The 55294-nt window shown below is 72.5% G+C and carries 53 protein-coding genes and 1 tRNA gene (1 of these 54 running past the window's edge); 30 read left to right on the top strand and 24 right to left on the bottom strand.

Going from position 1 to position 55294, the window contains the following annotated elements:
- Positions 1 to 248: 248 nt before the first annotated feature.
- Genes ACFYZQ_RS26710 through ACFYZQ_RS26685 form a run of 6 tightly spaced genes read left to right on the top strand, consistent with a single transcriptional unit; the run spans position 249 to position 5738 of the window.
- Complete coding sequence (locus ACFYZQ_RS26710; protein ID WP_389152566.1) at positions 249 to 1409, top strand: NAD(P)/FAD-dependent oxidoreductase; 1161 nt, start codon at positions 249 to 251, stop codon at positions 1407 to 1409.
- Entirely contained in the window at positions 1406 to 1714 is a 309-nt protein-coding gene (locus ACFYZQ_RS26705) for a (2Fe-2S)-binding protein (protein ID WP_389152563.1), read from the top strand. The genes ACFYZQ_RS26710 and ACFYZQ_RS26705 overlap by 4 nt, the downstream gene beginning before the upstream one ends.
- A complete protein-coding gene (locus tag ACFYZQ_RS26700) occupies positions 1698 to 3116 on the top strand; it encodes an FAD-dependent oxidoreductase (protein ID WP_389152560.1) in 1419 nt (472 codons plus the stop codon). The genes ACFYZQ_RS26705 and ACFYZQ_RS26700 overlap by 17 nt, the downstream gene beginning before the upstream one ends.
- Positions 3113 to 4003 (top strand): dihydrodipicolinate synthase family protein, encoded by an 891-nt coding sequence (locus tag ACFYZQ_RS26695; RefSeq protein WP_389152558.1) that lies wholly within the window; start codon positions 3113 to 3115, stop codon positions 4001 to 4003. The genes ACFYZQ_RS26700 and ACFYZQ_RS26695 overlap by 4 nt, the downstream gene beginning before the upstream one ends.
- A 13-nt stretch (positions 4004 to 4016) precedes the next feature.
- Positions 4017 to 5018, top strand: a complete 1002-nt coding sequence (locus ACFYZQ_RS26690; RefSeq protein ID WP_389152555.1) for a proline racemase family protein — start codon at positions 4017 to 4019, stop codon at positions 5016 to 5018.
- A gap of 12 nt (positions 5019 to 5030) precedes the next feature.
- Positions 5031 to 5738 carry a GntR family transcriptional regulator gene (locus ACFYZQ_RS26685; RefSeq protein WP_389152552.1) on the top strand — a complete coding sequence of 236 codons (708 nt, stop codon included), beginning with the start codon at positions 5031 to 5033 and terminating at the stop codon, positions 5736 to 5738.
- Positions 5739 to 5753: 15 nt separating this feature from the next.
- Here ACFYZQ_RS26685 and ACFYZQ_RS26680 read toward each other — a convergent pair whose 3' ends face one another.
- Both ACFYZQ_RS26680 and ACFYZQ_RS26675 read right to left on the bottom strand, forming a co-directional pair.
- Entirely contained in the window at positions 5754 to 6617 is an 864-nt protein-coding gene (locus ACFYZQ_RS26680) for a 3-hydroxybutyryl-CoA dehydrogenase (protein ID WP_389152549.1), read from the bottom strand.
- 220 nt (positions 6618 to 6837) lie between these two features.
- Positions 6838 to 8055 carry an acyl-CoA dehydrogenase family protein gene (locus tag ACFYZQ_RS26675; protein WP_389152546.1) on the bottom strand — a complete coding sequence of 406 codons (1218 nt, stop codon included), beginning with the start codon at positions 8053 to 8055 and terminating at the stop codon, positions 6838 to 6840.
- 121 nt (positions 8056 to 8176) lie between these two features.
- On the opposite strand from ACFYZQ_RS26675, the gene ACFYZQ_RS26670 reads away from it, so the two are divergent.
- From ACFYZQ_RS26670 to ACFYZQ_RS26645, 6 genes are all read left to right on the top strand, one after another.
- Entirely contained in the window at positions 8177 to 9001 is an 825-nt protein-coding gene (locus ACFYZQ_RS26670; RefSeq protein WP_389152543.1) for an enoyl-CoA hydratase/isomerase family protein, read from the top strand.
- A 71-nt stretch (positions 9002 to 9072) separates the two neighbouring features.
- Positions 9073 to 9705 (top strand): hypothetical protein, encoded by a 633-nt coding sequence (locus tag ACFYZQ_RS26665; protein WP_389152540.1) that lies wholly within the window; start codon positions 9073 to 9075, stop codon positions 9703 to 9705.
- Positions 9702 to 12275, top strand: a complete 2574-nt coding sequence (locus ACFYZQ_RS26660; RefSeq protein WP_389152537.1) for a putative PEP-binding protein — start codon at positions 9702 to 9704, stop codon at positions 12273 to 12275. The genes ACFYZQ_RS26665 and ACFYZQ_RS26660 overlap by 4 nt, the downstream gene beginning before the upstream one ends.
- Entirely contained in the window at positions 12272 to 13393 is a 1122-nt protein-coding gene (locus tag ACFYZQ_RS26655; protein WP_389152535.1) for an acyl-CoA dehydrogenase family protein, read from the top strand. Before ACFYZQ_RS26660 ends, ACFYZQ_RS26655 begins: the two co-directional genes overlap by 4 nt.
- A gap of 19 nt (positions 13394 to 13412) precedes the next feature.
- Positions 13413 to 13880 (top strand): Zn-ribbon domain-containing OB-fold protein, encoded by a 468-nt coding sequence (locus ACFYZQ_RS26650; RefSeq protein ID WP_389152532.1) that lies wholly within the window; start codon positions 13413 to 13415, stop codon positions 13878 to 13880.
- Positions 13877 to 15031, top strand: coding sequence for a thiolase family protein (locus ACFYZQ_RS26645; protein WP_389152530.1), 1155 nt, complete (start codon positions 13877 to 13879; stop codon positions 15029 to 15031). Before ACFYZQ_RS26650 ends, ACFYZQ_RS26645 begins: the two co-directional genes overlap by 4 nt.
- A 47-nt stretch (positions 15032 to 15078) precedes the next feature.
- On the opposite strand, the gene ACFYZQ_RS26640 is transcribed toward ACFYZQ_RS26645, so the two are convergent.
- Positions 15079 to 15729 (bottom strand): TetR/AcrR family transcriptional regulator, encoded by a 651-nt coding sequence (locus ACFYZQ_RS26640; RefSeq protein WP_389152528.1) that lies wholly within the window; start codon positions 15727 to 15729, stop codon positions 15079 to 15081.
- Positions 15730 to 15872: 143 nt separating this feature from the next.
- Here ACFYZQ_RS26640 and ACFYZQ_RS26635 point away from each other — a divergent pair, with 143 nt between their 5' ends.
- The gene (locus ACFYZQ_RS26635) at positions 15873 to 16478 is read left to right on the top strand and encodes a TetR/AcrR family transcriptional regulator (RefSeq protein ID WP_389152525.1); all 606 of its coding nucleotides are present in this window, start codon (positions 15873 to 15875) and stop codon (positions 16476 to 16478) included.
- Positions 16479 to 16498: 20 nt separating this feature from the next.
- Here ACFYZQ_RS26635 and ACFYZQ_RS26630 read toward each other — a convergent pair whose 3' ends face one another.
- The 4 genes from ACFYZQ_RS26630 to ACFYZQ_RS26615 form a co-directional block, all read right to left on the bottom strand.
- Positions 16499 to 17920, bottom strand: coding sequence for a dihydrolipoamide acetyltransferase family protein (locus tag ACFYZQ_RS26630; protein ID WP_389152523.1), 1422 nt, complete (start codon positions 17918 to 17920; stop codon positions 16499 to 16501).
- 4 nt (positions 17921 to 17924) lie between these two features.
- Entirely contained in the window at positions 17925 to 18950 is a 1026-nt protein-coding gene (locus tag ACFYZQ_RS26625; protein WP_389152520.1) for an alpha-ketoacid dehydrogenase subunit beta, read from the bottom strand.
- Positions 18951 to 18955: 5 nt separating this feature from the next.
- The gene (locus ACFYZQ_RS26620; protein WP_389152517.1) at positions 18956 to 19942 is read right to left on the bottom strand and encodes a thiamine pyrophosphate-dependent dehydrogenase E1 component subunit alpha; all 987 of its coding nucleotides are present in this window, start codon (positions 19940 to 19942) and stop codon (positions 18956 to 18958) included.
- An 80-nt stretch (positions 19943 to 20022) separates the two neighbouring features.
- Complete coding sequence (locus tag ACFYZQ_RS26615) at positions 20023 to 20490, bottom strand: VOC family protein (RefSeq protein WP_389152513.1); 468 nt, start codon at positions 20488 to 20490, stop codon at positions 20023 to 20025.
- 153 nt (positions 20491 to 20643) lie between these two features.
- Here ACFYZQ_RS26615 and ACFYZQ_RS26610 point away from each other — a divergent pair, with 153 nt between their 5' ends.
- The 4 genes from ACFYZQ_RS26610 to ACFYZQ_RS26595 all read left to right on the top strand — a co-directional run bounded on the left by ACFYZQ_RS26610 (position 20644) and on the right by ACFYZQ_RS26595 (position 24931).
- On the top strand, positions 20644 to 21924 hold the full coding sequence (locus tag ACFYZQ_RS26610; RefSeq protein ID WP_389152510.1) for an aromatic ring-hydroxylating dioxygenase subunit alpha: 1281 nt from the start codon (positions 20644 to 20646) through the stop codon (positions 21922 to 21924).
- A gap of 29 nt (positions 21925 to 21953) precedes the next feature.
- Positions 21954 to 22745: an SDR family NAD(P)-dependent oxidoreductase gene (locus ACFYZQ_RS26605; protein WP_389152507.1), complete on the top strand. Its 792-nt coding sequence runs from the start codon at positions 21954 to 21956 to the stop codon at positions 22743 to 22745.
- 67 nt (positions 22746 to 22812) lie between these two features.
- Positions 22813 to 24549, top strand: a complete 1737-nt coding sequence (locus tag ACFYZQ_RS26600; protein WP_389152504.1) for a PEP-utilizing enzyme — start codon at positions 22813 to 22815, stop codon at positions 24547 to 24549.
- A gap of 67 nt (positions 24550 to 24616) precedes the next feature.
- Positions 24617 to 24931, top strand: a complete 315-nt coding sequence (locus tag ACFYZQ_RS26595; RefSeq protein ID WP_389152501.1) for a putative quinol monooxygenase — start codon at positions 24617 to 24619, stop codon at positions 24929 to 24931.
- Between the two features lie 262 nt (positions 24932 to 25193).
- Here the strand turns inward: ACFYZQ_RS26595 and ACFYZQ_RS26590 are convergent, their stop codons facing one another.
- From ACFYZQ_RS26590 to ACFYZQ_RS26575, 4 genes are read right to left on the bottom strand one after another with little or no spacing between them, the layout of a single operon-like run.
- The gene (locus ACFYZQ_RS26590; RefSeq protein ID WP_389152498.1) at positions 25194 to 26225 is read right to left on the bottom strand and encodes an NADP-dependent oxidoreductase; all 1032 of its coding nucleotides are present in this window, start codon (positions 26223 to 26225) and stop codon (positions 25194 to 25196) included.
- Between the two features lie 4 nt (positions 26226 to 26229).
- Positions 26230 to 26445 carry a transposase gene (locus ACFYZQ_RS26585; protein WP_389152495.1) on the bottom strand — a complete coding sequence of 72 codons (216 nt, stop codon included), beginning with the start codon at positions 26443 to 26445 and terminating at the stop codon, positions 26230 to 26232.
- Between the two features lie 5 nt (positions 26446 to 26450).
- A complete protein-coding gene (locus ACFYZQ_RS26580) occupies positions 26451 to 26765 on the bottom strand; it encodes a 2Fe-2S iron-sulfur cluster-binding protein (protein WP_389152492.1) in 315 nt (104 codons plus the stop codon).
- The gene (locus ACFYZQ_RS26575; RefSeq protein WP_389152489.1) at positions 26762 to 28171 is read right to left on the bottom strand and encodes an SRPBCC family protein; all 1410 of its coding nucleotides are present in this window, start codon (positions 28169 to 28171) and stop codon (positions 26762 to 26764) included. Before ACFYZQ_RS26575 ends, ACFYZQ_RS26580 begins: the two co-directional genes overlap by 4 nt.
- Positions 28172 to 28604: 433 nt before the next feature.
- Between ACFYZQ_RS26575 and ACFYZQ_RS26570 the strand changes: the two genes are divergently transcribed.
- From ACFYZQ_RS26570 to ACFYZQ_RS26555, 4 genes are all read left to right on the top strand, one after another.
- Positions 28605 to 29744, top strand: coding sequence for a sugar ABC transporter substrate-binding protein (locus tag ACFYZQ_RS26570; RefSeq protein WP_389152486.1), 1140 nt, complete (start codon positions 28605 to 28607; stop codon positions 29742 to 29744).
- 68 nt (positions 29745 to 29812) lie between these two features.
- Complete coding sequence (locus ACFYZQ_RS26565) at positions 29813 to 31381, top strand: sugar ABC transporter ATP-binding protein (RefSeq protein WP_389152483.1); 1569 nt, start codon at positions 29813 to 29815, stop codon at positions 31379 to 31381.
- Positions 31382 to 31408: 27 nt separating this feature from the next.
- Entirely contained in the window at positions 31409 to 32539 is a 1131-nt protein-coding gene (locus tag ACFYZQ_RS26560) for an ABC transporter permease (protein WP_389152480.1), read from the top strand.
- A 2-nt stretch (positions 32540 to 32541) separates the two neighbouring features.
- A complete protein-coding gene (locus ACFYZQ_RS26555; RefSeq protein ID WP_389152477.1) occupies positions 32542 to 33585 on the top strand; it encodes an NAD(P)-dependent alcohol dehydrogenase in 1044 nt (347 codons plus the stop codon).
- Between the two features lie 399 nt (positions 33586 to 33984).
- On the opposite strand, the gene ACFYZQ_RS26550 is transcribed toward ACFYZQ_RS26555, so the two are convergent.
- From ACFYZQ_RS26550 to ACFYZQ_RS26540, 3 genes are read right to left on the bottom strand one after another with little or no spacing between them, the layout of a single operon-like run.
- Positions 33985 to 34782: a ThuA domain-containing protein gene (locus ACFYZQ_RS26550; RefSeq protein WP_389152475.1), complete on the bottom strand. Its 798-nt coding sequence runs from the start codon at positions 34780 to 34782 to the stop codon at positions 33985 to 33987.
- Positions 34783 to 34785: 3 nt separating this feature from the next.
- A complete protein-coding gene (locus tag ACFYZQ_RS26545) occupies positions 34786 to 35550 on the bottom strand; it encodes an SDR family NAD(P)-dependent oxidoreductase (protein WP_389152472.1) in 765 nt (254 codons plus the stop codon).
- 6 nt (positions 35551 to 35556) lie between these two features.
- Complete coding sequence (locus ACFYZQ_RS26540; RefSeq protein WP_389152469.1) at positions 35557 to 36837, bottom strand: acyl-CoA dehydrogenase family protein; 1281 nt, start codon at positions 36835 to 36837, stop codon at positions 35557 to 35559.
- A gap of 192 nt (positions 36838 to 37029) precedes the next feature.
- Here ACFYZQ_RS26540 and ACFYZQ_RS26535 point away from each other — a divergent pair, with 192 nt between their 5' ends.
- Genes ACFYZQ_RS26535 through ACFYZQ_RS26520 form a run of 4 tightly spaced genes read left to right on the top strand, consistent with a single transcriptional unit; the run spans position 37030 to position 41452 of the window.
- A complete protein-coding gene (locus tag ACFYZQ_RS26535) occupies positions 37030 to 38565 on the top strand; it encodes an AMP-binding protein (protein WP_389152466.1) in 1536 nt (511 codons plus the stop codon).
- A 56-nt stretch (positions 38566 to 38621) separates the two neighbouring features.
- On the top strand, positions 38622 to 39230 hold the full coding sequence (locus ACFYZQ_RS26530; protein ID WP_389152463.1) for a histidine phosphatase family protein: 609 nt from the start codon (positions 38622 to 38624) through the stop codon (positions 39228 to 39230).
- Between the two features lie 31 nt (positions 39231 to 39261).
- The gene (locus tag ACFYZQ_RS26525) at positions 39262 to 40452 is read left to right on the top strand and encodes an acetyl-CoA C-acyltransferase (RefSeq protein WP_389152460.1); all 1191 of its coding nucleotides are present in this window, start codon (positions 39262 to 39264) and stop codon (positions 40450 to 40452) included.
- A gap of 40 nt (positions 40453 to 40492) precedes the next feature.
- Positions 40493 to 41452, top strand: coding sequence for a PDR/VanB family oxidoreductase (locus ACFYZQ_RS26520; protein ID WP_389152457.1), 960 nt, complete (start codon positions 40493 to 40495; stop codon positions 41450 to 41452).
- Positions 41453 to 41502: 50 nt separating this feature from the next.
- Here the strand turns inward: ACFYZQ_RS26520 and ACFYZQ_RS26515 are convergent.
- The 3 genes from ACFYZQ_RS26515 to ACFYZQ_RS26505 form a co-directional block, all read right to left on the bottom strand.
- Positions 41503 to 41576, bottom strand: a tRNA-Pro gene (locus ACFYZQ_RS26515).
- A gap of 104 nt (positions 41577 to 41680) precedes the next feature.
- Entirely contained in the window at positions 41681 to 42886 is a 1206-nt protein-coding gene (locus tag ACFYZQ_RS26510) for a serine hydrolase domain-containing protein (RefSeq protein WP_389152454.1), read from the bottom strand.
- 71 nt (positions 42887 to 42957) lie between these two features.
- A complete protein-coding gene (locus tag ACFYZQ_RS26505; protein ID WP_389152451.1) occupies positions 42958 to 43470 on the bottom strand; it encodes a hypothetical protein in 513 nt (170 codons plus the stop codon).
- A 307-nt stretch (positions 43471 to 43777) separates the two neighbouring features.
- Here ACFYZQ_RS26505 and ACFYZQ_RS26500 point away from each other — a divergent pair, with 307 nt between their 5' ends.
- Positions 43778 to 44938, top strand: a complete 1161-nt coding sequence (locus tag ACFYZQ_RS26500) for a Gfo/Idh/MocA family protein (RefSeq protein WP_389152449.1) — start codon at positions 43778 to 43780, stop codon at positions 44936 to 44938.
- On the opposite strand, the gene ACFYZQ_RS26495 is transcribed toward ACFYZQ_RS26500, so the two are convergent.
- Complete coding sequence (locus tag ACFYZQ_RS26495; RefSeq protein ID WP_389152446.1) at positions 44902 to 45552, bottom strand: poly-gamma-glutamate hydrolase family protein; 651 nt, start codon at positions 45550 to 45552, stop codon at positions 44902 to 44904. The genes ACFYZQ_RS26500 and ACFYZQ_RS26495 overlap by 37 nt on opposite strands.
- Entirely contained in the window at positions 45549 to 46595 is a 1047-nt protein-coding gene (locus ACFYZQ_RS26490) for a LacI family DNA-binding transcriptional regulator (RefSeq protein WP_389152444.1), read from the bottom strand. Before ACFYZQ_RS26490 ends, ACFYZQ_RS26495 begins: the two co-directional genes overlap by 4 nt.
- Positions 46596 to 46715: 120 nt before the next feature.
- Between ACFYZQ_RS26490 and ACFYZQ_RS26485 the strand changes: the two genes are divergently transcribed.
- The 3 genes from ACFYZQ_RS26485 (at position 46716) to ACFYZQ_RS26475 (ending at position 49793) form a co-directional block, all read left to right on the top strand.
- The gene (locus ACFYZQ_RS26485; protein WP_389152442.1) at positions 46716 to 47882 is read left to right on the top strand and encodes a phytanoyl-CoA dioxygenase family protein; all 1167 of its coding nucleotides are present in this window, start codon (positions 46716 to 46718) and stop codon (positions 47880 to 47882) included.
- Positions 47883 to 47934: 52 nt separating this feature from the next.
- On the top strand, positions 47935 to 48711 hold the full coding sequence (locus tag ACFYZQ_RS26480) for an SDR family oxidoreductase (protein ID WP_389152439.1): 777 nt from the start codon (positions 47935 to 47937) through the stop codon (positions 48709 to 48711).
- A 77-nt stretch (positions 48712 to 48788) separates the two neighbouring features.
- Complete coding sequence (locus ACFYZQ_RS26475) at positions 48789 to 49793, top strand: Gfo/Idh/MocA family oxidoreductase (protein WP_389152436.1); 1005 nt, start codon at positions 48789 to 48791, stop codon at positions 49791 to 49793.
- A gap of 27 nt (positions 49794 to 49820) precedes the next feature.
- Here ACFYZQ_RS26475 and ACFYZQ_RS26470 read toward each other — a convergent pair whose 3' ends face one another.
- The 5 genes from ACFYZQ_RS26470 to ACFYZQ_RS26450 all read right to left on the bottom strand — a co-directional run bounded on the left by ACFYZQ_RS26470 (position 49821) and on the right by ACFYZQ_RS26450 (position 55110).
- Complete coding sequence (locus tag ACFYZQ_RS26470; protein WP_389152433.1) at positions 49821 to 51059, bottom strand: serine hydrolase domain-containing protein; 1239 nt, start codon at positions 51057 to 51059, stop codon at positions 49821 to 49823.
- A gap of 134 nt (positions 51060 to 51193) precedes the next feature.
- Entirely contained in the window at positions 51194 to 52096 is a 903-nt protein-coding gene (locus ACFYZQ_RS26465; RefSeq protein WP_389152430.1) for a sugar phosphate isomerase/epimerase family protein, read from the bottom strand.
- 2 nt (positions 52097 to 52098) lie between these two features.
- The gene (locus ACFYZQ_RS26460; protein WP_389152427.1) at positions 52099 to 53010 is read right to left on the bottom strand and encodes an ATP-binding cassette domain-containing protein; all 912 of its coding nucleotides are present in this window, start codon (positions 53008 to 53010) and stop codon (positions 52099 to 52101) included.
- 4 nt (positions 53011 to 53014) lie between these two features.
- Positions 53015 to 54091, bottom strand: a complete 1077-nt coding sequence (locus ACFYZQ_RS26455; RefSeq protein ID WP_389152424.1) for an ABC transporter permease — start codon at positions 54089 to 54091, stop codon at positions 53015 to 53017.
- Entirely contained in the window at positions 54091 to 55110 is a 1020-nt protein-coding gene (locus tag ACFYZQ_RS26450; protein ID WP_389152421.1) for a sugar ABC transporter substrate-binding protein, read from the bottom strand. Before ACFYZQ_RS26450 ends, ACFYZQ_RS26455 begins: the two co-directional genes overlap by 1 nt.
- Before the next feature lie 173 nt (positions 55111 to 55283).
- Between ACFYZQ_RS26450 and ACFYZQ_RS26445 the strand changes: the two genes are divergently transcribed.
- Positions 55284 to 55294: the 5' portion of a hypothetical protein gene (locus ACFYZQ_RS26445; RefSeq protein WP_389152418.1), read on the top strand. It continues 157 nt past the right edge of the window; 11 of the gene's 168 nt are visible here — the first part of the coding sequence; its start codon is at positions 55284 to 55286; its stop codon lies beyond the right edge, outside the window.

Raw genomic sequence — 55294 nt, 5'->3', positions numbered from 1 at the left:
TCATGCTTCCCTACCTGTTCACTAGGATTCCCATCTGGAGTGTCGATCCGGCTCGGGGCGACGTCAAGGGGGCGTCCACCCCTGGGACACCGGACGGGTGAACGGGACGGGGCCGCGCCGTGGCCTCGGCGACCACCACGCCCCCCATATCGACGTATCGCAGGGCCGGCGCACGGTGGACTGGAGGCGGGCGGACCCCAGGACGCAGGCATCTGTCCGGGCTCGGCGATATGTGACATAGTACTGATGTGGCGAAGCGACTGACCTGCGATGTCGTGGTGGTCGGCGCCGGGATGACGGGCGCGGCCTGCGCGTGGTACGCGGCGCGGGCGGGCCTGGACGTCGTCCTCGTCGACCGGGGTCCGGTGGCCGGCGGCACGACCGGCGCGGGCGAGGGCAATCTGCTCGTCTCCGACAAGGAACCGGGACCTGAGCTGGAACTCGCCCTGCTGTCCGCCCGGTTGTGGTCGGAGCTGGCCCGTGAGGACGGTCCGGGCTTCGAGTACGAGGCGAAGGGCGGCGTCGTCGTGGCCGCGACGCCCGGTGACCTCGCCGCTCTTGCCGGCTTCGCCGACGCCCAGCGGGCCGCCGGTGTCACCGCGGTGCCCGTCGACGCCGACGGGCTCCCCGACCTCGAACCGCATCTGGCACCCGGACTCGCCGGCGCCGTGCACTACCCCCAGGACGCCCAGGTCATGCCGGCCCTGGCCGCCGCCCGTCTGGTCCGCGCCTCGGGTGCCCGGCTGCGCACCGGATGGACGGTGACCGGCGTGCTGCGCACGGCCCGGGGGGCGGTGCTCGGTGTGCGCACCGACCGGGGGGACGTCCACGCGCCGACCGTGGTGAACGCCGCCGGGACCTGGGGCGGCGACCTGGCCCGCCTCGCCGGCGTCCACCTTCCCGTCCTCCCGAGGCGCGGCTTCGTGCTGGTCACCGAGCCGCTGCCCCGGCTGGTGCGGCACAAGGTGTACGCCGCGGACTACGTGGCCGACGTGGCCAGCGACTCGGCCGCGCTGCAGACCTCGCCGGTCGTCGAGGGCACGGCCGCCGGGCCCGTCCTCATCGGTGCGAGCCGGGAGCGGGTCGGCTTCGACCGCTCGTTCTCGCTGCCCGTGGTGCGGGCACTCGCCGCCGGGGCCACCCGGCTGTTCCCGTTCCTGGAGCGGGTGCGCGCGATGCGGACCTACCTCGGCTTCCGGCCGTATCTGCCCGATCACCTGCCCGCGATCGGCCCCGACCCGCGGGTGCCCGGACTCGTCCACGCCTGCGGGCACGAGGGCGCGGGCATCGGACTGGCCACCGGGACGGGTCACTTGATCGCCCAGGTGCTGACCGGGGCACCGCCGGAACTGCCCCTCGCGCCCTTCCGGCCCGAGCGCTTCGCGACGAACGGGGTGAACACGGCGTGAACCCGATGGAGTTGACCCGGGCACGGCCCGGCCCCGCCTTCACCGTCACCTTCGACGGCCGCGCGATCGAGGCACTGCCCGGCCAGACGGTCGCCGCCGCGCTGTGGGCGGCGGGTGTGACCGCGTGGCGCACCACCCGGCGTGAGGGCCGCCCCCGCGGGGTGTTCTGCGGCATCGGGGTCTGCTTCGACTGCCTGGTCACGGTCAACGGCCGCCCGAACCAACGGGCTTGCCTGGTGCCCGCACGGCCGGGCGATGTCATCGTCTCGCAGGAGGGGACTGGACACGATGGCCGCGACGGCTGAGCGGGGGCACCTCGCCGTGATCGGCGCGGGCCCGGCGGGGCTCGCCGCGGCCCTCGCCGCCGCCGCACGGGGGGTGGGCGTCACCCTCGTGGACGCCGGCACCGAGGCCGGCGGCCAGTTCTACCGGCAGCCCGCCGCCGCCCTCGGGGCACGCCGCGCCGGGGCGCTCCACCACCAGTGGCACACCTGGGAACGGCTGCGGGACGGACTCGAGGAGCATCGCGCCACCGGACGGGTCGGCCATCTGACGGACCACCATGTGTGGTGTGTGGAGCGCGAGTCCGCCGGCTTCGTCGTGCACGCGCTGCGCGGCCCCACGCAGGAGGAGCCCGCGACGGTGCGTGCCGACGCGGTGCTGCTGGCCACCGGCGGCTACGAGGTCGTACTCCCCTTCCCCGGCTGGACCCTGCCCGGAGTGGTCACCGCGGGCGGTGCGCAGGCCATGCTCAAGGGCGGGCTAGTGCTGCCGGGGCGGACGGCCGTCGTCGCCGGGACCGGGCCGCTGCTGCTGCCCGTGGCGACCGGCCTCGCGGCAGCGGGCGCACGCGTGGCCGCCCTGGTGGAGTCCGCCGACCCGAAAGCCCTGCTGCGCAGGCCCTCGGCGCTGGCCGCACAGCCCGGCAAGCTCGCCGAGGGCGCCGGGTACGCGGTACGGCTCGCGCGGCACCGCACACGTCTGCTGACCCGCCGTACCGTCGTCGAGGCGCACGGCAGGGACCGGCTGGAAGCGGTGACCGTCGCCGCCCTGGACGCCGACGGACGGATCCGGCCCGGAGTCGAGCACCGCATCCCCTGCGACACCCTCGCGGTCGGCCACGGCATGCTGCCGCACACCGACCTCGCCGAGACGCTGGGCTGCACCCTGAACGGGACGGACGTGCGCGTCGACGACGAGCAGCGCACCGACGTCCCGGGCGTCTGGGCGGCCGGCGAGACCACCGGCATCGGCGGCGCGGCCCTCGCACTCGCCGAGGGACACATCGCGGGCCGCTCGGTCGCCGCCCGTCTGCACGGCCGGGAACCCGACCCCGCGGCCTGGTCGGCGGCGGCCCGGGTCCGTGCGCGACTGCGGACGTTCTTCGCGGCCGTCGACGCGGTGTGCACGCCGCCCGCCCGCTGGCCGGACCGTGTCCCGGACGACACCGTCGCCTGCCGCTGCGAGGAGGTCACCGCCGGGGAGGTCCGTGCGGCCGTCACCGGACTGGGCGCGGGCGACCTGCGCACCGTGAAGCTGCTCACCCGGGCCGGGATGGGCTGGTGCCAGGGCCGTGTGTGCGGGCCCGCGGTCGCCGGGCTCGCCGGATGCGAACCAACCCCCTCCCGGCGGCCGTTCGCCCGGCCGGTGCCGCTGGGTGTGCTGGCCCGAGCTCCCGAAGACCCCGTCGAGGAGGAACCCTCATGACCGACCACCGCCCCTGGCACGGCGTCCTCGTCGCCACCGCGCTCCCGCTGGACGACGACCTCAGGGTGGACTACGACAGGTACGCCGAGCACTGCGCCTGGCTCGTGGAGAGCGGCTGTGACGGTGTCGTACCGAACGGCTCGCTCGGCGAGTACCAGGTACTCACCCCCGCGGAGCGCGCCAAGGTCGTCGAGACGGCCGTGGCCGCGATCGGTGGGCGGCGCGTCATGCCGGGCGTCGCCGCCTACGGCTCCGCGGAGGCCCGCCGCTGGGCCGAGCAGGCACGGGAGGCGGGGTGCGGTGCGGTGATGCTGCTGCCGCCGAACGCCTACCGTGCCGACGAGCGGTCGGTGCTCGCCCACTACACGGAGGTCGCGAAGGCGGGGCTGCCGGTCGTCGCGTACAACAACCCGATCGACACCAAGGTCGACCTCGTGCCAGAACTCCTCGCCCGGCTGCACGGCGAGGGCCTGATCCACGGCGTGAAGGAATTCTCCGGCGACGTCCGCCGCGCCTACCGCATCGCCGAACTCGCCCCGGAGCTGGATCTGCTGATCGGCGCCGACGACGTGCTGCTGGAGCTCGCGATCGCGGGTGCCAAGGGCTGGGTGGCCGGCTACCCGAACGCCCTGCCCACCGCCTGCGTCGAGCTGTACCACGCGGCCACCGGCGGCGACCTCGCCACGGCCGAGCCGCTCTACCGACAGCTGCACCCGCTGCTGCGCTGGGACTCGCGCACCGAGTTCGTGCAGGCGATCAAACTGTCCATGGACGTCGTCGGCCGGTACGGCGGTCCCGTGCGGCCGCCGCGGTTGCCACTGCTGCCCGAGCAGGAGGCCACCGTCCGGTCGGCCACCGAGAAGGCCGTCGCGGCCGGGCTCGCCTAGGAAGAGGGCCGTCATGCGCAGCAAACTCGTCCTGCACGCCGTCGACTCGCACACCGAGGGCATGCCCACCCGGGTGATCACCGGCGGCATCGGCACCATCCCCGGCGCGACGATGAACGAGCGGCGGCTGTATTTCCGTGACCACCGCGACGACATCAAGCAGTTGCTGATGAACGAGCCGCGCGGGCACTCCGCGATGAGCGGCGCGATCCTGCAGCCGCCGACCCGGTCCGACTGCGACTGGGGCGTGGTCTACATCGAGGTCTCCGGCTACCTGCCGATGTGCGGGCACGGCACGATCGGCGTGGCGACCGTGCTGGTGGAGACCGGCATGGTGGAGGTCGTCGAGCCGGTCACCACCATCCGTCTTGACACCCCGGCCGGGCTGGTGGTCGCCGAGGTCGCGGTGGAGGACGGCGCCGCCAGGAACGTCACGCTGCGCAACGTGCCGTCCTTCAGCGTGGGCCTGGACCGCAAGGCCGTGCTCGCCGACGGGCGGAGGGTGACGTACGACCTCGCCTACGGCGGCAACTTCTACGCCATCCTGCCGCTGGAGGAGTTCGGTCTGCCCTTCGACCGCGCCCGCAAGGACGACATCCTCGCCGCGGGCCTGTCCCTGATGGAGGCCATCAACAGCGAGGCGGAACCGGTCCACCCTCAGGACCCGTCGATCCGGGGCTGCCATCACGTCCACCTGTACGCGCCCGGCGCCACCGCCCGCCACTCCCGGCACGCGATGGCCATCCACCCCGGCTGGTTCGACCGCTCGCCCTGCGGCACCGGAACCAGCGCGCGCATGGCGCAACTGCACGCGCGCGGTGAACTGCCGTTGCACACCGAGTTCGTGAACGAGTCCTTCATCGGCACCCGGTTCACCGGCCGGCTGCTCGGCACGACCGAGGTGGCCGGGATCCCTGCCGTGCTGCCGAGCTTCACGGGCCGCGCCTGGATCACCGGCACGGCCCAGTACCTGCTCGATCCCACGGATCCGTTCCCCGCGGGCTTCGTCCTCTAGACTCCCCCGGTGATGCGTGACATGGCACAGCAGCCGGCCCCGGACGGCGGGGCCCCCGCACTCCCCCGGCTGGGCGGCCGCCGCAGCAGCTATCGGGAACGGGTCGCCGACGCGCTGCGGGCCGCGCTGATCGCGGGTGAACTGCGGCCCGGCGAGGTGTACTCGGCGCCCTCCCTGGCCACCCGGTTCGGCGTCTCCGCCACGCCGGTGCGGGAGGCGATGCTCGACCTGGCCAAGGAGGGCCTGGTCGACGCGGTCCCGAACAAGGGCTTCCGGGTCACCGCCGTCTCCGACCGGCAGCTCGACGAGTACACCCACGTCCGCGCGCTCATAGAGGTCCCCACCGTGGTGGCCCTCACCGGCACGGCGGACCGTGCCTCGCTGGAGGCGCTGCGCCCGGCGGCCCGGGAGATCGTCACCGCGGCCGCGGCGGGCGACCTCATCGCGTACGTCGAGGCCGACACCCGCTTCCACCTCGGTCTGCTCGCCCTCGCCGGCAACACCCACCTCGTCGAGGTGGTCGCCGACCTGCGCGGACGCTCCCGGCTGTACGGACTGACCGCGCTGGTCGAGGCGGGCCGGCTGCTGGCCTCCGCCGAGGAACACCTGGAGCTCCTCGACGCGTTGCTGGCCCGCGACGAGCAGGCCGTGCGCGAGGTCATGACCCGGCACCTGGGGCACGTACGGGGGCTGTGGGCCGCGCGGACCGGCGACGGCTGAGACGTACCGGCGCCTTCAGGCCGTGTAGTCGTAGAACCCTCGGCCGCTCTTGCGTCCGAGGCGGCCGGCGGCGACCATGCGGCGCAGCAGCGCCGGCGGGGCGTAGAGGGGTTCCTTGAACTCGTCGTACATCGATTCCGCGACGGACTGGGCGGTGTCGAGGCCGATGAGGTCGAGCAGGCGGAGCGGTCCCATGGGATGGGCACAGCCGAGTTCCATACCCCGGTCGATGTCCTGGGCGCCGGCGGATCCGGACTCGACCATGCGCACCGCGGCCAGCAGATAGGGAACCAGGAGCGCGTTGACCACGAACCCGGAGCGGTCGGTCGCCTCGACGATCTCCTTTCCCAGGTGTTCGGAGGCGAAGGCACGGGTGCGGGCCACCGTGTCGGGGCTGGTGGTGAGGGCGGGGATGATCTCGACCAGGGTCTGCACCGGTACCGGGTTGAAGAAGTGCATGCCGATGACCTGGGCGGGCCGCTCGGTGCTGACGGCGAGGTCGACCACGGGGATCGACGAGGTGTTGCTGGCGAGAACGGCCCGGGGGTCGGTGACGACCTGGTCCAGGGTCCTGAAGACGCCGGTCTTGAGGTCGCGGTTCTCGGCGACCGCCTCGATGACGAACTGACGGTCCGCCATGGCGCCGAGGTCGTCGGCGAAGGCTAGCCGGGCCAGTGCGGCGTCCCGCGCGGCTTCGGTGATCTTGCTTCGCCGCAGTGCGCGGTCCAGGGAGGCCTCGACACGTCGCCGGCCGGCCCGGGCGGCTTCCGGGGACGACTCGGTGACCAGGACGTCGAGACCGCCGAGGGCGGCGACCTCGGCGATGCCGGAGCCCATGAGGCCGCAGCCGACGACGCCGAGGCGGGAGATGGTTTCCATACGTGTGTCCTTGACGGGGAGTAGGTTCTTGGGACTCGCGGCCGTGGCCGGGCGAAGTCACCGGAGTCACTCGGGTGGCCGGGTGTGTGCCCGGTCGCGGTCGTCCACCTCCCGGTCGCCGGAGCGAACGCCCGCCGCCGCGGTGTGCGACGGCCCCGCTCCTGTCCGGCGCGGAAGTGTCACCGGCGTTCGCCCGTGCCCGGAACCGCGGCCGGCGCGGTCAGGAGTCGACGGCCGCCTCCGGTCGTGGCTGCCGGTGGGGCTTCAGTGCGCGGCGTGCGATGGCGAAGCGGTGGGTCTCCGAAGGGCCGTCATAGATGCGGAAGGGCCGCACGTCCCGGAACAGGCGGGCCAGCGGGGCGTCCGCGGCGGAGATTCCCAGTGCTCCGCAGATCTGCACCGCCCGGTCGACGACCCGGTTCACCGCCTCCGCCACGAAGGTCTTGGACACCGAGGTCAGCTGGGTGGCGGCGGAGCCGGTGTCCAGCTCCCAGGCGGTGCGCAGGATCAGTGCGCGGCTCGCCTCGATGTCGATCTCCGAGTCGGCCAGCATCTGCTGCACCATGCCCAGGTCCCCCAGCACGGAGCCGAACGCCGTCCGGCTCGCCGCCCGTTCGAGGGCGATGTCCTGGGCGCGGCGGGCGGCTCCCAGCCAGCGCATGCAGTGCGTCATCCGGGCGGGGCCGAGCCGGACCTGGGCGCCGGCGAAGCCCTGGTCCACCGTGCCGAGCACCTGGTCGTCGCCGACCAGGCACTCTTCGAAGACGATCTCGCAGTGCCCGCCGAAGAAGCCCTCGTCGAGGGTCTCGATGGTGCGGACGACGCGCATGCCGGGGGTGCCGGCGTCGACCAGGAACATGGTCGCGCCGCCCGGGTCGCCGGGGCTGCCGGAGGTGCGGGCCATGACGATGCCGAAGGCCGCTCCGTCCGCCCCCGTGATGAACCACTTGCGTCCGTCGATACGCCATCCGCCGGGCACCCGGGTCGCCGTGGTCCGCAGGGACCGCGGGTCGGCGCCGGCGCCCGGGGCCGGTTCGGTCATCGCGAAGCAGGACCGGTACTCGCCGGCGGCGAGCGGACGCAGGTAGCGCTCCTTCTGCTCCTCGGTGGCCACCTTCTCCAGCAGGTGCATGTTGCCCTCGTCCGGGGCCGCGCAGTTCAGCGCGAGCGGGCCGAGCAGGGAGTACCCGGCGGCTTCGAACACCACTGCCTGCCCGCGCAGGTCGAGGCCGTGGCCGCCCCACCGCCTCGGCACGTGCGGCGCGAACACCCCCGCCTCCCGGGCGCCCTTGTGCAGGGCATCGCGCAGGGACGCGGGGGCGTCGTGCACGGATCCGCCGCACTCGCGCTCGGCCGGGACCACCACCTCACGGACGAACTCGGCAGTGGTCTGGGCGAGTCGGGCGACGGCAGGGTCGACATCGAACTGGACAGGCACGGTTCCTCCCGCCGACGGGCGTACGGGCTTCGGCGCCCGTCGCGACCTAGAAACTGTACAACGTCTCTAGTATCTTGCCGAGTGATCCGAGCGACACCGGTGACGACGGGAGACAGGCGCCATGAGCACTCAGCCGGTCCGGGTGGTCCGACACCCCGACGCAGTGGTCGAGTTGAGACTCGACGATCCGGAGCGGGGCAACGCCCTGGACCTCCGGACCGCCGAGGCGCTGCGGGACCTCACCGCGGAGGTGGCCGACGACCCGGGCGGCGCGGTGCTGCTGCGGGCGTCGGGCACCGCCTTCTGCGTGGGCGGCGACCTGCGCGCCTTCGCCGGCCGCGGCCAGGACACCGGCGCGTATGTGCACGCCGTGGCGAGCGCCGCGCACGCGGCGGTGACAGCCCTGTACGAGCTGCCCGTGCCGGTCGTCACCGCGGTGCGCGGCGCCGCCGCGGGGGGCGGCATCGGGCTCGCCCTCGCCGGTGACATCGTCCTCGCCGCCCGGTCGGCGCGGTTCCGGCTGGCCTACACCGCGGTCGGACTCACCCCGGACTGCGGGGCCTCGTGGCTGCTGCCGCGCCTGGTGGGCCCCCGGCTGGCGGCGGAGCTGATCCTGACCAACCGCGTGCTGAGCGGCACGGACGCCGAGCGGTACGGCCTGGTCACCCGGGCTGTGGCCGACGACGAACTGGACGCGGACGCGTACCGCACCGCCGCCGAACTGGCCGCCGGAGCGGGTGAGGCGCTGCGGGCCGCGAAGGGCCTGCTGCACGGCGACGCCGCGGACGGCCTGCGCCGCCGTCTCGCCGAGGAGGCACGACTGATCGCCGACCTGGCGGACGGCCGCCAGGCACAGGCCCGCATGGCGTCGTTCCTGGCCGCCCGGGGCCGCGTGGAAGGCGGCGACGGGCGGACCGCATCGCGCGCACCGGAAACTGTTTCTTGACAACCCCTTCACTAAGGGCGCTGCCGGAGCGTAACCTCCGGGCAACACGGAACCGAGGAGAAGGTGTGGCGATGCAATCTGCTGCCGTGGCCGGGACGGACGCTCTCGACGAGACCCTCACCGATGCCGTTGTCGACCTCGTTCTGCGTGGCATGTGGCGCGGCAGGCCGGAGTCCGAGTACCGCGCCCTGGCGGACGCCGGGCTGGCCATGGTGAAGGGGCCGGTGGTCCTGCCGACCGAGCGCGCCAAGCACGTCGCGGCACGGATCCTGCGGGTGCCCGCGGGCTCCGAGCAGGAGGAGCGGATCACCGCGGCCTACCGGGCCTTCCTGCCGGTCAACCGCCGGATCCGGGAGGTGTGCACGGCGTGGCAGTGCCGTCCCGACGGCACCGCCAACGACCACACCGACCACGTCTACGACGCCGAGGTGCGCGAGGCGCTGGAGGACGTGCACGAGGCCATCCAGCCCGTGCTGCGCAGGCTCGAACGCGTGCTCGCGGGCGGCGGACGGTACCTCACCGACCTGGAGGAGGCGCTCGACCGCTTCGACGACGGCGCGGTGCAGTGGCTCGCCTCGCCGCTGTGCGACTCATACCACACGGTGTGGATGCGGCTGCACCAGGAGCTGCTGCTGGTGCTCGGCATCAGCCGGGCCGAGGACGAGGCCCTCGAGGAGGAGCTCGTCGCAGGGGGCCGGGGTTGAACATCACCGACCGCCCGGCCGGGCCGCCCACCCGGGCCTCGGCTCCCGGCCACAGCCTGGTGCCGTACGGCCAGGGACGGATCCGCGGGCTGGACGCCGGTGAACTGGGCACGCACGGCATCGCCATGGACCGGCTGGTGGCCCTAGGACTCCCCGTGGTTCCCGGACTCACCGTGCCGGCCGGGTCGGCCGATTCGCTGTGCGAGCCGGACACCGCCCGCGCCGCGGTGGAACTCGTCGAGCAGCTCTCGGGACGGCGGATCGGCGACCACGGCAGGCCGCTGCTGCTGCGCCTGTCGGCGAGTGCGCCGGCCGAGGTCGCGGGGCTGCCTCCCGACCTGGCCGGAATCGGCCTCACCCCGGCCGGTGCCGACGGCCTGAGCGCGGTCATCGGCCGGGAGGAGGCGCTGTTCGAGGTCTGGGCGGCCACCGTCCGGATGACCGGCGAGTACGCCCTCGGCGTGCCCGGAGGGGACCTCGACGACGCCCTGCTGGACGCGGCCGGTCCCCGGGCCCGAGTCGACGCGTTGCTGTCGGCCGTCGCCCGGCAGGCGGCGCGGCCGTACCCGGAGGACCCGGCCGAGCAGCTCGCGCTGGCCGCCCGGGCGATGCTGGCCCGGTGGGCCTCCCCCCGGGCACAGCGGTCCCGCAGGGCCCAGCGGCTGCCGGCGGACCTGGGCATCGCCCTGCACGTGCAGGCGCTGCGCATCGGACCATGGGACCGCTCCGGCTACGGCACCGCGGTCAGCCGGGACCCCGACACCGGCCGTTTCGCGGCACAGGGTTCCTTCTTCCGGGGCGTGCGCCGCAGCTCGCCGTCCCCGCACCCCGGTGAGCCGCTGGAGCAGCTCGGCGCGGCCCACGCGCTCCTCGAGCACTCGCTACTCACCCTCGAACGCCATCTGCACGCGCCGGTCGGTGTCGACTTCGAGCTGCGCGACGGCGAGATCGCGCTGCTGGCCGCCACGACGCCGAGCCGCCCCGCGCTGCGCGCGTCGGTGTGTCTCGCCGCCGATCTCGCCGCGGAGGGCTCGCTGGGGCGGAAGGAGGCCGTACGCCGAATCGGCCCGTCGCAGGTGCAGGAGCTGCTGCATCCCCGGCTGAAGCCGACCGGAGCGGACGAACCCCTCGTCCGCGGGCTGCCCGCGTCCCCCGGAGCGGCGGCCGGCCCGATCGCCCTGTCCAGCGAGCGCGCCCTGGAGCTGGGCGCGGCCGGCACCCCCGCCGTCCTGGTGGCCCACGAGACGACTCCGGCCGACGTCCCCGGGATGCTGGCCGCCGCCGCGGTGCTCACCGGCAGCGGAGGCATCGCCTCGCACGCCGCCGTGGTGGCGCGCGGCGCCGGCACACCGGCGGTCTGCGGCGCGGAGGGCCTGCGCGTGGACCCGGCGGCCGGCACCGTCCGGATCGGGGACCGTGTGCTGCGCGAGGGCGACCCGGTGTCGCTGGACGGCCGCACCGGTGCCGTCTACGCCGGAAGGCTTCCGGTCACCGTCGCCGGCCCGCCGCCGGAGCTGTCCACCCTGCTGGGCTGGGCGGACGGCATACGACGGCTGGGCGTGCGCGTCAACGCCGACACGGCCGCGGAGGTGACCACCGCCGTCGCCCTGGGCGCCGAGGGTGTCGGCCTGTGCCGCACCGAGCACCAGTTCCTCGGCGACCGGCTGCCGCTGATCCGGCGCGTCCTCCTCGCCGCCGACCGGGCCGCCCGGGACGAGGCGCTGGTGGCCCTGGAGCAGGCTCAGCACGAGGACTTCCGGGCCCTGCTGTCCGCCGTCGGGGACCGCCCGGTCACCGTACGGCTGCTGGACGCGCCGCTGCACGAGTTCCTGCCCGCACCCGGCGGGGCCGGCGACGCCGAGGCCGAGCAGCGGGCCGCCGCGCTGCGGGAGGCGAACCCCATGCTCGGGCTGCGCGGGGTGCGCCTGGCGCTGCTGCACGAGCGGCTGTACCCGGCGCAGGCCGAGGCGCTGTTCGCGGCCTGGGCCGACGTCGCGGCCACCGGGGTCCGTCCCGGGCTGGAGGTGATGATCCCGCTCGTCAGCCTGCCTGAGGAGCTTGCCGCCGCGGCGGCGTACGTACGCGGGGCAGCCGACGCGGTCGCGGCACGGACCGGCGTCCGGGTTCCGTACCGGATCGGCACGATGATCGAGACACCGCGGGCCGCGCTGCTGGCCGCCGAGCTCGCGGAGCACGCCGAGTTCTTCTCCTTCGGCACCAACGACCTCACCCAGCTCACCTACGGCTTCTCCCGGGACGACGTCGAGCGCCAGGTGCTCGCCGCCTACCTGGAGCGCGGTTTCCTGACCGCGAGTCCCTTCGCACGGCTCGACCCGCACGGGGTGGGCGCCCTGATCGCCCTGGCGGCCGAGCGGGCACGGAAGGCGCGTCCCGGCATCAAGCTCGGCGTGTGCGGTGAGCACGGCGGGGACCCCGAGTCGATCGACCTCTGTGACGACCTGGGCCTCGACTACGTCTCCTGCTCCGCACACCGCGTCCCGGTCGCCCGGATGGCGGCCGCGCACAGTGCGCTGCGGGAGCGGCGCGACGAGAGCGAGGATGCACGATGACGAGCACCCTGACCGACGGCCCGGCCCTGTCGGACGCCGAACTGGACGACCTGCGCGAGACCGTGCGCACGGTGTGCGCGGACGCCGGCGGCACCGCGGCGGTCCGCCGACTGCCCGAGGCCGCGCCCGGCATCGACGCCACGTTGTGGGACACCCTCGGCCGGCAGGTCGGTCTGGCCGCGCTGGGGCTGCCCGAGACGGCCGGAGGCATCGGCGGCCTGGCCGAGATCGCCGTGGTCTGCGAGGAGCTGGGCAGGACGCTGGCCCCGGTCCCGGTGCTGTCGTCCACCGTGCTGGCCGGTCAGGTACTGGCGGGCTGCGGCACGGCGGACGAGACGCTCGCACGGCTGGCCGGGGGCAGGGTGCACGCGCTCGCGGTGGCGTCGTCCGACGGCACCTGGCGGCCCGATGCAGTGCCGGTGGCGGTCACGTCGTGGCAGGGCAGCGTCCCGGTGCTGGACGGTACGGCGCCGTTCGTCCTGGACGGCGCCGACGCCGAGGCACTGGTGGTCGCGGCCACCGGCACCGACGGCGTGGACCTGTTCCTCGTCGACCCGCACGATCCGGGGGTCACGGTGCGCCGGGTCCCGACGCTTGACCTCAGCCGCGGGCAGGCGCTGGTGTCCTTCTCCGGTGCGCGGGCCCGGGCCCTGACCGCGGGGGGCGAGGGCGCGGAAGTCGTCACCCGCGCCCTGGACGTGGCGCTGGTTGCCCTGGCCGCCGATCAACTGGGAGGAGCCCAGGCCGCGTTGGACATGACGGTGGCCCATGTGCGCGACCGCACCCAGTTCGGCAGGGCCGTCGGCAGCTTCCAGGCGGTCAAGCACACCTGCGCCGACATGCTGCTCCAGGTGGAGGCCGCACGGTCGGCCGTGGTACGCGCGGTGCGCGCGGCGCACTCCCCCGACGCGTTGGCCGAGGCCGCCGCGGTGGCGCAGGCCTGGTGCGGGGAGGCGTTCGTGTTCGTGGCCGCCGAGTGCGTGCAGTTGCACGGCGGCATGGGCTTCACCTGGGAGCACGACGCACACCTGTACTTCCGGCGGGCCCAGTCCGACGCCGCCCTGCTGGGCGGCGCCGCGCACCACCGGGAACGGCTCGCGGCACTCCTGGGCTGGTGACGGTGGAAGGCGGAACGGGATGACCGAGCGGAACGGGACGACCGAGCGGAACGGGACGGCCGCCAGACTCATCGACGAGACCCTGTTCGACGGCGCGGACGACGGCGCGGGCCCACCGCGTCTCGCGGGCGCGCGCTGCTCCGACTGTGGCACCGTCGTCTTCCCCCGGCAGGACTCGTGCCCCAGGTGTTCGAACAGGACCATGTCCGCGCATGTGCTCCCGGTGAGCGGGCGGCTGTGGTCCTACACGCTCCAGGCGTTCCCGCCCAAGCCGCCGTACCGTCCGCCGGCCGGAGGCTACCGGCCCTACCACGTGGGCTATGTGGACCTCGGCGAGGTGCTGGTGGAGGCGCGGCTGGCGATTCCCCGCGCGGAGATACGGATCGGGCTTCCGGTCCGGCTCACCACGGTGCTCGCCTACCACGACGAGGACGGGACCGAGGTGCTGACCTTCGCGTTCGGACCCGACCGGGAAGGCGAGCGATGAGCAGGAGCGACGAGGTGTACGTCGTCGGCTGCGGGATGCACGCCTTCGGCCGGGACGAGAGCGTCACCGGTATGGACATGGCCGAACGGGCGGTGCGCGAGGCACTGGCCGACGCCGGTGTGGCCTGGGAGGACATCGGTTGCGCGGCGGGCGGCTCCGACGTGTCCGGGAAGCCCGACACCCTGGTGGGCCGACTGGGGCTGACCGGAGTTCCGTTCGTCAATGTGCAGAACGGCTGCGCCACCGGTGCCTCCACCGTGTGGGCCGTTGCCAACGCGCTGCGCGCGGGGGAGGCCGCCCTCGGTCTGGCGGTGGGCTTCGACAAGCACGAGCGCGGCGCGTTCAACGCCTCCCCCGCCCGCTACGGACTGGGCGACTGGTACGCCGAGAGCGGCATGATGCTCACCACGCAGTTCTTCGCACTGAAGACCCGGCGGTACCTGCACGAGCACGGCATCTCGGAGCGGGCGCTGGCGATGGCGGCGGCGCGGGCCTTCCGCAACGGCTCCCGGCATCCCCTGGCCTGGCGCCGCAAGCCGCTGACCGAGCAGGAGATCCTGGACTCCGCCGAAATCAGTCCGCCGCTCACGCAGTACATGTTCTGCTCGCCGGGGCAGGGAGCGGTGGCGCTCGTGCTGGCACTGGGCGACCGCGCCTTCGACCTGTGCGAACGGCCCGTCAGGCTGGCGTCGTTGGCCCTCCGCACCCGCCGGTTCGGTTCCTTCGAGGTGTTCGCGCCCTGGCTGCCGCCGGGACCGCACCACAGCCCCAGCGTCGACGCGGCGAAGGCGGCCTTCCGCAGGGCCGAGGTCGGCCCTGCGGACGTGCGGGTCGCCCAGGTCCAGGACACCGACAGCGGCTCGGAGCTGATCCACCTGGCGGAGACCGGGCTGTGCGCCCACGGCGAGCAGGAGGAGCTGCTGGCCTCCGGCGGCACCGATCCCACGGGGCGGCTCCCGGTGAACACGGACGGCGGCTGCCTGGCCGGCGGCGAGCCCGTGGGCGCCTCGGGACTGCGCCAGTTCCACGAGGTCGTACGGCAGTTGCAGGGCCGCGCTCCGGGAGCACAGGTGCCGGGCGGGCCACGAGTGGGCTTCACCCATGTGTACGGGGCGCCGGGGATCAGCGCGTGCTCGGTGCTGACGGTCTGAGGGGCGGTGAGCCCGGGCCCTGCGCCTCCGTGACCGCGAGTCCTCGTTCAGACGGAGGCGGCGGTGTCCTGCTCCGTGGCGATGATCCGCAGGGCCGTCGACCTGACCGCCTGCTGCACGGCCCGCGGCGGCAGGTCCGCGAGCGGCCCGCCCTCCGCCCGCAGCGCGGTGACCAGCAGGGTGGTGCTGATGAGGGTACGGACCGCGAGTGCCTGCGCGGCGTGCCTGGCCTTGGCCGCGCGGGGGCTGCGCGTGGCCGCCTCGGGCAGGTAGTCGTACGCACGCTGGATGTGCCGCTGTTCGAACTCGTCGCGCAGCAGCTTCACGTTGCCGTTGGCGGAGGCGATCTGCACCTGGAACAGACGGGCCTCGTCCGGGTTCTTCTCCACCCAGTCCCACACGGCGTCGATGACGCGCAGCAGCCCCTGCGCGTCACCCGGTTCGGTGTCCGGACGGGCCTTCTCCACGACGGCGTTCAGCTGGTCGAAGACCCGGCGCATGGCCAGCTCGAGGAGCTCCTCTTTGCCGTCGAAGTGGTAGTAGACGGCTGTGGGCACCACCTGGGCCTCGTCCGCGATGTCCTGGACGCTGGTCTCGGCGAAGCCCTTGACGCCGAAGACACGCACCGCCGCGTCGATGATGTGCTGCCGCCGCGAGGGCCGGTGGGCCGGCTGCTTGCCGTTCTGCGTGGTGGCCATCTCTGCTCCCCTTGCGGCTTCCGGGTCCGGTGCCGATGCGCCCGGTGTACTGACCATGCTATCGAGTAACTCTGCCGCGGTGGCGTGGCAAACCCTGCTACCGCTGGGTGCTTTGCGAACTGGCCTTGGGCATACTTGACATCATGACGACTTCCGGAACCCGCGCCGCTCACCGCCCGTCGCGCCGGCAGTGGGTGATCGAAGCTGCCACGGAGCTCTTCGCCACCCAGCCGCCGGACGAGGTGACGGTGGCCGACATCGCCGCGCGGGCCGAGATGACGTCCGCGGCGGTGTACTACCACTTCTCCTCCAAGGACCAGGTCCTGGTGGAGGGCATGCGGGTGTTCGCCGCGGCGCTGCGCGAGCAGCTGGAGTCGCTCACCGCGGCGCACACGCCCGGCTCGGGCATCGGCACGGAGGTCACGGCACTGCTGGGGTGGCTCGCGGAGCACCGGTCGGCCGCCACGGTCTTCTTCGTCTCCTCGGCCGGGATGAGCCAGGAGGCGGAGGTGCTGCGGCACGAGATCCGTACGCAGTTGCTGGAAGAGCTCGTGCGGCTGGTGCGCAAGGACTGCGAGCCGGTCACCGACGCGGAGGCGGCGGTGACCGGCCTGGGGGTGCTCGCGCTTGTGGAGAACGCCGCGATCTCGCAGATCCGGGGCGACGAGGTCTACCGGGCACTCGGGCACCGGTCGTTCACCAAGGAGATCCACCGGCTCGCCGACCGGATCGCGGGGACGGAACGCTGACCGGCGCGGCGCGGGGACGGTCACACCAGCAGGCGCAGCGGTCTGCGCAGCAGGGTGTCCACCGTGCGCAGATACTCCGCGGCGGGAGCACCGTCCACGGCACGGTGGTCGAAGGTGAGGCTGAGGGTGAGCACCTGTGTCCGACGCGGCTGGTCGTCGACCCACTCGACGCCGTCCCTGAGTCTGCCCACGCCGAGGATGGCGACGTTGCCGGGGTTGATCACGGGGGTGAAGAAGTCGACGCCGTACCCGCCCAGTGAGGTGACGGTGAACGTGGCTCCTTCCAGTTGGGCCGGGGACACGCGTCCCGCGCGGGCGGCGTCCGCCAACTGCTTCGACCGGCGGGCGAGCTCGGACAGCGGCAGCGCCGGCACGTCCTCGACGACGGGCACGAGGAGGCCGCCCGGAACGGCGACGGCGAAGCCGAGGTGGACGTCCTCGTAGAGATGGATGCCGTCCTCGTGCACGGCCGCGTTGAGCAGCGGGTGTTCCCGGAGGGCCAGTGCCGCGGCCTTCAGCAGGAAGTCGTTGATGCTCGGCACCGTCAGGTCGCTGCCGTCCCATTCCGCCTTGAGCCGGGTGCGCAGGTCCACCACGGCGTCCATCCGCACCTCGTAACCGTGTGTCAGCTGCGCCATCTCCTGCAGGCTGGCGTGCATCCGGCGGGCGATGGTGCCGCGCATACCGGTCAGCGGGATGACGTCGCGCGAGCGCACCGGAGGGGGCGCGGGCGCCGGCGTCACGGCATCGAGGTCGGCCCTGCGGATGCGGCCCCCGGCGCCGGTGCCGCGTACGTCGGCGAGGTCGATGCCGCGTTCCTTCGCCAGCCGGCGTACCAGCGGGGAGACGGGGAGGACGGAGGACGCCGGCTCCGCCGGTGTCGCGGCGAGGAACTCCTCCACGTCCTCGGAGACGACCCGGCCGCCGGGGCCGGTGCCGTGCACGGCGCCCAGGTCGACGCCGGCCCCGGCCGCCACCCGCCGGGCGTTGGGCGAGGACAGGATCCGGCCTCCGCTTCCGCGCCGGGCCGGGTCGACGCCCACCGACGCGGCGCCGTTCACCGACGCGGTGCCGTTCACCGACGCGGTGCCGTTCACGGAGACGGCGCCGTCGGCGGAAGGTGCCGTGGGCGGCCCTTGGTGAGCGGTGCCGTCGGTCCCGGGCCCGGGAGGCATCGGCGTACCCCCCGGGCCCGGTGGCTGCTCACCCTCGGCCAGCAGCCAGCCGATGAGGGCTCCCGCCGGGACGGTCACGCCGGCGGGGACCACGGGGTGGAACACTCCCCCGGCCTCCGCCTCGACGTCCACGTCGACCTTGTCGGTGGCCAGCCGCAGCAGCGCGTCGCCCTCGCGGACCGCCCCGCCGGCCGGCACCAGCCATTCGTCGATCGTGCCTTCCTGCATGGTCAGGCCGATCTTCGGCAGCAGAACCTCGACCGCCACGTCGTCACGACCTTTCGAGGAGCCGGCGGCAGCCCTGCGCGATACGGGCCGCGTCGGGGACGTAGGCCTTCTCCAGCACCGGGGAGAAGGGCACCGGTGAGAAGGGGGCGCCGATCCGCAGGACGGGCGCGTCCAGGAAGTCGAAGGCCGCGTCCTGGATCTGGGCGGCGATCTCCGCGCCGAGCCCGCCGAAGGTCACGGCCTCGTGCACCACGAGCACCCGGTTGGTCCGGCGGACGGAGGCGATCATGGTCTCGGTGTCCAGGGGCTGCACGGTGCGCGGGTCGATCACCTCGGCCTCGATGCCCTCGGCGGCGAGCTCGTCGGCCGCCGCCAGGGCCTCGCCGACCATCCGGCCGAGGGCGATCACGGTGACGTCGGAGCCCGGCCGCGCGGTGTGGGCCTGCCCGAGAGGGATGCCGTAGACCTCCTCCGGCACCTCGCTCCTGCTGCCCAGCAGCACCTTGTTGAGCATGACGACGACCGGGTTGTCGTCCCGGATCGCCGAGACGGTCAGCCCCTTCGCGGTGTAGGCGTCGCAGGGCATCACGACCTTCAGGCCGGGCACATGGGCGAGCCAGGCCTCCAGGCTCTGGCTGTGCTGGGCGGCGGCACCGAGGCCCGCGCCGGAGGCGGTGGTGATGGTGAGCGGCACCGAGACCGCGCCGCCGAACATGTACTTCATCTTCGCGGCCTGGTTGACGATCTGGTCCATGCAGACGCCGATGAAGTCCATGAACATCAGATCGACGACGGGGCGCAGGCCCCGGGCGGCGGCCCCGACCCCGAGACCGACCAGCGCGGCCTCGGAGATCGGCGTGTCGATCATGCGGCGGGGACCGAACTCGTCCAGCAGACCCTCGAACATCCGGAAGACGCCGCCGTACCCGGCCACGTCCTCTCCTGCGACGAAGACGTTCTCGTCCTCGCGCATGGCCTGCGCCAGCCCCTCGTTGAAGGCCTTGACGTAGGTCAGCGTGCGGGCCGTGCGCTCCGGGGCGACGGCCGGTGCTTCGGTGATGGCGGTCATGTGGGTCACCCCGAGTAGACGTTGAGCAGCAGGTCGGCGGTGTCGGGCAGCGGGCTGGCCTCGGCGTGGGCGACGGCCTCGGCGATCTCCTCACGCGTCCGCCGCCATACGTCGTCCAGCTCCGTACGGGTGGCGGTGCCGTCGGCGACGGCGCGGGCCTCCAGCAGGTCGATGGGGTCGCGGGCCTTCCACTCGTCGACCTCCTCCTGCGAGCGGTAGGGGTGGCGCAGTCCCTTGACGCCCTGGTGGTCGAAGTAGCGGTAGGTCTTGGCTTCGATCATCATCGGGCCCTCGCCCGCCCGGGCGCGTTCCACGGCGTCGAGGGCGGCCCGGTGGACGGCGACGGCGTCCATGCCGTCGACGATCACGGCGGGCATCCCGTAGGCCGCCGCCCGGTCGGCGACATCCGTGAGCAGCATGTGCTTCGACTGCGGTGTGAACTCGGCGTAGCCGTTGTTCTCGCAGACGAACAGCACCGGCAGGCGCAGGACGGCGGCCATGTTGGCGGCCTCGTGGAAGGAGCCGATGTTGGTGGCGCCGTCACCGAAGAAGGTGACGGCGACGCTGTCCTCGCCCTTGTACCGGGCGGCGAAGGCGGCGCCGACGGCGATCGGGACGCCGGCGCCGACGATGCCGTTGGCGCCGAGCATGCCGAGCCGGACGTCGTTGATGTGCATGCTGCCGCCGCGTCCGAGGCACGCGCCGGTGACCCGGCCGTACAGTTCGGCGTACATCTCGCGCAGGCCGACGCCCTTGGCGACGGCATGCCCGTGCCCGCGGTGGGTGGAGGTGATCTGGTCGTCGTCGCGGAGGGCGGTCATCACGCCGGCGGCCACGGCTTCCTGGCCGACGTAGAGGTGCAGGAAGCCGGGCAGCTTGCCGGCCTCCATGAGCTTTCCCGCCTCGGTCTCGAACAGCCGGATGCGGACCATGCGCTCGTGCAGGTCACGTATGACCTGCGCGGTCGGCTGCTGCGGTGTTGTGTGAGCCATCGTCCGCCCCTTCGCCCGGAGGGAGGTGTCCACCGATCGGACTTTGTTGTGTCGACCTACAGTAACTGCCAGTGGGCACCTTACTGGAGAGGTTGTCTAATTACTACGGCAGTCCACCAACTCGACGACATTGCCCTCCGGATCCGCCCAGAAGCTGATCCGCCGCCCGCGCGCCTCCACCACGACCGGGGACGACAGCGGCCGGGCACCCGCGCGGCCGGCAGCGCGGCCACGACAGGCTCGATGTCGTCCAGATGGAAGGTGAGGTACGACAGTCCGCGGCGCGCGCCGACCGGTACGGCCGCCTGGGCGCGGGCGGCCGCGATCCGAGGTCGCACGAGCTTGATCCGGCCGCCCGACGGCACCTGGAGCCAGACGACCAGAAGCTCCCCGCCGAGCCCCGCCGGCCCTGCGATCTCCCGGGGCACCACCGACCGGTGCACCGGACGGCAGCCGAGCGCCTCACGGTAGAAGCGCTCCATCAACTCCTGGTCCGCCACGATGATCCCGGCCTCGAAGGGCCGGGTCATCGACACATCGGGATCCACCCGCCACCACCTCGAATACGGGCAACCTGTCCGTCACTTTTCCTACTTACTATTGACAGGCAACACTAAGCCCTGTTGTTTTGTCGCTCACAGCCCAGCTGCCGCAGACGGAGCCGTTCCCCAGCTCTCGGCTGGGAGGATTGTGAGGACGCCGTGGTCCGGACCAGTTCACTGGAGCCCCAGCAGACGATTGACCAGCGTCAGCCGCCCCGGGCGCCGGAATACTCCTCGTGGATCAGCCAGGACCGGTCCACCGACGCCGCTTCCGTGGTGATGCGCAAGGAGGCGGGCGGGCTCGTCGAACGCGTGGTGGAGCACTACCGCGCGGGCACGACGCACGAGGCCGCGGACCAGTGGACGGAACCCGTGTCGAACTACCTCGACGAGAGCCGCTGGCAGCGCGAGACGGACGCCGTCCACCGCAGCGTGCCGCTGCCGCTCGCCATGTCGTGCGAGCTCCCCGGTCCCCACACCTACAAGGCGATCGACGTGCTCGGCATTCCGGTGCTGATCACCCGCGACCGCCAGGGGTCCGTGCACGCCATGATCAACGCCTGCCGGCACCGCGGGGCCAAGCTCCTCGAACCGGGCTGCGGCGTGTCGAAGCGGCTTACCTGCCCGTACCACTCGTGGTCCTACGACCTGGCCGGGGAACTGCGGGGCGTGTACGCCGAGAAGACCTTCGGCCCCGTGCCGCGCGAGGGCCGCGGCCTGGTCCGGCTGCCGGCCTCCGAGCGCGCCGGCATCGTCTTCGTCTCGCTGGATCCGGCGGCCGAGCAGGACCTCGACACCTGGCTCGGCGACTTGGGGCCGCTGCTGGAGGGTCTCCGTCTGGCGGAGTGCCACCACTACGCGACACGCGAGCTGACCAGCCCCAACTGGAAGGTCACGCTCGACGGCTACCTGGAGACGTACCACTTCGCCTCACTGCACCCGAAGACGGTGTTCGAGACGAATCTGTCGAACATGATGGCGCACGACACCTGGGGCCCCCACCAGCGCATAGCGCCCGCTCTGCGGCCCATCGCCCAGGCGGTGGACCTGCCGCCGGACCAGCGTGACCCGGGGGACTGTGTCGGCCCCATCTACTGGCTCTTCCCCGGGCTGGCGATCGCCGGCGGCTGGCGTCAGAAGATCGCCGTCTCGCTGGTCCTGCCCCGGACGGCCACCGAATCGGTCACCCAGCAGATCATCCTGCTGCGGGAGCCGGCCGTGACCGAGGAGGAGCGGGCGGCCGCCGACCGGTTCGGCGAGTGGTTCCACGAGGTGGTCCGCGATGAGGACTACGCGACGACGTACGGAGTCCAGCAGGGGCTGAAGGCCCTGGCCGCGACCGGAACCGACTTCGTCTTCGGGCGCAACGAGCCCGGCCTCCAGCACTTCCACCGCACCATCCACGAGCACCTGGACAACGCACCCAGAGCCGCCAGGTGACCAACCCACAACAACCGCAGGAGAACACCATGGTGGCTACGGGCAGCCTCGACGGACGTGTCGCGGTGATCACGGGCAGCACACGCAGCATCGGCCGCGCCATCGCCGAGGCCTTCATCGCCGACGGCGCCACGGTCGTCATCAGCGGCCGCAGCGAGGTCAAGGGCAAGCAGGCCCTGGACGAGATGGACGCCGGGGACCGGGCCGTCTTCCACCCCTGCGACGCCAGCAGCCAGCAGGACATCGAGGGCCTCGCCGACTTCGCCGCCGAGCGGTTCGGGCGGCTCGACGTCTGGGTCAACAACGCCGGCGGCACGCAGGGCTTCGCTCCCCTCCACGAGCTCAGCGACGAGGCCTGGAACCACGCACTCGCCTTCAACCTCAACGCCTACTTCTACGGCACCCGGCGGGCGCTGCCGAAGATGCTGGAGCACGGCTGGGGCCGCGTCATCAACATCTCCTCCGTCGAGGGCAAGCAGGCCAACAAGCCGGCCATCAGCCACTACATCACCAACAAGCACGCCATCCACGGGCTGACCAAGGCGACCGCCTTCGAGTACGGCACCCAGGGCATCACCTGCAACGCCATCTGCCCCGGCGCAGTCGACACCGACCTGATGCGGGCCGCCGGACCGGCCGCGGCCGAGGCCGAGGGCATCAGCTACGAGGAGTGGCTCGGCCGGTTCGCCGAGCACGCAGCGACCAAGAAGATCACCACGGTGGAACAGATCGCCGCGCTGGCGTCGCTGCTCGCGTCCGACGCCGGCGCCGGCATCACCGGCACGATGATCAGCGTCGACGGCGGGACGGCGCAGTGGTAGGCGGGAAACGGGCAGGCGCGGGACGGGCAGTGGCAGGCACGGGCACGGACGGCGGGAGACGTCGGTCATGAAGAGCTGGATCACGGACTGGCAGCGCAGTGAACGGCTGCCGCACTACACCCGTGCCAACGCGGGCGAGACCCTGCCGGAGCCGGCCAGCCCGCTGGGCTGGACCCTGGTCTGGGGACCGGGTCTGCGGGGCTGGCGCAAGGGCTTCGTGGGTTTCGGCATCTACCGCGACGAGGAGGTGGCCGGTCCCAGGCCGCCGTTCGTCGGGATGTTCGGCGGCTACTTCTACCTGAACCTGTCGCACATGCGGCTGTTCGGCATCCGCATGGGCCAGAGCGCGGACCAGATCGACGCGGCCTTCGTCGGCAAGCGCTCAGACACCCCGGTGTACGTGCCGCACCCGGACGACCAGGACGAGGAGCTGACGGCCAAGGCGGGCGCCACGCTGCAGCGGATGCTCGGCCAGACGAACTTCCCCGAGGCGGACGCCGACCGGGAACGGGTGCGCCGCATCCGCCGCGAGCGACCCGACCTGACGGAACTGTCCGACGCCGGACTGGTGGCGTACGCCCGGTCGTTGCTCGAGGAGGTGGAGACCACCTTCCAGCGGCACGTCGAGTCCTCGCTGCCCGCGTCCGTCGGGCCGGCCATCCTCGGCCCGCTGTGCGCGAGTGTGGACCGGCCGGACGCCATGCTGGACCTGATCAGCGGTCTCGGCGACGTCGACTCGGCGTCGTCCTCGGCCGGCCTGTGGGACCTGTCCCGCCAGGTGGTGGCCTCGGCGGAGCTGACCGAGCTGTTCGACCGGGGACCGGACGCGGTGGAGCAGGCCCTGGAGGGGGCGGCCGGGGACGTCAAGACGTTCCGTGACTCCTTCGAGGAGTTCCTGGCCGCCTTCGGAGACCGCGGCCCCAACGAGTGGGACATCCACGCGCTGTCCTGGGAGGCGGCGCCTGTCCAGGCGCTGACCCTGGTGGACCGCATCCGGCACAGTGCCGAGGACGACTCCCCCGCCGGGCGGCACAGCAGGCTGACGGCGCGCCGCGAGGAGACCGCGGCCGCGATCCGGGCCGCCCTGCCCGAGGACGCGCGGCCGATGTTCGACGCCGGGATGCACGCCTCCCAGGTGTGGATCCCGGCCCGTGAGCGCACCAAGGGCAACTGTGTGACCGTCGTCAACGAGATCCGGATGGCGGTACGCGAACTCGGCCGCCGCGGGGTCGAGGCGGGGCGCTTCGCGAGGCCCGAGGACGTGATGATGCTGCTGGACACCGAGCTGGACGACTATGTCGCCGGCCCGGAGTCCTTCGGCGCCGTCATCGGCCGGCGGCTTCAGGAGTACGCGGGGCTGCACGAGCTGGAGCCGCCGTTCTTCGTCGCGGACGACGCGCGGACCGAGATCGACACCTGGCCGCGGCGTGCCGCGCAGCGGGCCGAGACCGCGGTCGAGGGGGATGTGCTCACCGGCGTGGGCGGCAGCCACGGCACGTACAGCGGCACGGTCCGCGTGGTCACCGACCCGGCCTCGTGCGAGGCGCTGGAGCCCGGTGAGGTGCTGGTGGCACCGATCACGGACGCGGCCTGGACGCCGCTCTTCCTGGTCGCCGGGGCGGCCGTGGTGGACGTGGGCGCGCTCAACAGCCACGCCGTCGTGGTCTGCCGTGAACTGGGCATCCCGGCCGTCATCTCCGTCGAGGGTGGTACGGAGCGGCTGCGCGACGGGATGGTGGTCACGGTCGACGGCGACAGGGGCACGGTGACCGTGGACGGCGTTCCGGCCACGGCCGGCAACTGAACACCGCGGGCCCGTCGTTGCTCCCCTGACGGAAGCGACGGGCCCGCGGGCCAGGGAAGGGGCCGAAATGGCAGGGCAGATCATCGTCTCCGGGTGGATGGACTACGAGCCGGGGGACCGCGGCACGATGCTGGGGCATCTCGTCGACCTGGGCCGCCGTACGCGCGAGGAGGAACCCGGCTGCCTGGACTACGCGATGACCGCCGACCCCGCCGACGGGCGGCGGATCCGGGTGTACGAGCGGTGGACGTCCCGGCAGGCGCTCGACGAGCACTTCGACACCGCGCACATGAAGGAGTTCCGTGCGGCCACGTCCGGGCTCGTCCGCCTGGGCGTCAGCCTGCAGACCCACACGGTGAGCGCCACGCACGACATGCGCTGAGCATCGACTCGCGCGGAGATCTCCGAGGCCGGTGATGGGCCCGGGGCGCACCGCCCCGGGCCCATCACCGTGCCCGTCCCCAGGGACTTGGCGCCCGCGGCCCGGCTGAGGGGCCCCCGCCCCGGTCCCCGGCGGGGCCACCGGCGGGGCCACGCCCACGCGCCCTGGCACGGCCCTGCCCCGCGCCACGGCCGGGCTCGGGCACCCGATCGGAGCGGCGGGGGCCGCCAACGCACCCGTCCGCCCCGGTCCAGCGGGCCTCTCAGGCCTTCCCGTCCAGCCTGACCAGCATCTTGCCGACGTTCCCACCGGCGAGCAGGGACAGCAGCGCCTGCGCCGCGTTCTCCAGGCCGTCCACCACGGTCTCCCGGGCCGTGACCTCCCCCGAGCGGAGCCAGTCGGCGGCCCGGCGCTCGAACTCGGGCCGCAGGTCCTCGTGGTCGCGCACGATGAACCCGCGCAGCGTCAGCCGCTTGAGGACCGCCTGCATGAGCTGGTTGATGCCGGCGGACCGCCCCTCGCCGCCGAACTGCGACATCATGCCGCACAGCGCCACCCGGCCGCCCGGCCGCAGGGCGTGCAGGGCGGCCACGAGCTGCTCGCCGCCGACGTTGTCGAAGTAGACGTCGATGCCGTCGGGCGCCAGCCTGGCGAGCGCGTCCCGCGCCGGCTCCGCGCGGTGGTCCGCGGCGGCGTCGTAGCCGAACTCCTTCACCAGCAGGGCGCACTTGTCCGGCCCGCCCGCGGTCCCGAGGACCCGCCGGGCGCCCAGCAGCCGGGCGAACTGCCCGGCGGCGCTGCCCACGGCCCCGGCCGCCGCCGAGACGAGAACCGTGTCACCGGGGCGTACCGCGGCGATCCGCGTCAGCCCCACGTAGGCGGTGAAGCCGGTCTGCCCGAGCAGCCCCAGCCACGTGGGCAGCGGGGCGAGGCCCGGATCGATACGCCCGGCGCCGTCGGTGTCGCCGGCGTCGAGGACGGCCCGCTCCCGCCAGCCGAGCTGGTGGCGTACGAAGGTGCCGGCCGGCACGGCGGCGCAGCGGCTGTCCTCCACGACGCCGAGGGCCCGGCCGTCGAGCGGGGATCCGGGGGTGAAGTTGTGCGTGTAGTGCTTCTCGGTGCTCTCCAGCCGCCCGCGCATCGAGGGGTCGACGCTCATGTAGAGGTTGCGGACGAGGAGTTGGCCCGCGTTGAGCGCCGGCAGCGGACGCTCTTCGATCGTGAAGTCGCCGGGGGCCGGCTCGCCGGCCGGGCGGCGCACCAGGCACACCACACGGGTGGTACGGGCTGCCACGGGCTCACTCCTCCGGCTGCCCGGCCGGACGCCGCTGGGCGAGCCGGCCCACCCAGCCGGCCAGCTGCAGGTCGGCGTGGCGCAGTTCGCCCGACTGCCAACGGGCCCGGAAGTCGAAGATGCCCTGTGCCCCGGTCTTCGGGTCGGTCACCTCCACCAGTCCGTCGTCGGTGAGCCGGTACACGTGCCCGGTCAGTGGATGGGTGACTTGCTTGGACATGGTGCTCACTCCTGCACTCGGCGGCGCACGCCGCGCTTGGTCACGGTCACCGGGCCGGCCACCCGGAGCCGGCAGGCCAGCCGGGTGCGGCCGTCCACCGGCCGGCGCAGGGCCTCGATGCCCTCGCGCTCCAGCGGGTCCACGGGTGAGCAGTTCTCGGCGCCCTCGTCGACCTCCACGAAGCAGGTGCGGCAGGTGCCCTTGCCGCCGCAGACGGTGGGCCAGCGGTAGCCGAGTCGCTTCGCGGCGCTGAACAGGTCCTCGCCGTCGAGCACTTGCAGCTCCGCGCCGAGGGGACGGACGGCCACGCGGTGGGTCACTTGTCCATCCAGTGGTCGAGCGTCCGGTTGAAGTGGCGGATGCGGCTCTCCTGGTAGTTGGCCAGGGTGATGCCGGGCTTGCGCATCGTCTTCAGTCCCTGCTGGACGTAGGGCAGGTTCTCGCAGTCCTGGTCGAAGACGGGTCCGAGCACGCCGAGTTCGGGGATGTCCGCGAAGAGCGTGCCGTCCGGCACCCAGCGGATCTTCGCGGGGGGCGGCATCGCACCGGGCTCCTTGGGGGCCGACATGAAGATGATCTCGGCGATGCAGGAGTCGGGGTCGAGTCCGTCGGGCCGGAACCGGTAGACGATGTTGGACTTGGCGCCGCCCCAGGGGTTGAAGTTGGGAAACAGCAGGTAGTTGATGGCGTCCAGCAGTTCGGTGTCGGCGGTCCGGGAGAAGTCCTGGTGCGAGGTGGCCGCGAGCTGTTCGCGCATCCGGTCGGCGAGCACCTGGCGAGCGGTGCCGCCGGGCGGGATCGCCGGCAGTTCGTCCCCCTCCTGCCTCACCAGGTCGCGGCCCTGGGCGGCGGAGTAGAACGCGCGCGAGTCGTAGAACGTCTCCAGTACGTCCTCCTCCGTCACCGAGTCGGCCACATGGGGACTCGGCGCACCCTGGATGTTGATCATGCGGTTCCAGTGGGGCTGGTCGGCCATGACGTCGTACTGGGAGTTGGCGTCCGCGAGCCAGGGCAGCATCTGCGGATGCGTGGCGATCACGTGGAAGGACTCGATGAACGCGTCCTGTGCGACCTTCCAGTTGCAGGGCAGCACCTTGGCGATGTGCAGCGACTTGTAGCGGTCCTGCAGCGGCCAGATGTAGTAGTCGTCGAAGGTGCCGCGGTAGCTGTCGAAGGACTCCGCGTACGGGTCCATGTTGATGAAGACGAAGCCGCGCCAGGTCGCCACCTGCGCCTCGGGCAGCGCGAACTTCTCCGGGGTGATGTGCGGGAAGTCCCAGGCACACGGCGGCGCCTGCATGGTTCCGTCGAGGTTCCAGGCGAAGCCGTGGAACGGGCAGCGGAACTCGCTGACGTTGCCGCCGCCGGTGCGCAGCTTGCGGCCGCGGTGCAGGCAGGCGTTGAGATACGCGCGGATCTCGTCCGGGGCCGTCCGCACGACGATCAGTGAGTCGGTGCCGATCTCGTAGACCTCGTGGTCACCGACCTCGGGGATCTCGCTCTCCAGACAGGCGAACTGCCAGACCCGCCGCCACACCTGCCGCATCTCGCGTTCCGCCCACTCCCGGGAGACGAAGCGCGCGGAGTCGATGTCCTCGCTGCCGAGGTGGTCGTTCCGGTCGAACCTCAGGGCGGCGGGAACCGGCCGGCTGTCCCGGTCGAGGTAGTCCTGGACGCTGGGCCCGGGGCACCGCGCCGTGCCCAGCTCCGACGTTTCGTCCATCATCTCTCCTCCGGCAGAAACTTTAGATCGAGTGTAGTTAGCTGACGAGGTCGGGAGCAACACTCACGGCGGCCGACGGACCCCCGCCACCCGAGATCACCGTGAACAACGCTGGGAAGCCGGGAATTTTTTGCGACAGCCCCCTCCCCAAGCCGACCGGCCCGTGTCACACTCCGACCCACTTGAGGCTGTAGTGCCTCAAAAGTTTCTCGCCTCGGCCGGAGTCTGACCCTCCCGGCCCAGCGCCGCCCGGACCCCGGGCGGCCCGCGCCGTACCCCACGACGGCGAGCAGCACAGACCTCTTCGTCTCACCCCCCATGCGTGCCGTCCCGCCCCGGGCGGCCCAGGATCCGCCTGACCGGAGCCGACCGCCGCGGACGCGGGAGCGACGCGGGCCGCGGCAGCACAGGCACCACACCACGGGAGTACTCAACGATGAGTTCCAGACCCGGTCGCGCGGCCCGCCGCGCCCTCACCGCGATCACCACTCTCACCGCGCTGCTCACCCTGGCGGCGTGCGGCGGCGGCACCACTCCGGCCGCGGACGCGACGCAGGCGGCGGCGGACTCGCCCGGTCTGACGGCGGCCCGCGCGGCGTTCCAGAAGTATTCCGAGCGCCCGGACTCGATCCCCGTCACCAAGCCCGTGGGCAAGAAGATCCCCAAGGGCAAGCGGATCGACTTCATCCTCTGCGGCGTCCAGTCCTGCAAGGACCTGGCCGACTTCTTCACCGCCGCCGCCGGTCAACTCGGCTGGAAGGTCAAGCAGATCGCCACCCAGGGCACTCCGGAGTCCGTCCAGGCCGCCTACGAGCAGGCGGTGCGCGACCAGCCGGACGCCGTCGTCGCCTCCGGGTTCCCGCGCGCCGTCTACGCCAAGCAGCTGGCGCAGCTGAAGAAGGCCCACATCCCCGTCATCCAGTCGAACGCCGACGACGTGGTGGGCCGCGGCGTCTCCCTGCTGAAGAACGGCCCGAAGGACGTCGGCGTCCAGGGCGCGATGATCGCCTCGTGGGTGGTGTCCAGCAGCGGCGCCAAGGCGGACACCGTGTACTTCGACCTGCCGGCCTACACGATCCTCAAACCCGTCAAGGACACCTTCGCGGCCAAGTACAAGCAGTGGTGCGACGGCTGTGCGCTGGACGACGTCGACGTCCCCATCACCGCGGTGGGCAAGGACATGCCGGACCGGGTGGTGTCCTACCTGCGCTCCCACCCGAAGGTGACCCACGTCGTCTTCTCCCTTGGCCTGCTCAACGTGGGCGTCCCGGCCGCGCTGAAGACCGCCGGGATCACCGGCAAGCACATCGTCGTCAACGTCGGCGACGCACAGAACTACCAGTACATCCAGAGCGGTCTCACCGACGGCGCGATGGCACTGAACTCGCACGAGACGGCATGGCTCCAGGTCGACGCGCTGGCCCGGCACTTCACCGGCCGGTCGATGGCCGTCGACCAGAAGGCCGTGCTGCCCAACATGCTGGTCACCAAGGACAACCTGCCCTCCGCCGACGGCGACTTCCCGATCGTCGAGGACTACCAGACGCAGTTCAAGGCGCTCTGGGGACTGAACTGACCGGCCGGCCCGCCGCCGGCACCGGCCGGCGGCGCCCTTCCCCACGCAACGCCACGTAAGGAGGAGCGGTGCAGGCTGACACGTCACCGGACAGACGGCACGAGACCGACGGCGCGGCGCGGCACGCGGACCGACCGGTGCTGCGCGTGTCCGGGCTGTCGAAGCGGTTCGGGGCGACCCAGGCGCTGCGGGACATCGACCTCGAGGTCGCGCACGGCGAGATCCACGCCCTGATCGGGCCCAACGGCTCCGGTAAGTCGACCCTCATCAAGGTCCTCGCCGGATACCACCACGCGGAACCGGGTGCGGTCGCCGAACTCGACGGCGAGCTGTTCGACCTCGGCCAGGTCGCGGCATCCCGGCACGACCGGCTGCGCTTCGTCCACCAGGAGCTCGGTCTGGTCGGCGAGTTGAGCGCCATCGACAACCTCGCGCTGAGCCGCGGCTTCGCCCGTACGGCCTTCGGCAACATCCGCTGGCCGGAGATGGAGCGGCGCACGACCGCACTGGTGGAGCGGTTCGGCCTCGGCATCGACGTGCGTCGGCCGCTGTCCCTCGCCTCCCCCGTCCAGCGGGCGGTCGTGGCCATCGCCGCGGCGCTGCAGGGCTGGGAGGGCCGCCGCGGTGTCCTGGTGCTCGACGAGCCCACCGCCGTACTGCCGCCGGGTGAGGTGGCACGGCTCTTCGACATCGTGCGCGAGGTCCGCGACGCCGGCGCCAGCGTTCTGTACGTGTCGCACCGCATGGACGAGATCTTCGCGCTCGCCGACCGCGTCACGGTGATCCGCGGCGGACGCCGCATCGCCACCCGCCGTGTAGCCGACCTGACGCCCCGCTCGCTGGCGGAGCTGATGGCGGGCGAGGAGATGGAGACCGACCACCGGCCGGCCCGCCCCGCCGGCCCCACCGGGGCGGTTCTCGAGGTCCGCGACCTGTCGGCCGGACCGTTGCACGGCATCGGCTTCGACCTGGCCCGCGGTGAGCGGCTGGGGATCACCGGCCTGGTCGGCTCCGGCCACGAGATCGTGCCGTACGCGGTGTCCGGGGCCCGCACCGGGCCGGTGCGGGGCAGGCTGCGGATGCCCGGACAGTCCGAGCGGTGGACCGACGCCCGCGACGCCGGCGCACTGGGCATCCCCCTGGTCCCGGCGGACCGGGCGGCCGAGGGAGTGATCGGCGACTTCTCCGTCGGGGAGAACCTCACCCTCCCGCTGCTGCACCGGCTGCGTGCCCGGGGCGGACGGCTGCACCGGCGCCGCGAGTCCGCGCTCGTCGACGAGTGGATCGAGCGGGTCGCCGTGCGCACCTCCGGACGCGGTGCCCGGATCACCACACTCAGCGGGGGCAACCAGCAGAAGGTGGTGATGGCCCGCTGTCTGGCCCGGCGCCCGCCGGTGCTGGCGCTGTGCGAACCCACCGCCGGCGTCGACATCGCCACCCGTCTGCAGCTCTACGACCTGATCGAGCGCCAGGCCGACGAGGGCATGGGCGTCATCGTCTCCTCGTCCGACACCCAGGACCTGCTCGCCCTGTGCACCCGGGTCCTGGTGGTGCGGGACGGCCGTATCGCACGGGACATCAGCGGCCGGGACATCACCGAGGCCGCGCTCGTGCACGCCATGGAAGGGACCGAATGAGATGCGCACTGGAAGGATCCGAGTGAGATGACATCCACCACGACCCCGGCCGCGGAAGTCCGGCCGTCCGCGCCGGACGGGCCCGCGCCGTCCGTCCTGGGGTCCCTGAGGCGACGGGCGGCAGCGCTGTCGTTCCGGAACATCGGCGCCGTGTATGTGTGGCTGGTCATCGTCGCGGTGTTCTCCGTCTGGGCGCCGGAGACCTTCCCGACCATGACCACGGTCAAGCAGGTGCTCAACGGCAACGCCGTGGCCGGGCTGGTGGCGCTCAGCGTCGTACCGCCGCTGGCGGCCCGCGTCTTCGACCTGTCGATCGCCTACACCATGTCGCTCACCAGCGTACTGACCGCACGGTTCCTGGTCTTCGCCGGACTCGGACCCGGGACCGCCATCACCCTGGCGATGACCGCCGCGCTGCTGGTCGGGGTGGTCAACGGGGTCGTGGTGGTGTTCCTGCGCGTCGACTCCTTCATCGCCACCCTGGCCACCGGCGCGCTGATCCAGTCACTGATCACCATGGTCACCGACGACAGCTCCATCACCGGTGTGCAGCTCCTGGCCAAGCCGTTCGCGAACATCGCCCAGCTCGACGCGGGCGGCCTGACACTGCCGGTGCTGTATCTGCTGCTCGCCGCGGTGGCCATCTGGTTCCTGCTGGAACACACCGCCACCGGGCGCCGGTTGTACGCGACCGGCTTCAACGCCGACGCGGCCCGCCTGCAGGGGGTACGTACCGACCGGCTGCGCTTCCTGACCCTGGTGGCCTCGGCGCTCCTGTCCGGTTTCGCGGGAGTCGTCTTCGCGTCCTCGGTGGGGTCCGGATCGCCGACCGCGGGCACGCCGTATCTGCTCTCCGCCTACGCGGCGGCCTTCGTCGGGGCGACCCAACTGCGCGCGGGCCGGTTCAACGCCTGGGGCACGGTGATGGCGGTACTGCTGCTCGGCACCGGTGTCACCGGGCTCGGGCTCGCCACCAGTGCGCAGTGGGCCGCGAGCCTGTTCACCGGCTCGGTCCTGATCACCGCGCTGGTACTGACGGGCGGACGGATCGCCCTGCCGGCGATGCTGCGCCGCCGGAAGGCGCCGCCGCCGGCAGGGGCCGATCCGGGCGTGGTCACGGGAGCCGGGGCCGTGCCCGGCAGCCAGGAGGAGGTGTGACGATGAAAGCGGTTCAGTACCGGAAGGTGGGGCGGGCCCCCGAGGTCGTCGAGGTGCCCGTGCCCGAACCGGGTCCGGGCCAGGTGCTGCTGAAGGTGACGGCGGCGGGACTGTGCCACTCCGACCTGGCGGTCATGGGCTGGCCGGAGGAGCAGTTCCCCTATCCGCTGCCGATGACGCTCGGTCACGAGGGCGTGGGCGCCGTCGCGGCCGTGGGCAGCGGCGTGACGGAGGTGGCGGAGGGCGACGAGGTCGCCGTGTACGGCCCATGGGGCTGCGGGCTGTGCCGCAAGTGCGCCGAGGGCAGGGAGAACTACTGCCTGGACGCCGCCGCTCTCGGCATCATGCCACCCGGACTGGGCTCTCCCGGTGCCCTCGCGGAGTACATGCTGGTGGACTCGCCCCGCCATCTGGTGCCGTTGCGCGGACTGGACCCGGTGCAGGCGGCGCCGCTGACCGACGCCGGGCTGACGCCCTATCACGCGGTCCGGAAGTCACTGCCCAAGCTGGTTCCGGGCGCCACGGCGGTGGTCATCGGTGTCGGCGGGCTGGGCCATCTCGCCGTGCAGCTCCTGCGTGTCCTCACCCCCGTACGGGTGATCGCCCTCGACGTCAGCAAGGAGAAGCTGGAGCTGGCGAGTACCGTCGGCGCCCACGAGACGCTGATCTCCGACGGAGAGGCGGCGGGGCGTATCCGGGAACTCACCGGCGGTGCGGGGGCGGAGGTGGTGCTGGATTTCGTGGGAGCCCAGGCCACGTCGGACGTCGCCGCCGCGGCGGTGGCGGTGGCGGGCGACGTGACGATCGTCGGCATCGGCGGGGGCACGGTGGCGGTCGGCTTCGGCGGTGGGCTGCCGTTCGAGGTGTCCGCCTCATTCCCTTACTGGGGCAGCCGCGTGGAACTGGTGGAGGTGCTGGAGCTGGCGCGGCAGGGGCTCCTCTCCTCGCATGTGGAGACGTTCTCCCTCGATGAGGCTCCGTCGGCCTACGAGCGGCTGCACGCGGGGGGCGTCAACGGGCGTGCGGTGGTGCTGCCGCAGGGGTGAGCGTGGGGTGCGGGCGTCGGGTTCTCGCCCCCGCCGCCCCTGCCCGTCCCGTCCCAGGGGCTCCGCCCCTTCGACCCCTCCGGGGGGCTCCGCCCCCTGGACCCCCGGCCCTGCGGCCACCCGCCACCCGCCCCTTCCCGGCCCGCCCGTCGCCGCACGGCGTGCAGGGGCCTCGGGGCGCAGCCCCGACAGAGATCCACGGCAGGGCCCCGCCAGCGCCCGGACGCGTGACGCGGCGCCAGGGCGCAGGGGCACAGGCCGCAGCCCCGCAGGGGCCCCGGGCAAGCCCCGCGGGGGTCTGGAGGCGCAGCCCCAGTGGGGGCCCGGGGCAGGGCCCCGGGATGGGGCGGGTAGGGGCGGCGGGGGCGAAAGAGCGAGACGGGCGGCAGGCGGCTCGGGTCAGTGGGCCGGCGGGGCCCCGGCCGGGCTGCTCGCGGTCACCGTCCGCTGCACACACCGCCGCAGCACCGTCAGGAACTCCGGCGTCCGCCACGGCCCCGCATCCACGCGCCCCGTGTCGTCCACGCCGAGGTCCTGCATGTCGTACCGGCCCCGGCAGTGGCCGAGGGTGAAGTAGCAGACCTCGCCGCGCCCGTGCCGCTTGAGGTAGAGCACCGGGCGCGGCACCCGGTCCAGGGCCGCCGTGTCGCCCTCGGCGAAACCCCGGCACGGCCCCGTGTACTCGGCGTGCAGCAGCACCTCCGGCTCGCCGTGGAGCTCGCAGACGTACAGCTCGTCGGTGACGGTGAACGGCTCGATCCCCGCGACCAGCGGATGGTCCGGCCGGGTCACCCGCACCTGGTACGGCGCGATCGGCGGGTGGGCGAGGAACTGGCTGCCCAGCACCCCGGCCAGCTCCCCGAGAAGCCGCGGGGTGGTGAAGACCCGGGGCCCGTCCGGGGCCGGGGCCTCGATGACGGAGTTGGTGCCGTGCAGGGCGAGCCAGCGCCCGCCCCGCTCGACGAAGTGCGCCAGCGCCTTCTGCTGCACGGCGTCCGGCCGTACATCGCAGGTGTAGGTGACCAGCAGGTCGGCGGCCTGAAGCGCGGGCAGGCAGTCGTAGTCCTCGTACACCCGGGTCCGTACCCGCGGCTGCTCCGCGAGCAGTTCCAGCAGCCGCAGCCGCGCGTGGTCGAAGTCGTGCCACCTGCCGCCGCAGACGAGGACGGCGTCGAGGCGGCCGGCCGGGCCCGCCACGGCTCAGTACTGGACGCGGGTCAGCAGCCCGCCGTCCACCACGAGGTTGACGCCGACACAGAATGAACCGGTGCGGCCGAGCAGGAACGTCACCGCGGCGGCCACGTCCTGCGGCGTGCCGTAGCGTCCGATCGGCAGCTTGGCGAGCACCTCCTCGTACACCTCCGGGCGGCTGGTGCGGATCGTCTCCCAGGCGCCGCCGGGGAAGTCGATCGGCCCGGGCGAGACGGTGTTGACCCGGATGCCCTTGGGGGCGAGGGCGTGGGCGAGCGCCGAGGCGTGCTGGACCACGGCGGCCTTCATCGCGGAGTACGAGTTGGCGCCGGCGGGGCGTGCGGTGTCGGAGGCGTTGGTCGTGCCGATGGCCACCACGGCGGCCCGGTCGGAGGCCTCCAGATGCGGCAGGGCCGCCTCGACCAGTCCGGCGAAGGGGACCAGGTCGCCGCGCAGGCTCGCCTCCCACGACTCGGGGCCCTTGACGTTGCCCGCCGACACGTTGGAGACCAGCAGGTCCAGGCCGCCGAGTTCGTCCGCGGACCGCTCCACGAACCCCGCGAGGGCGGCGGGGTCGGTGACGTCCACGGGTTCGGCGTACACGGTGGTGCCGTCGGCGCGCAGTTCGGCGGCGGCCTTCGCCAGCGCCTCCTCGCCCCGGGCGCACAGGGCCAGTGCGCAGCCCTCGGCCGCCAGCGCCTCGGCGACCGCCCGGCCGATGCCCCGGCTGGCGCCGGTCACCAGCGCCCTCGCGCCTGTCAGTCCGGTATCCATCGAATCTCACTCCTCGGTCGGTGTCGCCGGCCGTCGGCTGCCGGGCAGTTGGGAGAAGGGAACGCGGTCGGTGCGCGGTTCGCCGGGCAGTCCCAGCACGCGTTCGCCGATCAGGTTGCGCTGGATCTGGTCGGTACCGCCGGCCAGCCGGTAGCCGGGGGCACCGAGCAGATGCTGGGTCCACGCGAACGTGTCCGGCTCCCCGGTGTCGGCAGTGATCCTGGCGCCCATCAGTTCGGCCGCCGCCTGCCCGGTGCGGGTGAGCAGGTCGGAGGCCATGAGCTTGGTCAGCGACGCCTCCGGGCCCGGCCGGACGCCGGCGGCGCTCGCCCGGGCGACCCGGTCCACGGTGGCCGCGCGCAGCTCGGTCCGTATGTACAGATCGGCGAGACGCTGGCGGACCAGCGGGTCCTTGCTGCGGCCGAGGGAGCGGGCGAGGGCGAGGACGTCGGGGAAGGTGCCGCCCTTGCGCCGGTTTCCGCCGCCGGAGGCGGTGCGTTCGAAGGCGAGGGTGGCGGTGGCGACCTCCCAGCCCTGGCCGGGACGGCCGAGCCGCAGTGCGTCGGGGACGCGGACGCCTTCGAGGAACACCTCGTTGAACGAGGCGCCGCCGCTCATCTGGCGGATGGGTCGCACCTCCACGCCGGAAGCGTCCATCGGGACCAGGAAGGCGGTGATCCCCGCCTGTTTGACGACGTGCGGGTCCGTGCGGGCCAACAACAGCCCGTAGTCCGCGAACTGGGCTCCCGAGGTCCAGACCTTCTGACCGTCGATCACCCACTCGTCCTCTTCCCTGCGGGCACGGGTGCGCAGGGCCGCGAGGTCGGACCCCGCCCCGGGCTCGCTGAAAAGCTGACAGGCCAGCAGGTCCGTACGCAGGAACGCGCGTGCGTAGGTGTCGCGCTGCTCCGGCGTGCCGAACAAGGAGACGGCCATCGCCACCAGCCGCACCGTGACGCTGATCAGCTCGGTGGAGGCCGGCACCTCGTAGGCGGACTCCTCCTCGGCGAAGGCGGCCGTGTGGGCGGCGCTCAGGCCCGCGCCGCCCTTGTCCCTGGGGAGGGTCAGGGCCTGGTAGCCCGCGTCGAAGCGGGCGCGCTGATAGGCGCGGCAGCGTTCCAGCAGCAGCCGCTCCTCGTCGTCGGGGAGGTTGTGGAACACGGCGAGACCGGCCGCCCCGGAGGTGGACTCCGCCACCTGGCGTGGTGCGAGCACCGTGGCCAGCCACTGCCTGACCCGGGTGCGCCACGCGTCCAGGTCCGGCTGTTCCGCATCCGGCTCGGCCATGGCTCCTCCTCGGGGCACTTACCAGACGAGAGGTTGAGTAACGCAGGGCCGGGAGAGCTCACATCCCACTGTTCATCGTGGGATCCCCCTTCGACCCGCATGGCAGTGTTCCCTACTTTCTTGATAAACGCTACAGTCTCCGCATCGCCTTCCATGAACGCAGGGGAGCACCGAGGAGCCGTCGGAGGAGCCATGTCCCTTCCACCACTCGACCGCCGCGCCCAGGAGACACCCGACGAGCCGGCCCTGGTGGACGACCAGGGTGCGCTGTCCTGGTCCGGGCTCGCCGACCAGGTCGAGCGGGCGGCCGCACGGATGCTGGAGTTCGCCCCCGGGCCCGACCACCGGGTCGCGGTCCTCGGCGACAACGCGATCCCCACCCTCGTGGCCCATCTGGCGGGGCTGCGCGCGGGAGTGGGCACGGTGGCGGCGTCCCGCCAGCTGACGGTCGGTGAACTCGTCGACCAGCTCGTCGACGCGGGCGCGACCGGGGTCGTCGCCGGGCCCACCGGTGCCGGCGTCGCCGTGGAGGCGGCCCGGGAACTCGGCCTGCCGGTCGTGACGCACGGAACCGAGCCGGCCGGGCACGCGTTCGACTGGGATCTGTGGCTGGGGGCGGCGCCCGTAACCGCCGTACCCACGGACCGCCCCGCCCGGCCTCTCCTCGTCTACACCTCCGGGACCACCGGCCGGGCGCGCGGCACCGAGGTGCGCTGGGTGAGCGGCCCGGTCGCCGACAGCGCCGCCTATCTGGCCGCGCTGGCCGCCCGGCCCGGATTCCCACCCGGTCCCCACCTGGTGTGCGGCCCGCTGCAGCACAACGGTCCGCTGACCTCGCTGCGGCACCTGGCGGCCGGCTACCCCGTGGTGATCCTCGGCAGGTACGACCCGCAGGAGTTCCTGCACCGGGTCGAGAAATGGCGGGCCACCTCCAGCGTGATGGTGCCGACCCACTTCCAACGCCTGCTCGCCCTGCCCGAGGACGTGCGCACCCGCTACGACGTCTCCAGCCTGCTCCAGGTCTCCCACACCGGGTCCGCGTGCCCGCCGGAGGTGAAGCGGGCCATGATCGAGTGGTTCGGGCCGGTGCTCACCGAGTCGTACGGCGCCAGCGAGGCGGGCACTCTCGCCCGCATCAGCAGCACCGAGTGGCTGGAGCACCCGGGTTCGGTCGGACGCGTCCAGCCTCCGTTCCAGGTGCTGGTGACCGGCGAGGACGGCCGCCCGCTGCCGGCTGGTGAGACGGGGCTGCTCGCGTTCCGGGCTCCCGAGGGCCGGGGCGTGCGCTATCACGCCGACCCGGAGAAGACCGCGGCGGCCTATCTCTCCCCCGGCGTGTTCACCCTGGGCGACATCGGCCATGTCGACGCGGACGGCTACGTCTTCATCACCGACCGGGCCGCCGACGTCGTCGTCTCCGGCGGGGTCAACCTGTACCCGGCGGAGAGCGAGGCGGTGCTGCGGCTGCATCCCGCGGTCGCCGAGGTCGCCGTCATCGGTGTGCCCGACCCGGACTTCGGCGAGTCGCTGCGGGCCCTCGTGGTGGCCGCCACGGACGCGCCGCCGAGCGATGAGCTGGACCGGTTCTGCCGCGACCGGCTGGCCGCCTACAAATGCCCGAAGTCGTACGAGTTCGTACCGGAACTGTCGCGCAATGCCATGGGCAAGCTCGACAAACGCGCCATGCGCCGACGGTACTGGCGCTCCGAACGGACCATCGCCGGCTGAACCGGCGGCCCTCGACCCCGACCCCCGCGACCCGCGACCCGCACGAAGGATCACCGATGACCGAACTCCTCCTCGTCCGACACGGTCTGCCCCGGGCGGGCGTCTACGACCCGGGGCTGTCGCCGCAGGGCGTCGCGCAGGCCGAGCGGCTCGCCGCCTGGCTGGTGCACGAGGACCTGGACGCGCTGTACACCAGCCCGTTCCGGCGGGCACGCGAGACGGCGGCCCCGCTGGAGCGGCTCACCGGGCTGACCGCCACCGTGCTGGACGACCTGCGGGAGTGGGACACCGACGTCTCCCACCCGTACACGCCACCGGAACAGATCCGTGCGGACGACCCGCGGTCGGTGGCGCTCGCCGAGGGCCGCTACGAGGATTTCGTGCCGGACCTCGACTGGGACGCCTTCAGGTCCCGGGCGGCACGGGCCGTGCGGACCATCCTCGACGCCCACCCCGGCGGGCGGGTCGCGGCCGTGTGCCACGGCGGCATCACCAACACCTACCTGGCGACCGTGCTGGGTCTGCCCCGCATGTTCTGGTTCCACCCCGGCTACACCTCGGTCAGCCGGGTGCGGCGGATGCCCGGAGGCCGGATCGTCCTGCACTCGGTGAACGAGACGGGGCACCTGGTCGCCGAACGCGACGCCGTCGACACGGTCGTCTGATCCCGCGCAGCACTCCAAGGAGGTCCCGGCCGTGCCCGGATCCGTCATCGTCGCCGGCGCCAGAACCCCCATCGGCAAACTGATGGGCGCACTGAGCACCCTCTCCGCCGCCGAGCTGGGCGCGCACGCCATCGGCGCCGCGCTGGCGGCCGCACACCTGGACCCGGGCGCCGCGGATGCCGTCGTCATGGGCCACGTCGTCCAGGCCGGGACCGGCCCCAACACGGCACGGCAGGCCGCCGTCCGCGCCGGCATTCCGTTCACCGTCCCGGCGAGCACCGTCAACAAGCTCTGCCTGTCCGGCCTGCACGCCATCGCCCTGGCCGATCTCATGATCGCTTCCGGGCGCCACGAGGTCGTCGTCGCGGGCGGCATGGAGTCCATGTCGGGCGCCCCGCACCTGCTGCGCGGAGCACGCGGCGGCTGGAGGTACGGCGCCGCCACCGCCGAGGACGCCCTCGACCGGGACGCGCTCGTCTGCGCCTTCGACGGCGTCTCCATGGGCGCGGCCACCGAGCGCTACCAGCAGCCGTACGGCCTGACCCGCGAGGAGCAGGACGAGTACAGCGCCCTGTCACACCAACGGGCCGCCGCGGCACGGGAGTCGGGGGCACTGGCCGCGGAGATCGCGCCGATCACGGTGACCGGTCGCCGGGGCGGGACGGTCGTCGACAGCGACGAGGGCGTACGGCCGGACAGCACCGCGGCCGGCCTCGGACGGCTGCGGCCCGCCTTCTCGGGCGGGGGCACTATCACCGCGGGCAACTCCTCACAGCTCTCCGACGGCGCAGCGGCCGTCGTCGTGATGAGCGCGGAACGCGCCGAGCGGGAAGGGCTGGCACCGCTCGCGGAGATCGGCGCCTACGGCACGGTCGCGGGCCCCGACCCGTCCCTGCTGGTCCAGCCGGCCGGCGCGGTCCGTGACGCGCTGGACCGGGACGGCCGTCTCAAGGCCGCCGACCTGGACCTGTTCGAGATCAACGAAGCGTTCGCCGGTGTGGCCCTGGCCTCCGTACGGGAGCTCGGCATCCCGCTGGAGAAGGTCAACGTCAACGGCGGGGCCATCGCCCTGGGGCATCCGGTGGGGATGACCGGTGCCCGGCTGGTACTGACCCTCGCCACGGAACTGCGGCGGCGCGGCGGAGGCACGGGAGCCGCGGCCCTGTGCGGGGGCGGCGGCCAGGGCGACGCACTGCTGCTGCACGTACCGCCGCGGCCCTGACGACCCCCATCCACCCGGTACGAGAACCAGGTTGACCACCATGAACGACCACCTGACCGTGGACGGCACCGCCCTCGTCGTGGCGGCCCGCACCGATGCCGCCGACGGCGTCGCCGCCCTCACCCTGCGCCGCCCCGCCGGCGGGCCGCTGCCCGCGTGGGACCCCGGCGCGCACATCGACCTGCTCCTGGACGGGGGTCTGATCCGCCAGTACTCGCTGTGCGGGGACCCGGCCGACGAGGACGTCTGGCAGATCGCCGTGCTCCGTGAGGCACAGGGCCGCGGCGGCTCGGCGTACGTCCACGAGCACCTCACGGAGGGCACCGAGGTGCGGGCGCGGGGGCCTCGGAACAACTTCCCGCTGCGGCCGGCTGCACGTCACCTGTTCGTCGCCGGCGGCATCGGCATCACCCCCCTCCTGCCCATGGTGGAGGCCGCCCAGGCCGCGGGCGCCGACTGGCGTCTGCTGTACGGCGGCCGCGCCCGTACCTCCATGGCGTTCCTGGACCGTCTTGCCCGGTACGGGGAACGCGTCCTCGTGCGGCCGCAGGACGAGTTCGGCCTGCTGGACCTCACGGCCTTCCTCGGCACGCCCGAGGAAGGCACCCTGGTGCACGCCTGCGGTCCCGAGCCGCTGCTGCGAGCGGTGCAGGAGCGGTGCGCCGCCTGGCCGCCCGGCACCCTCGGCGTCGAGCGGTTCGCCCCGGCGCAACCGGCCGGGGCCCGCGCCGCCGAGGCCTTCGAGGTGGTGCTCGCCCGAGCCGGGCGCACGCTCACCGTGCCGCCCGACCGCTCGGTGCTGCAGGTCGTCACGGAGGCGGGCGTCCCGGTGGACTTCTCCTGCCAGGAGGGCACGTGCGGCACCTGCGAGACGGACGTGCTCGACGGCACGCCCGACCACCGGGACTCGCTACTGAGCGAGGACGAGCGGGCGGCCGGCGACACGATGCTCATCTGCGTCTCCCGCTCGCGCGGACCACGCCTGGTCCTCGACCTTTGAGCACGAAAAGGGTCCTCGCGGACTCCCGTCCGCGAGGACCCTTCGCACCGTCGGGACGACAGGATTTGAACCTGCGACCCCTTGACCCCCAGTCAAGTGCGCTACCAAGCTGCGCCACGTCCCGGTGCGGTGCCACGCGGGTGTCCGCGTGATCACGCAGGTCAACCCTACCGCACCCACAAGGGTGCTGCTGTCGGGTGTCCGGCGGCAGTGCGCCGGCCTTCGAGGTCAGCCGGCGTCGAGCGGATGGTCCGGGGCCAGGGCCGCCGCGATGCGGTCGGTGATCGTCTGGGCCGTGTTGCCCTGGGGTGCCTTGGGCTCCACGGTCGTGGACACGGCGATGGCGAGGCGCTCGGCGGGCTGGTACGCCTGCACCGCCGCGAAGCCGGCGAAGGAGGGGTTCGTCAGGACCCACCCGTTCTTCACGATCACGCCCACCCCGAAGTGGAAGGCCTGGGTCTGCCTGAGGCAGACGGTGGCGGGGCAGGTCGCGGTCCGGGTGCCAAGGCCGGGGGTGCCGGGATCGAGCTGGACACGGTAGGAGCGGTGGGAGAGCAGCTCGCCCGATCCGATGCCCTGGGCCGAGCGGGCCAGGTCGCAGATGTCGGTGGTGAGGACGGCGCCCGGTGCCGTCGTCCAGGACGGGTTCCAGAAGGTGGACTCCTCGTATCTGCCGCGTTCGCCGTCGTAGGCGTGCAGTACCGGGGCCGGGATCTGAGGGGTGAAAGCGTTGGCGGTCCCGCTCAGCCGCAGCGGAGCCAGGACGCGTTCGCGCAGCAGCCGGTCCAGGGGGGTGCCGGTGATCTTCTCCAGTGCCTGACCGAGGAGGACGAAGTTGGCGTGCGAGTAGCTCCAGTCGGTGCCCGGCTCGTACCACAGGGGATGGCTGAGCGGGAATCCGATCAGCTCGCGCGGGGTCCACTGGCGGAAGGGGTCGGCGTAGAACTGCTGGATGAACTTGGTGTCGGTGACGTAGTCGCGCAGGCCGGAGGTGGAGTCACCGAGCATCCGCAGCGTGATCTCGTCGCCGTGCGGCAGGTCGGGCAGCCAGCGGGAGACGGGGTCGTCGAGACCCACCCGGTTCTCCTCGACGAGCTGCAGGAGCACGGTCCCCAGGTGGGCGATGGCCATCGAACCGGCCCGGAAGTGCATGGCGGGCGTGGCCGGGACACCGGTCATCGTCTCACCGGCCGCGTCGGTGACCAGCTCGCGTCCGTTCACCGTGACCCGCACCAGTACGGCCTTGAGGTCGAGCTGCCGCCGGGCCTGCCGCGTGATGTCCTGCACCGTTCGCGCGCGGTCGTCCCGCTGGCCGCCGACGACGCACCCCGGCGCAGGGCGTCCGGCGGCGGGGAACGCCGTCGTCTGGAGGGTCACCGTGAGGATGGCGACGGAGCACAGCGACACCGCACGGAAGCCGACCCTATGGCCCATACGGGACATAAGAACCATATTGGCACCGTGCGGCGGCCGGCGCGGTGCGGGCCCGTATGCGTGGTCGCCGGTTACTTGATGACCGCGTTGGCCACCACCACGATCACCCCGATCAGCGCGTCCCCCATGCCGGTGGCCACCGCGAAAGTCCATCTGCGGCCCGCGGACCTCGCGGAGAACAGGCCCAGGGTGAACAACAGGACGATGTTGAAGGAGAACGCCGAGTACTCGACGCTCCGGGTCGGCCACCAGCCCCAGCCCGCCCCCGCGAGGATCAGGACGCTGGGCAGCATGGCCACGACCAGCGGCCACTCGTCGGCGAGCGCACGCAGGGCCTGCCCCCGTCGACGGGGGCCGCGGTCGGCGATGTAGTGGGCGTAGCCGTGCGCCAGGGCGGAGGCCAGCGCGGTCACCAGCAGCCAGGCGGCGTCGTAGCGCCGGTCGGCCCGGGAGTAGCGCCCGTACTCGGTGAGTGCCGCCAGCACGGCGCTGGCGACCACGGCACCGTAGACACCACCGAAGAGCAGCATGGACCGGCGGTCGTGCGCGGGCCGCCGGGGCACGGCCCGGGAGGTGTCCGCCATGGGCTCCTCTCTTCCAGGGTCTTCTCGGGGCTGCGAAGCCGGCGCTCTCCACGATCACCTGGCGCGACGCGCCCCGCCACTTCACCGCGGCCGGTCAGAGACGGTCCAGGAGGCCGGGCGGCGCGGTGGTCGACCTAGTGCGGCGCGGTGTCGACGGTGGTCGGCCAGACGTGACGGAGCCGGGCGGTGCCGGTGCCGTCGTGGCCGGTCACCCGCACGTCGCGGGGCCGTCCGGCGTTGACACCCGTGCTCGCCGACCTCAGGGTGGGGCCGGACAGGATGTGGACCGGTCCAAAGAGGGGCTGTCATGGTGGACTCGCTCGGTGTCGCCGTCATCGGATTCGGCTGGATGGGCCGGGTGCACACCCAGGCGTACGCCCGTGTCCGGCACCACTATCCGCGGCTGCCTCTGCGGCCGGAACTGGTGACCGTCGCCGAGGAGGTGCCGGGCCGGGCCGAGGAGGCCGCCGAGCAGTTCGGTTTCGCCTCGGCCACCCGCGACTGGCGGGAGGTGGCCGCCGACCCGCGGGTCCGGGCGGTCAGCATCACCGCACCGAACTTCCTGCACCGGGAGATCGGCGTGGCGATGGCCGAGGCCGGCAAGCACATCTGGATCGAGAAGCCGGTGGGCCTGACGGCCGGGGACGCCCGGGCGGTGGCCGACGCGGTGGCGAAGGCGGGTGTGCACGGGGCGGTCGGCTTCAACTACCGCAACGCGCCCGCCGTGGAGGCCGCCCGCGACCTGATCGCCTCCGGCGGGATCGGCACCGTCACCCATGTCCGCGTCCGTCTGTTCAGTGACTACGCCGCCCACCCGGATGGCGCGCTGACCTGGCGGTACGAGCGGGAGCGGGGCGGCAGCGGAGTCCTGGGCGATCTGGCCTCGCACGGCGTGGACCTGGCCCGGTACCTGCTCGGTGACATCGCGTCCCTGACCGCCGACACCGCGGTCTTCGTACCGGAGCGGGCCCGCCCCACCGGCGCCACGGCGGGCCACTCCCGGGCCACGGGCGGCGAACTCGGCCCGGTCGAGAACGAGGACTACGTCAGCTGTCTGCTGCGCTTCGTCTCCGGCGCCCGCGGTGTCCTGGAAGCCTGCCGGGTCTCGGTAGGCGAGCAGAACAACTACGGCTTCGAGGTGCACGGCACCTCGGGAGCGGTGTTCTGGGACTTCCGCCGGATGAACGAACTCGGGGTCGGCCGCGGTGACAGGTACCAGGACCAGCCCGTCAGCACCGTGTTCGTCGGGCCGGGCGACGGCGAGTTCGCGGCGTTCCAGCCGGGCGCGGCCAACGCGATGGGCTACGACGACCTGAAGGTGATCGAGGCCGCCCGGTTCCTGCGCTCGATCGCGCAGGACGAGCCGTACGGAGCGACGCTTGACGACGCCGTGCGCAGCGCGGAGGCCCTGGACGCGATGGTGCGGTCGGCTCAGAGCGGCTCCTGGGTGGACGTCCGGGTGCCCTGAGTGTCCGGGCTCGCGGACAGCCGTGCGACGCCGGCGACGAGGGCGTCGATCACCGGCTGCGGGGGCCGGTCGGGCACTCCGTGCCGTTTCACCGGGTCGGCGGTCCGCGCCGCCAACGGGAGTTCCACCTGCACTCCCCCTCGGCGGGTCATGTTGACGGGGTTCCGCGGATGCAGCCCGCGCAGGGCGGGCGGTATCGCCGCGACATCCGTGACGGCCCTGAATCCGGGAGCGCAGGCGTCGAACTCCTGCGCGAGGACGAGCGCCGCCTCCCGGTTGCCGCCGCCGAGGTAGACGGTGCGTGCGGCGTCGGGCCGCATGTGGCCGTGCAGGGAGACCGTGAGGGAGACAGCGGACAGGAACTCGCCGAGGAGCGCGCAGTGGTCCACGGCCATGCGGGCGGACGGGATGTGCACCGGCCGCCGTGTCCCCGGCTGGGTGAGGACCAGGCTGGTGGCGCCGCAGCGGCCGGCCACGATGCCCGCCAGTTCGGCCGTGCCTCCCTCGTTCGCGCCGTGCAGGGCCAGCAGTCCGATGTCCCCGCCCCGTACGAGGGTGGCGACCATGGGCACGCCTTCGATCCGCAGGTGTTCGGTCCGCTCGGTACGGCTCACTCCGCCCCCCTTCGGTTCGCCGTGTGCACGGGCATGTTGTACGGGGTGACGACCTGGATCGCCGACGGCAGGGTCGGGCCGGCGGGCGGCAGGGCGCCGTGGGCGCGCATCACCAGGTGGCAGGCCTCCCGCAGGTCCTGGCGGAGGTCGTGGTGGAGCACCGCGGACAGGCGGTGCTCGCGCAGCAGGCGGGTGTTGTCCTGGTCGAGGTCGTGCGCGACGAACACGGCGCACTCGCGGCCGAGGTCCTCGAACGCCCGCAGGGTGGCGATGTTGCCGCCGCCGATCGAGTACACCGCGCGGATCTCCGGGTCCCGCTCGAGCGCGGCCCGCACCAGGTCGTACTGGGTGGCGTCCAGCCCCTGCCCCTCGGCGATCTCCACCAGCGTGCGCTCCGGGTGGCGGGCCCGCATGACGCTGCGGAAGCCCATCTCCCGCTCCTCCTCGTTTCGGAAGAACCCGCTGCTGAGGCTGGTGAGGACGTTGCCCGGCCGGTCGCCGAGCCACTGGCCGGTGAGGTAGGCGGCGGTGGCCCCGGCCGCCCGGTTGTCGATGCCCACGTAGCCGAGCCGGCCGCTGGCGGGCAGGTCGGTGACCAGGGTGACGACCGGGATCCCGGCCGCGGCCAGCCGGCCGACGGCGGCGGTGACCTCGGGGACGTCCGGCGCTTTGAGGATCACGCCCTGGGAGCCGCGCCGGGCGATCCGGTCCAGGGTGCCGACCAGCTCCCGCACCGGGCCGGTCTCCCGGAAGTGGAAGCGGGAGCGGAGCACGGCCGGGTGCAGCGCGGGCAGTTCGGCCTCCAGGGCGGAGCGCACGGCTGTGCTGAACCGTTCGGGCGCCTGCATCACGATGTCGACCATGAAGGTCCGGCCGACCAGCCGGACCTGGGTGCGCTGCCGGTCCAGGTCCGCGATGGCCCGGCGGACCTCCTGCGCGGTGCTCTCCCTCACCCCTCCCCTGCCGTTCAGCACACGGTCCACCGTGGCCTCGCTGAGACCGGCCTGACGTGCGATCTCGCGAATCGGGAAGGGGTGACCCATGGTGGGGACTCCTCGGCTCCTTGAGGGGTTTTTGATGGTTGCGTGCTGGTTGTTGGAAGGGTTTGTACTGACAAGAATGACAGGGCCGCGTCGCTTCCCGTGACCGAAGGAAGGACACCGATGTCCCCGACCTCCGCGCCAGGCGGTGTCTGGCTGTCCGCGAAGACCCCCGATCTCGACGCGTTCCGCGCGCTCGTGGAACGGGCCACCGACCCGGCCGACTACCCGTACGCCTCGGCGGTGGAGCGCAACGTCCTCGTCTACGACAGTGAGCGGCTGCGCGCGGCCGGGGACCTCCGGGCGGTGCGGACCGAGCTGGTCCGGGCGCTCGCCGACGGGCCGGGCATCGTGGTCTTCAAGGGCGCCTTCCCGGATCCGTCCGTCGTGGACCGGGCCACCGCCGTGTTCGAGGCCCTGATCGCCGAGCAGCGTGCCTCGGGCGCGGGAGCGGGCGACCACTTCGCCACGCCGGGCGCCAACGACCGCGTGTGGAACGCGCTGGAGAAGGCCGCGCTGCACGACCCGGAGGCGTTCGCGGACTACTACGCCAATGACGTCCTGGCCCTGGTGTCGACGGCCTGGCTCGGTCCCGGCTACCAGGTGACCTCCCAGGTCAACGTGGTCAACCCGGGCGGCGCCGCGCAGACCGTGCACCGCGACTACCACCTGGGGTTCCTCTCGGCCCACGCCGCCGCGGCCTACCCGGCGCACGTGCACCGCCTCTCCCCCGTGCTCACCCTGCAGGGCGCGGTCGCGCACTGCGACATGCCGGTGGAGTCCGGCCCGACGCTGTACCTGCCGTACTCGCAAGCGTACGAGGCCGGCTACCTGGCCTGGCGACTGCCGGAGTTCCAGGCGTACTTCGAGACCCACCATGTGCAACTCCCGCTCGCCAAGGGCGACGCCGCCTTCTTCAACCCGGCGCTCTTCCACGCGGCGGGATCGAACGTCACCGCGGACGTCCGGCGCGTCGCCAACCTCCTGCAGGTGTCGTCGGCCTTCGGGCGCGCGATGGAGACCGTGGACCGCGAGGCGGTGGTGAACGCGGTCTACCCGGTGCTGCTCAAGCGGAAGGCGGAGGGCCTCGGCGAGGCGTGGCTGGAGCACGTCGTCGCCGCGAGCGCCGAGGGCTATCCCTTCCCCACCAACCTCGACAGCGACCCGCCGGTGGACGGCCTGGCCCCGCCCTCGCAGGCGGACCTCGTCCGGCGGGCGCTGCGGGAGGAACGCACCCCGGAGACGCTCAGCGAGGAGCTGCGCGCCGCCGCCGGGCGACGCGCGAGCTGAGGACCGGGACCAGGACGGACGAGGCCAAGGACAGGGACAGGGACGAGGACACATGGGACTTCTCGACGACAAGGTCGTCCTGGTCAACGGCGGCAGCCAGGGGGTGGGGGCCGCGATCGCGCGGGCGGCGGTGCGCGAGGGGGCGGTCGTGGCCGTCACCGGGCGGCGCCCCGAGCCGGGCGAGGCCCTGGTGGCCGAGCTGGCGGCGGCCGGCGCGAAGGCCCGGTACGTACGCGCCGACCTCGCGGACGCCGAACAGGCCAAGGCCGCCGTGGCCGAGGTGGCCGACGTCTTCGGCCGGGTGGACTGCCTGGTCAACTCGGCGGGGCTGACCTCCAGGGGCACGCTGCTGGACACCACGCCCGAACTGTTCGACCAGCACATCGCGATCAACCTCAAGGGACCGTTCTTCGCCATGCAGGCGGCGGTCGCCGACATGCTGGCCCGCAAGGCACCCGGCACGATCGTCAACATCATCACCTCCTCGGAGCACGGCGGACAGCCCTTCCTCGCGCCCTACGTCGCCGCGAAGGCCGGGCTGGCCGGTCTGACCCGCAACGCGGCGCACGCACACCGCTGGGACCGGATCAGGATCAACGGCCTGAACATCGGCTGGACCGCGACCGAGGGCGAGGACGCGACCCAACGGGCCTTCCACGGCGCGGGGGACGACTGGCGGGAACAGGCCGCCGCCCGGCTGCCGATGGGCAGGCTCGGGCAGCCGGACGAGATCGCCGACTTCGTGGTCCTCCTGCTGTCGGAGCGCTCCGGCGTGGTCACCGGCTCGGTGATCGACTGGGACCAGAACGTGCTCGGCGGGCTGGACTGAACCAGACGGACCGGGCCCGCCGGAGCCGGGGCCCCGGCGACGGACGGCAACACCACTCACAGGAAGCAGCGGAGCACATGCGTATCGGAATCCTCGGCCTCGGCCGCATCGGCGCCTTCCACGCCGAGACCCTCTCCGGGCTCGACGCCGTCGAGTCCCTCGTCGTGGCCGACCCGTTCGCGGACGCGGCCAAGGCCGCCGCCGAGCGGTTCGGTGCCGAGGTCGCCGACTCCCCCGAAGCGGTCCTGGCGGCCGGGGTGGACGGGCTCGTGGTGGCCGCGGCCACCGACGTCCACCCCGCCCTCATCCTGGCCGGTGTCGAGGCCGGCGTCCCCGTCTTCTGCGAGAAGCCCGTCGCCCGCACCATGCCCGAGGGCGTCGAGGTGCTGCGGGCCCTCCAGGGCAGCGACGTGCCGGTCCAGATCGGCTACAACCGCCGCTTCGACGCCGGGTTCGTGGCCGCGCGGGCCGCCGTCCAGCGGGGTGAGCTGGGCAAGCTGCACACCGTGCGGTCGACGACACTGGACCCGGCCCCGCCGCCCGCCGCGTACGTCGCCGCCTCCGGGGGCATCTTCCGCGACTGTTCCGTGCACGACTTCGACATCATCCGCTGGGTGACCGGCCACGAGGTGACCGAGGTGTACGCGGTCGGCGGCAACCGGGGCGCCGACTACATCCGGGAGGCGGGCGACGCCGACACCACCGGCGCGATCCTCACCCTGGACGACGGCACGATCGCGGTGGTCTCCAACAGCCGCCACAACGCCCGCGGGTACGACGTCCGCATGGAACTCCACGGCTTCACGGACTCCATCGCCGTGGGTCTGGACGACAAGCTGCCGCTGCGTTCCGTCGAGCCCGGCGTGACCTTCCCCTCGGGCACTCCGCACGACTTCTTCATGGACCGCTTCACCGACGCCTACCGCGCCGAACTCACCGCGTTCACGGAGGTCGTCGCGGGCACCCGGCCCTCGCCGTGCACGATCGCGGACGCGCTGGAGGCCGGCTGGATCGCGGAGGCCTGCACGCTGTCGCTGCACGAGCACCGGCCGGTGACGATCGCGGAGGTCCGCGGCGCCTGAGCGGCGCCCACCGCCGGGGACACGGCCTCAGCGCGCCGCCGGCTGCGCGGGCAGGTCGAAGACGTGGGCCGGAGAGACGATCTTGGTGATCGCCTCTCCGAAGAGGGTGCTGGGTTCCGTCCCCTTGTGGTCGATGTCGGTGTCGAGGAGGACGACGAGGGTCGCCTCGGCCGACGGGAGGTGGACGGTGAGGGACTCGTAGCCGGGCAGGGAACCGTTGTGTCCGATCCAGCCCTGGACGTCGAAGATGCCCAGACCGTATCCGGCGCCCGGGAAGGACGACGGGGGTGTGGTCAGCCGCTGCTTCTGGGTGGCGGGGCTGATCAGGGTGCGCCCGTCGGGGAGTTGGCCCGTGGCGACCGTGCGCGCCCAGACGCGCAGGTCGTCCAGGTCGGAGATCATCGCGCCGGCCGCCCAGCCCCAGGAGGGGTTCCAGTCGGCCGCGTCCTCGACCTCACCGGTCGCGGTCTGGTCGGTGTAGCCCTGCGCGTGCGGGGTCGGGAACTCGTTGCCCGTGGGGAAGAGGGTGTGGCGGAGGCCGACGGGCTCGAGGACACCCTGCCGGATGCAGTCGGCCAGCGACCGGCCGCTCAGCCGCTCGACGACCAGGCCGAGCAGGATCAGGTTGGTGTTGCTGTAGTCGAACTTCTCCCCCGGCGGGAACAGCACGGGGTGCCTGAAGGCGTACTCGAGCAGTTGCCGCGGGGTGAACGGCCGCTGCGGATCGGAGGTGAACGCCTTGAAGAAGTCGTCGTCCTCGGAGTAGTTGAACAGCCCGCTGCGCATGCCGGCCAGCTCGCGCAGGGTGATCCGGTCGCCGTTCGGCACACCGTCGACGTACTCGTCGATCGTGTCGTCCAGGCCCACCTTGCCCTGGTCGACCAGCTCCAGCAGCGCCGTGACGGTGAACGTCTTGGTCTCGCTGCCGATCCGCATGTACAGGTCGGGGGACATCGGCCGGCCCGTGGCCTTGTCGGCGACGCCGAAGGACCTCACGTACTGTCCTTTGCCGGGTGTCCACAGCCCGACGGTGACCCCCGGCACGTGCGCCACGCGCATCACGTCCTGCACGGCCGCGTCGAGCTGTCGCCGCACCGCCGGCGTGAGCTCGCGGACCTCGTTCCCGGAGGGCGAGGGCGTGGGTGTGGCGGAGACGGCCGGGAGCGGCGGCGCGCCTGCCGCCCAGCCCGCGGCCGGCGTCACCAGCATGCCCGCCGCGGCCGCGGCGACGGCCCCCCTGCGCAGTCGGGCTGACGTGTGCGACATGGGCGTGCTCCCGACGTCGGCTGCCCCAGGAGTCGGCTGTTCCCAGAATAGGAGCGCCCGCGCGCCACCGCCTGTCGGCGACGACGCGCGGGCCTCCCGCGATCCGGGCCAGGCCTCGGCTTCGGCTCCGGTCGTCAGGCTCCGCAGGACCTGAGGAACTGCCGTGTGCGCACGGCGATGGGCAACGGCTTGTCCGGCTCGCACGGGTACATGTCCTGCTCGACGATGGCGAACAGTTCCACGCCGAGGCTCTGCGCGGCGGTCAGCACGGGCCCCAGCTCCGGTACGCCCGAGGGCGGTTCGCACATCACACCGCGCTGGACGGCCGGACCGAACGGGACCTCGTGCTTGACGACGTCGGCCAGGATCTCCGGGTCGACCTGCTTGAGGTGCAGGTAGCCGATGCGCTCACCGTAGGTCTCGATCAGCTTGACGCTGTCACCGCCGCAGTAGGCGTAGTGACCGGTGTCCAGGCAGAGGTTGACCAGTTCGGTGTCGGTGGAGTCGAGGAAGCGCTCGACGTGGTCCTCGGTGTCGATGTGGGTGTCGGCGTGCGGGTGGACGACGAGGTCGAGGCCGTAGACCTCCTTCACCTCGTGGCCGAGCCGCTCCACGCCCTTGGTGAGGTGGGCCCACTGCTCGGTCGTCAGCTCCGGTGGTTCGAGGATCTCGGCCGTCTTGTCGTCGCGCCAGAAGGACGGGATGACGACGAGGTGCTTCGCCCCCATGTCCCGGGTGAGCGCGGCGACCTGGCTGACGTGCTCCCAGGTGGACTCCCAGACGGACGGACCGCGGTGCATGCCGGTGAAGACCGTGCCCGCGGACACCTTCAGGTCCCGCTGCTGCAACTCGTCGGTGAGGCGGGCCGGGTCGGTCGGCAGATAGCCGTACGGGCCCAGTTCGATCCAGGAGTATCCGGCCTCGGCGACCTCGTCGAGGAAGCGCTGCCAGGGGACCTGCCGCGGGTCGTCGGGGAACCAGACGCCCCAGGAGTCGGGGGCGGAGCCCACCCGAATGCGGTCGAGGACGTCGGCCATGGTCACGGGGTCCCTTCAGGAGAGGTCGCCACGGGCGCGGTGAGGTCCTTCGCCTCGGGGAGTTCCTCCACGTCGACGCCGCGGACCTGGGCCAGTTCGTGCTTGAGCGCGGCGAGTTCGGCACCGCCGGCCATGTGGTTGGTCAGCTCCTCGAGGCTGACCTCGCTGCGGGCGGCGGACAGTTCCACGGTGCCGAGGCGCAGCACGCTGAAGTGGTCGCCGACCATGTAGGCGTGGTGGGGGTTGTGCGTGATGAAGATGACGCCGAGGCCGCGGTCGCGGGCGGCGGCGATGTACTTCAGCACGACGCCGGACTGCTTGACGCCGAGCGCGGCGGTCGGCTCGTCCAGGATCAGGACGCGGGCGCCGAAGTAGACGGCGCGGGCGATCGCCACGCACTGGCGCTGGCCGCCGGAGAGGGTGCCGATGGGCTGCTCGAGGTCGTCCAGGACGATGCCCATGTTGCGCAGTTCCTCGTCCGCGGTCTCCTTCATCCGCTCGATGTCGAGGCGGCGGATCGGCCAGGGACCCTTGGTCATCTCCGAGCCGAGGAAGAAGTTGCGCCACACCGGCATCAGGGGGACGGTGGCGAGGTCCTGGTAGACGGTGGCGATGCCCTTGTCGAGGGCCTCGCGGGGGGTGCTGAAGCGCACCGGGGTGCCGTCGACGAGGAAGTCGCCCTCGGTGTGCTGGTGCAGCCCCGAGATGATCTTGATCAGGGTGGACTTGCCGGCGCCGTTGTCGCCGAGCACGCAGCTCACCCGGCCGGGGTGGACCTTCAGGTCCACGCCGTGCAGGGCGCGGATGTTGCCGTAGGACTTGCCCGCGCCGCGCAGTTCGACGATCGCCCCGTCCTCGGGGGGCACGGTGTCCTCGAGGATGGCACCGTGGGTTCCGGTTCCGTTGTTCGTCATCGGGTCACCTCCGGGTCGCCGTGCGGCTGACCCACAGATTGATCAGGACGGCGCCGAGCAGCATCACGCCGAGGAAGGCCTTGAACCAGTCGGGGTTCCAGCCCGCGTAGACGATGCCCTGGTTCACCATGCCGAACATGAAGGCGCCGAAGACCGGGCCGATCGCGGAGCCGTAGCCGCCGGTGAGCAGACAGCCGCCGATCACCGCCGCGGCGATGTAGATCAGCTCCTGGCCGACGCCCTCACCGGACTGCACGGTGTTGAAGGAGAACAGCTGGTGCATGCCGACGAACCAGGCACCGAAGCCGACGGTCATGAACAGGGTGATCTTGGTGAAGTTCACCGGGACACCGACCGCGCGCGCGGACTCCTTGTTGCCGCCGACGGCGAAGATCCAGTTGCCGTACTTGGTGCGCAGCAGCACCCAGGTGGCGATGGCCGCGAAGACCAGCCACCACACCACGGTGATCTTCACCTGGACCCCGCCGACGTCGAAGGAGGAGGCGAAGATCTTCTTCGCCTGGTCGAAGCCGTCCATGTCGCTGATGTCGTCGGTGGCGACGTTGTCGGTGACCAGTTTGGTGACGGCCAGGTTGACGCCCTGCAGGATCAGAAAGGTGCCGAGGGTGACCAGGAAGCTGGGCAGTCCGGTGCGGACCACCATCCAGCCGTTGAAGGCCCCGATGCCGAGCGAGACGACCAGGGCGACGATCACACCCATCCACACGTTCAGGGTGAGCTGGTAGCTGAGCATGCTCGCGGTCAGCGCCGAGCTGATCACGGCGACGCCCGACGAGAGGTCGAACTCGCCGCCGATCATCAGCAGGGCCACCGGCAGCGCCATGATGCCGATGGTCGACGACTGGTAGAGGACCGTGGCCATCGAGCTGCCCTGGCGGACCGTGGGCGCCGCGATCAGGAAGAAGACCAGGACTGCCATCGCGCCGAGGAACACGCCCACCTCGGGACGGGCCAGCAGCCGGATCACCAGGGGCCGCTCGGCGGTGCGCCCGTCGGTCTTCCGGGGGCCGGGCCCCGGCGATGTGCCCACCGCCGGTTCGGCTTGCTGGGTCATGCTCATCACCGGGTGCCCTTCGCGGCGAACTGGGCGATGGTGTCGACGTTCGACTTGTCGACGAAGGCCGGCCCGGTCAGCACCGGCTGCTCGCCGCCGCCGCTGTAGTTGCCGTTGTTCTTGTAGAGCCACAGGGAGTCGATCGCAAGGTAGCCCTGCAGGTAGGGCTGCTGGTCCACGGCGAACTGGATGGTGCCCTTCTTGATGGCGTTGGTCAGGTCCTTGTTCAGGTCGAAGGTGGCGACCTTGGCCTTGCTGCCCGCCTCGCCCACCGACTGCACGGCAGTCAGCGCGTAGGGGGCACCGAGGGCGACGACGTAGTCGATGGCGGTGTCCTGCTTGAGCTTGGCGGTGATCGTCGACTGCACGGACGGCATGTCGGTGCCGTTCACGTACAGCGTCTCGGTGGTGCCGGAGAACGTCTTCTTCACGCCGTCGCAGCGCTGGGTGAGGCCGATGTTGCCCTGCTCCTGGATCACACAGACGGCCTTCTTGGCGCCCTCCTGGTTGAGCCGCTTGCCGAGCGCCTCACCGGCAACGGTCTCGTCCTGACCGAAGAACTCCAGCAGGCCCAGCTTCTTCCAGTCACTGACGCCCGAGTTGAGGCCGACCACGGGTATCTTGGCGGCCGTCGCCTTGCTGACGACGTCCTTCATGGCGTCGGGCTTGGCGAGGGTGATGGCGATGCCGTCGACCTTCTGGTCCACGGCGTTCTGCACAAGGCTGGCCTGCTGGCCCGCGTTCGGGTCGTGGGAGTAGATGAGCTTGATGTTGTCCTTGGCGGCGGCTGCCTCCGCGCCCTTGCGGACGATGTCCCAGAAGGTGTCGCCGGGTGCCTGGTGGGTCACGAGCGCGACCGTCATCCGGGGAGTGGTGGCCTTGCCCGCGGAGGCGTTCGCCCCTCCTTCTTCGGCCTTCTTCCCTCCCGAACTGCTGGAGCAGCCGGCGAGGGTCAGTGCTGCCGCGGCGGCCACGGCCACGACGGGGGCCAGTCTGCGGGAGCGGGAGAGAGAAGAGCGGTCCATTTTTCCTGCACCTCACTGTGCTACGGGGGAAAGGACGCTGGTGCGCTGGGACGCGATCCAAGTCCTTGGGGGGCCTGCTGTCAATACTTTGTTAAGACATCATTTCAGGAGCTAGTCAGAATGTAAGTACAAATCATTGACAGGACTGCCGTCCACCCCTACACCTGAGGGGCATGAGCCATTC

Origin of the sequence: Streptomyces sp. NPDC001843, assembly GCF_042891955.1 — a bacterium.
Classification (GTDB): domain Bacteria; phylum Actinomycetota; class Actinomycetes; order Streptomycetales; family Streptomycetaceae; genus Streptomyces.
Note: the sequence above shows the minus strand (reverse complement) of the source record. Positions and strands in the feature narration are given on the sequence as shown.

Excerpts from the sequence above, each read along its gene's own strand:
- ACFYZQ_RS26700 (WP_389152560.1), top strand. The coding sequence starts at position 1,698 with ATGGCCGCGACGGCTGAGCGGGGGCACCTCGCCGTGATCGGCGCGGGC.
- ACFYZQ_RS26695 (WP_389152558.1), top strand. The coding sequence starts at position 3,113 with ATGACCGACCACCGCCCCTGGCACGGCGTCCTCGTCGCCACCGCGCTC.
- ACFYZQ_RS26690 (WP_389152555.1), top strand. The coding sequence starts at position 4,017 with ATGCGCAGCAAACTCGTCCTGCACGCCGTCGACTCGCACACCGAGGGC.
- ACFYZQ_RS26685 (WP_389152552.1), top strand. The coding sequence starts at position 5,031 with ATGCGTGACATGGCACAGCAGCCGGCCCCGGACGGCGGGGCCCCCGCA.
- ACFYZQ_RS26680 (WP_389152549.1), bottom strand. The coding sequence starts at position 6,617 with ATGGAAACCATCTCCCGCCTCGGCGTCGTCGGCTGCGGCCTCATGGGC.
- ACFYZQ_RS26670 (WP_389152543.1), top strand. The coding sequence starts at position 8,177 with ATGAGCACTCAGCCGGTCCGGGTGGTCCGACACCCCGACGCAGTGGTC.
- ACFYZQ_RS26665 (WP_389152540.1), top strand. The coding sequence starts at position 9,073 with ATGCAATCTGCTGCCGTGGCCGGGACGGACGCTCTCGACGAGACCCTC.
- ACFYZQ_RS26655 (WP_389152535.1), top strand. The coding sequence starts at position 12,272 with ATGACGAGCACCCTGACCGACGGCCCGGCCCTGTCGGACGCCGAACTG.
- ACFYZQ_RS26650 (WP_389152532.1), top strand. The coding sequence starts at position 13,413 with ATGACCGAGCGGAACGGGACGACCGAGCGGAACGGGACGGCCGCCAGA.
- ACFYZQ_RS26645 (WP_389152530.1), top strand. The coding sequence starts at position 13,877 with ATGAGCAGGAGCGACGAGGTGTACGTCGTCGGCTGCGGGATGCACGCC.
- ACFYZQ_RS26640 (WP_389152528.1), bottom strand. The coding sequence starts at position 15,729 with ATGGCCACCACGCAGAACGGCAAGCAGCCGGCCCACCGGCCCTCGCGG.
- ACFYZQ_RS26635 (WP_389152525.1), top strand. The coding sequence starts at position 15,873 with ATGACGACTTCCGGAACCCGCGCCGCTCACCGCCCGTCGCGCCGGCAG.
- ACFYZQ_RS26625 (WP_389152520.1), bottom strand. The coding sequence starts at position 18,950 with ATGACCGCCATCACCGAAGCACCGGCCGTCGCCCCGGAGCGCACGGCC.
- ACFYZQ_RS26620 (WP_389152517.1), bottom strand. The coding sequence starts at position 19,942 with ATGGCTCACACAACACCGCAGCAGCCGACCGCGCAGGTCATACGTGAC.
- ACFYZQ_RS26605 (WP_389152507.1), top strand. The coding sequence starts at position 21,954 with ATGGTGGCTACGGGCAGCCTCGACGGACGTGTCGCGGTGATCACGGGC.
- ACFYZQ_RS26600 (WP_389152504.1), top strand. The coding sequence starts at position 22,813 with ATGAAGAGCTGGATCACGGACTGGCAGCGCAGTGAACGGCTGCCGCAC.
- ACFYZQ_RS26595 (WP_389152501.1), top strand. The coding sequence starts at position 24,617 with ATGGCAGGGCAGATCATCGTCTCCGGGTGGATGGACTACGAGCCGGGG.
- ACFYZQ_RS26585 (WP_389152495.1), bottom strand. The coding sequence starts at position 26,445 with ATGTCCAAGCAAGTCACCCATCCACTGACCGGGCACGTGTACCGGCTC.
- ACFYZQ_RS26575 (WP_389152489.1), bottom strand. The coding sequence starts at position 28,171 with ATGATGGACGAAACGTCGGAGCTGGGCACGGCGCGGTGCCCCGGGCCC.
- ACFYZQ_RS26570 (WP_389152486.1), top strand. The coding sequence starts at position 28,605 with ATGAGTTCCAGACCCGGTCGCGCGGCCCGCCGCGCCCTCACCGCGATC.
- ACFYZQ_RS26560 (WP_389152480.1), top strand. The coding sequence starts at position 31,409 with ATGACATCCACCACGACCCCGGCCGCGGAAGTCCGGCCGTCCGCGCCG.
- ACFYZQ_RS26555 (WP_389152477.1), top strand. The coding sequence starts at position 32,542 with ATGAAAGCGGTTCAGTACCGGAAGGTGGGGCGGGCCCCCGAGGTCGTC.
- ACFYZQ_RS26545 (WP_389152472.1), bottom strand. The coding sequence starts at position 35,550 with ATGGATACCGGACTGACAGGCGCGAGGGCGCTGGTGACCGGCGCCAGC.
- ACFYZQ_RS26540 (WP_389152469.1), bottom strand. The coding sequence starts at position 36,837 with ATGGCCGAGCCGGATGCGGAACAGCCGGACCTGGACGCGTGGCGCACC.
- ACFYZQ_RS26535 (WP_389152466.1), top strand. The coding sequence starts at position 37,030 with ATGTCCCTTCCACCACTCGACCGCCGCGCCCAGGAGACACCCGACGAG.
- ACFYZQ_RS26530 (WP_389152463.1), top strand. The coding sequence starts at position 38,622 with ATGACCGAACTCCTCCTCGTCCGACACGGTCTGCCCCGGGCGGGCGTC.
- ACFYZQ_RS26520 (WP_389152457.1), top strand. The coding sequence starts at position 40,493 with ATGAACGACCACCTGACCGTGGACGGCACCGCCCTCGTCGTGGCGGCC.
- ACFYZQ_RS26510 (WP_389152454.1), bottom strand. The coding sequence starts at position 42,886 with ATGGGCCATAGGGTCGGCTTCCGTGCGGTGTCGCTGTGCTCCGTCGCC.
- ACFYZQ_RS26505 (WP_389152451.1), bottom strand. The coding sequence starts at position 43,470 with ATGGCGGACACCTCCCGGGCCGTGCCCCGGCGGCCCGCGCACGACCGC.
- ACFYZQ_RS26500 (WP_389152449.1), top strand. The coding sequence starts at position 43,778 with ATGGTGGACTCGCTCGGTGTCGCCGTCATCGGATTCGGCTGGATGGGC.
- ACFYZQ_RS26490 (WP_389152444.1), bottom strand. The coding sequence starts at position 46,595 with ATGGGTCACCCCTTCCCGATTCGCGAGATCGCACGTCAGGCCGGTCTC.
- ACFYZQ_RS26485 (WP_389152442.1), top strand. The coding sequence starts at position 46,716 with ATGTCCCCGACCTCCGCGCCAGGCGGTGTCTGGCTGTCCGCGAAGACC.
- ACFYZQ_RS26480 (WP_389152439.1), top strand. The coding sequence starts at position 47,935 with ATGGGACTTCTCGACGACAAGGTCGTCCTGGTCAACGGCGGCAGCCAG.
- ACFYZQ_RS26475 (WP_389152436.1), top strand. The coding sequence starts at position 48,789 with ATGCGTATCGGAATCCTCGGCCTCGGCCGCATCGGCGCCTTCCACGCC.
- ACFYZQ_RS26470 (WP_389152433.1), bottom strand. The coding sequence starts at position 51,059 with ATGTCGCACACGTCAGCCCGACTGCGCAGGGGGGCCGTCGCCGCGGCC.
- ACFYZQ_RS26465 (WP_389152430.1), bottom strand. The coding sequence starts at position 52,096 with ATGGCCGACGTCCTCGACCGCATTCGGGTGGGCTCCGCCCCCGACTCC.
- ACFYZQ_RS26460 (WP_389152427.1), bottom strand. The coding sequence starts at position 53,010 with ATGACGAACAACGGAACCGGAACCCACGGTGCCATCCTCGAGGACACC.
- ACFYZQ_RS26455 (WP_389152424.1), bottom strand. The coding sequence starts at position 54,091 with ATGAGCATGACCCAGCAAGCCGAACCGGCGGTGGGCACATCGCCGGGG.
- ACFYZQ_RS26450 (WP_389152421.1), bottom strand. The coding sequence starts at position 55,110 with ATGGACCGCTCTTCTCTCTCCCGCTCCCGCAGACTGGCCCCCGTCGTG.